Raw genomic sequence first — 57,671 nt, 5'->3', positions numbered from 1 at the left:
TACCGCCCATGCCGGCACCGCCGATGCCAACAAAGTGGATGTGCCGGACGCGTCGCATCTCGGGCACAATTGAACGCAGTTTTGCCAGTTGTTGTGTATTCATCGCTCTCTGTTACCTGTTTTCCTGTTCGCACCCGCATACGGATGCAGGCCTATTCATCAGGCCCGAAAATTTACTTTGCAGCGCGCGCCACTTCACGGGCAACGCGTTCGGTGGCATCCGGGATCGCAACCTGACGGGCCTGTTCAGCCATGGTCAGCAGCGTCGCGCGGTCCCACTGGCGCAGCGTCTCCGCCACCCCTTCCGCAGTAAACTGCGGCTGCTCAAAAATTCTGGCCGCGCCCGCGTTTTCCAGCGGCAGCGCATTCCAGTATTGCTGGCGATCTTTATGCTGAAACGGCACGAAAATAGCCGGCAGACCTGCCGCAGCAATTTCGCTCACCGTCAGCGCACCTGAGCGACATACCACTACGTCCGCCCAGGCGTAGGCAGCGGCCATATCGTCAATAAATTCTGTGACCTTATGCTGCGGCTGACCTGCAGCCTGGTACGCCTGCTGCACTATCGCCTGGCCGCCTCTGCCGGTCTGATGCCAGAGGGTAATGGCGTCGCCCAGTTCGGCGGCGACCTGAGGCAGCGTCTGGTTCAGGATCCGGGCGCCCTGACTGCCGCCAACGACCAGCACCCGCAGCGGACCGCTGCGATCGCGCAGGCGTTCAGCCGGCGACGGCAGCGCCAGCACATCGGTGCGCACCGGGTTGCCGACAATATCGGCTGCAGGGAACGCCCCGGGAAACGCCTGCATCACTTTGGTGGCAATTTTTGCCAGCCACTTATTGGTGAGCCCGGCGATACCGTTCTGTTCGTGGAGCACGACCGGGATACCGCAGCTCCATGCCGCCAGACCACCCGGCCCGGAGACATAGCCGCCCATGCCCAGTACCACGTCGGGCTGCCACTGTTTCATGATGCGGCGCGCTGACGCCAGGCGTTGAAAATACGTACCGGGGCCAGCAGCAGCGCTTTGATCCCTTTGCCGCGCAGTCCGCTGATGCGGATGAAGTCGATCTCAATACCGTGTTTCGGCACCAGATCCGCTTCCATCCGGTCAGCCGTTCCCAGCCAGCGTACCTGCCAGCCCTGCTCCATCAGATGATGTGCCACTGCCAGACCAGGAAACACATGTCCGCCGGTTCCGCCAGCCATGACCATCAGCCGTTTGCTACTCATCGGGCACCTCGGGTAAACGCCTGCGCTTTCGCCAGGCGCGTTTCATAATCGATACGCAGTAAAAATACGATGGCGGTCGACATAATAATCAGACTCGATCCCCCGTAGCTGATCAGCGGCAGCGTCAGGCCTTTTGTCGGCAGCATACCGGCTGCCGCGCCGACGTTAACCAGTGCCTGGAAGCTAAACCAGACGCCAATTGAGCAGGCGAGAAAGCCGGAAAAACGCTGGTCCAGCTCAAGGGCGCGACGGCCAATCGACATCGCGCGAAAAGCGACGAAGAATACCATTAACAGGGCTAAAACCACACCGACATAACCGAGCTCCTCACCGATTATCGAGAAGATAAAATCGGTGTGCGCCTCCGGCAGATACTCCAGCTTTTGCACTGAGTTACCCAGCCCCTGCCCCCAGAATTCACCGCGGCCAAACGCCATCAGCGACTGCGTCAGCTGATAGCCGCTGCCAAACGGATCTTCCCACGGATTCCAGAACGAGGTGACGCGGCGCATACGATAGGGTTCGGCGATAATCAGCAGCACCACGGCAAAGATACCGGAGCCGATGATCGCAAGGAATTGCCACAGTTTGGCCCCCGCGAGAAACAGCATCGCCAGCGTGGTCACAAACAGCACAACCACCGTTCCGAGGTCCGGCTGCGCCAGCAGCAGTACGGCGAGGATCACCATAACGCCCATCGGCTTACAGAATCCCCAGAAGTTGTTACGCACCTCTTCCACTTTGCGCACCAGATAGCTGGCGAGATAGCAGAACAGCGAGAGCTTTGAGAGTTCCGCCGGCTGGATACGCAGCGGCCCCAGCGCAATCCAGCGCGATGCCCCGTTCACCGAGCTGCCCACGACCAGCACAATCAGCAGCATCAGCACGGACGCCACCAGCATGGCGTTGCTGTAGCGCTGCCAGAAATCCATCGGAATACGCAGGGTGACCAGCGCCATACCGAGAGCCAGCAGGATGTAAAACGCGTCGCGCTTGGCAAAATAGAAGGGATCGTCGTTCAGACGCTGTCCTACCGGCATGGAGGCGGACGTCACCATCACAAACCCGATAATAGCCAGACCAAACGTCAGCCATAAGAGCGTGCGATCGTAAAGCACCACCGGTGCGTCGTCGCCATCGCGTGCGCCCATAACCCAGTCGCGCAGACGCACGGACAGGAAACTGGCAATAGCGGTTCCGGGTATACGCATCAGCCAGACTCCTTCGCCAGTTGCGCGAAGAGATCGCCGCGCTGCTCAAAATTACGAAACTGATCGAGACTGGCACAGGCGGGAGAAAGCAGCACCATGTCACCAGACTGAGCCGCCGTTGCAATCTGTGCGACCGCCTGCTGCAGCGTTTCGGTACGTGTCGCGACCTCTGGCCGCAGCGCGGCCAGCGCATCGCCATCGCGGCCATAACAGAACAGGCGGATATTATCGCCCTGCAGATAACGCGCCAGCGGTGAGAAATCCGCGCCTTTGCCGTCGCCGCCGAGCAGCAGCCAGAGCGTGCCCGCTACCTGTAATCCCTGCAGCGCCGCTTCGGTACTGCCAACGTTGGTGGCTTTGGAATCGTTGACCCAGCGCACTCCGCGCGCTTCATGTACTAGCTGGAAGCGGTGCGGCAGACCGCTATAGGTCGTCAGCGCTTTCAGGCTCGACGCGCGCGGGATAGCCACTGCATCTGCCAGCGCCAGCGCAGCCAGCGCGTTAGTGTAGTTGTGCTGCCCCACCAGCTTCATCTCAGCGGTGTTCAGGATCTTTTCACCCTGGGCGCGCAGCCAGGTACTGCCCTGCTGCCGGGTCAGATGATAATCGCCCAGGTCGACACCAAAGCTGATACAGCGCCGATCGGCGCCGCGCACTGGCATAGTCATGCCATCATCGGCATTAACGACACAAATCGCCGCGTTTTCATAAATACGTAACTTGGCGGCGCGATACTGCTGCATGCCCAGCGGATAGCGATCCATATGATCTTCCGTCACGTTGAGGATCGTGGCAGCCGCCGCTTTCAGACTGTGTGTGGTTTCCAGCTGAAAGCTGGAGAGCTCCAGCACATAGAGCTGCGCAGGCGATTTCAGCAGCGTCAGCGCCGGCAAGCCGATGTTGCCGCCCACGCCCACTGCCCAGCCTGCTGCGCGGGCCATTTCGCCCACCAGCGTAGTGACCGTGCTTTTACCGTTGGAGCCGGTGATGGCCACAACCGGCGCCTGCGCTTCGCGGCAGAAAAGCTCAATATCCCCCACGATCTCAATACCAGCGTCCGCTGCTTCGCTCAGCGCCGGGTGCGCCAGCGCAATGCCGGGGCTGGCGACAATCAGATCGGCGGCCAGTAGCCAGTCGCTGTTGATACTGCCGGTATGACACGCTACCTGCTCCGGCAGCTTATCCAGGCCTGGCGGTGAGAGACGGGTATCCATGACGCGTGGCGTAACGCCCTGCCCCAGGAAGAAATCGACACAGGAAAGGCCGGTAATACCCAGCCCGATAATGACAACGTTTCTGCCCCGATAGTCAGCCATGATTAACGCACCTTCAGCGTAGCCAGGCCAATCAGCACCAGCATCAGCGAAATAATCCAGAAGCGCACGATAACGCGCGGTTCCGGCCAGCCCTTGAGTTCATAGTGATGATGAATAGGCGCCATGCGGAAAATACGCTGGCCGCGCAGTTTAAAGGAGCCGACCTGCAGGATCACCGACAGCGTTTCAACCACAAATACGCCACCCATAATCACCAGCAGAAACTCCTGACGCAGCAGCACCGCCAGCGTGCCCAGCGCGCCGCCCAGCGCCAGTGACCCGACGTCACCCATGAAAACCTGTGCCGGATAGGTGTTAAACCACAGGAACCCGAGCCCGGCCCCGACAATCGCGGTGCAGACAATAACCAGCTCACCCGCGTGACGCAGATAGGGGATATGCAGATATTCAGCAAACTTCACGTTGCCGGTTGCCCAGGCGACCAGCGCAAAACCGGCAGCGACAAACACCGTTGGCATAATTGCCAGGCCATCAAGACCATCGGTAAGGTTCACGGCGTTGCCGGTGCCCACAATGACAAAGTAGGCCAGCACCACATAAAATAGACCCAGCTGCGGCATCACATCTTTAAAGAAGGGCACCACCAGCTGCGTGGCAGGCGTATCTTTGCCAGCCACAAACAGCGCAAATGCCACGCCGAGTGAGATCACCGACATCCAGAAATATTTCCAGCGCGCGATAAGCCCTTTGGTATCTTTACGCACCACTTTACGGTAATCGTCAACAAAGCCAATGGCGCCAAAGCCGAGCAGTACCACCAGTACACACCAGACATAGGGATTGGAAGGGTAAGCCCACATCAGTACGGAGATGGTGATTGATGTCAGGATCATGATGCCGCCCATGGTCGGCGTGCCGCGTTTGCTAAAGTGCGACTCCGGGCCATCATTACGTACCACCTGGCCAATCTGCAGCTTCTGCAGCCAGGCGATCAGGCGCGGTCCCATCCATAATGAGATAAACAGAGCGGTCAGCAGGCTGACAATGGCGCGAAACGTCAGATAGGAAAAGACGTTAAAACCGGAATAAAATGCGACCAGATGTTCGGCCAGCCAGACTAGCATGTTCCTTTCTCCTTCAGTCCCTGTACTACCTGCTCCATGGCGGCACTACGTGAACCTTTAACTAAAATAGTGATCTCAGGATGCTGCGCGAGCAGCGCCTGCAGATGGGCGATTAGCGCGGCTTTGCTGGCAAAATGCTGGCCTCTGCCGCTGCTGTCGCTGATAAAGTGGCTGAGCTGACCGGTGCTGAGCACGGCATCCACGCCGGCAGCCTGTGCTGCGGCGCCCACCTGACGGTGGCACGCTTCCGCTTCCTCGCCCAGCTCGCCCATATCGCCTACCACCATAACGCGGAAGCCGGGCATCTCACCCAGCACCTGCGCGGCGGCCGTCATCGAACCCACGTTTGCGTTATAACTGTCATCCAGCAGCAACTGTGTCGCCGAGAGACGCACCGGGAAGAGGCGTCCCGGCACCGGCTGCAGCATTTTCAGGCCAGACTGGATGGCGGTCAGCGGTGCGTCGACCGACAGGGCCAGTGCCGCGGCGGCCAGCGCGTTGGCAATATTATGGCGGCCCGGCAGCGGCAGTTCGATAGCGATATCTCCGCGCGGCGTGTGCAGCGTAAAGCAGGTCACGTCAGGCCGCAGTACGATATCGCTGGCGCGAAACTCCGCATCAGTCAGCGGCTGCGGCGAAAAGTGCCACAGCGTTCTGCCGGCAAAATAGGGCTGCCAGTTAGCGAGATCGTGACTGTCGGCGTTTACAATCGCCGTGCCGTGCAGCGGTAAACCGGCAAAGATTTCGCCTTTGGCTTTCGCCACGCCTGCCAGTGATCCAAAACCTTCGAGATGCGCCGCTGCAAGATTGTTGACCAGCGCGGTCTCCGGCTGTACCAGCGCCGTGGTGTAGGCTATTTCGCCCTGGTGATTAGCACCAAGCTCAATCACCGCATACTGATGTGCCGCGGTCAGACGCAGCAGCGTCATCGGCACGCCGTAGTCGTTATTCAGGTTACCGGCGGTGTAGAGCGTTTCGCCACACTGGCGTAAAATCGCCGCCGTCATCTCTTTCACTGAGGTTTTACCCGATGAGCCGGTCAGCGCCACGACGCGCGCGGTCGACTGCTGACGTACCCAGGCACCAAGCTGGCCGAACGCAATGCGCGTATCAGCCACCACCACCTGCGGCAGCGCAACCGGTAACTGCCGGCTCACCAGCAGCGCCTGCGCCCCGCTGTTCATCGCCTGCTCAGCAAAGTCGTGCGCGTCAAAACGCTCACCCACCAGCGCCACAAACAGGCAGCCTGCGGTGACTTTACGGGTATCGGTCGTGACTTCATGCAGGGTCGCATCGCTGCCGTGCAGCGTACCGCCGCTGATGTCAGCCAGCGTTTGCAGCGTAATCGGGATCATGCCATTACTCCCAGCAGTCGGGCGACGGTGTCGCGGTCCGAGTAATCGAGACGACGATTGCCGATAATCTGATAATCTTCATGTCCCTTGCCGGCGACCAGCACGATATCTTCAGCTTTTGCCTGCATCACGGCGCTGGTCACCGCCTGCGCCCGGCCAGGCACGACGCGTGCGCGACCCGGATCGAGCAGTCCGGTCAGAATATCGTCCACAATCGCGGCGGGATCTTCGCTGCGCGGATTGTCATCGGTGATCACCACCACGTCAGCAAACTGTTCAGCAATCGCCCCCATCAGCGGACGTTTGCCTTTGTCGCGGTCGCCGCCGCAGCCGAATACGCACCAGAGCTGGCCCTTACAGTGAAGGCGCGCCGCTTCCAGCGCTTTCTCCAGCGCATCCGGGGTGTGCGCGTAATCCACCACAACGGTGGCTTTGCCCGCTGCACTGAAGACTTCCATGCGTCCGCATACCGGCTGCAGGTCTGCAGCGGTTGCCACTAAACTCTCCAGCGGATAGTCCATCGTCAGCAGCGTAGCCAGCGCCAGCAGCAGATTGCTGACGTTAAAGGCGCCCATCAGGCGGCTGTCAAAAGAGCCATCTCCCCAGCTGGAGCTGAAGCGTACGCGTGCGCCACCGTCGTGATACGCGACTTCAGTGGCATGGAGCCAGCGCCCGTGCCAGCCGGATGGCAGGTTGTTTGCCATGGTTACCGCGACCGCATCGGGCAGCTGCTGCAGCCAGCGATAGCCGGTCTCATCATCAGCGTTGATGATTGCGTCACCGATCTGATGTTCAGAAAAGAGCAGCCACTTGGCTGACTCATAGCTTTGCATGTCACCGTGGTAGTCGAGATGGTCGCGGCTCAGATTGGTAAATACCGCCGCAGCAAACGGCAATGCCGCCACGCGGTGCTGTACCAGGCCATGCGACGAGACCTCCATCGCTGCCAGGGTGGCGCCCTGCCCCACTAAGTCGTGCAGGATATGCTGAACCTCAACGGCCGAGCCGGTGGTGTTCTCTGCTGGCAGCAGCTGGCCATACAGGCCGTTACCCACGGTACCCATCACCGCGCCCGTTTCGCCCAGCAGGTTAGCCCACTGCGCAATCAGCTGGGTGGTGGTGGTCTTGCCATTCGTCCCGGTAACGCCTGCCAGCTTCAGCTTGCTGCCCGGCTGCTGATAAAAGCGTCCAGCCAGCGCGGAGAGGCGCTGCGGCAGCTGCGCCAGATAGATCACCGGCACGCCGTGCAGTTCACGGATATCGCCGTCACTGGCCTCGCCTTCCGCTTCGGCAATCACGGCGGCAACGCCCTGCGCAATGGCCTGCGGGATAAAGCGCCGGCCATCAGCATGATGGCCCGCTACGGCGATAAACAGATCGCCGGCCGCCGCCGCGCGGCTGTCCAGCGTCATGTCACGAAGGGGACGCGCCGGCGCGCCGGCCACCCAGGGGGCCAGTAAATCGCGCAGGTTACGATCTGTCACTTGATGCCTCACTTCTGTTCTTCACTAATTCGTTTTTATCCACGACAGGCAGTGCGTCCGGCTCAATATTCATGGTGCGCAATACGCCGCCCATGATGGCGCCAAACACCGGCGCAGAGACTGCACCGCCATAATATTTACCGGCCTGCGGATCGTTAATCACCACGACCAGCGCAAAACGCGGCTGGCTGGCTGGTGCCACACCGGCGGTGTAGGCGATATACTTATTGACGTAGCGGCCGTCGGGACCGACCTTTTTCGCGGTGCCGGTTTTAATCGCAATGCGATATCCTTTGATAGCGGCTTTTACCCCACCGCCGCCGGGCAGCGCCACGCTCTCCATCATATGCATTACCGTTCTGACCAGGTTCTCCGGAAAGACGCGCTCACCCGCAACCGGCGGATCCACTTTGGTAATGGAGAGAGGACGATTGATACCGTAGCTGCCAATCGTTGCGTAGACTCGCGCTAACTGTAACGGCGTTACCATTAGCCCGTAGCCGAAAGAGAAGGTGGCCCTCTCTATGTCAGACCACCGTTGTTTTTGAGGGTATAAGCCACTGCTTTCCCCGACCAGCCCCAAATTGGTCGGTTTACCCAGTCCAAAGCGCGCGTAAGTATCTACCAGCGCTGAGGAGGGCATCGCTAACGCCAGACGTGAAACCCCGACGTTACTCGACTTCTGTAAGACCCCGGTCAGGGTCAGTTCGTTATAGCGCGCCACATCTTTGATCTCATGACCGTTTACGCGGTATGGCACGGTGTTCAGTACGCTGTTCTCTTTCACCACCCCACGCTGCAGCGCAGTCATCACCACCATGGGCTTCACCGTTGAGCCCGGCTCAAAAATGTCGGTGATGGCGCGGTTACGCATGACATCTTTTGGCGTATTGCTGAGGTTATTCGGGTTGTAGGCAGGGCTGTTTGCCATTGCCAGGACTTCGCCCGTGCTGACATCAACCAGCACCGCCGTGCCCGACTCTGCTTTGTTAAAGGCGACCGCATTATTGAGCTCGCGATAGACCAGCGCCTGCAGCCGCTCATCAATACTCAGCGTCAGATTGTGTGCGGCACGGCTGTCGACCGACGAGATATCTTCAATGACGCGCCCGAAGCGATCTTTACGCACCGTACGCTCGCCTGGCGCGCCCGTCAGCCATTTGTCGAAGCTTTTCTCAATCCCTTCGATGCCCTGTCCGTCAATGTTGGTGAAACCAATCAGATGCGCGGTGACCTGACCGGCCGGATAGTAGCGGCGCGACTCCTGGCGCAGATAAATACCCGGCAGCTTCAGTTTTTTCACATAGTCGCCAATGGCCGGATTAACCTGACGCGCCAGATAGATAAAGCGTCCTTTGGGGTTGGCGTTGATGCGCGCGGCCAGCTGATCCAGCGGGATCGACAGCGCATCTGAGAGCGCTTTCCAGCGGCTATCAAGGGTGACGCCGCCGTGACCAATCAGCTCTTTAGGATCGGCCCAGATAGCATTAACCGGTACGCTGACCGCCAGCGGACGCCCGGCACGGTCGCTGATCATGCCGCGCGCCGTCGGCACCTCCTGCACGCGCAGCGAGCGCAGATCGCCCTCTTTAACCAGCCGATCGGGCTTGATCACCTGCAGCCAGGCGACGCGCGACAGCAGCCCGCCCAGCGCGAGTAAAATACAGCCGCACAGCAAAGCAAAACGCCAGCTTACAAAGCTGGCCTTATCTTCCTGTTTTTTTAACTTCAGCGTTTTGCCTGCGCCGCTCATTGAGGTCTGCGATTCCTTATTTCTGCACCACAATATTTTCCTGAGAAGGATCAACGTGCCGCAGCTGCAGCTTATCGGTTGCGATCCGCTCTACCCGGCTGTGATCGCCAAGCGCGTTCTCTTCCAGAATCAGGTTGCGCCATTCGATATCCAGCGCATCGCGCTCCAGCACCAGCTGTTCACGCTGCGCCGTTAGCAGGCGCGTTTTGTGCGTTGTGGTCACGACCAGTACCGAAGAGACCAGTACGGCAATCAGCAACAACACCGGGATCTTGCCAAAGCGCAGCAGGTCTCCGCCGATGACGCCGGGGAGACTGTGCCGCTCATTGCCAATCATGGCGCGGTCCTTTCAGCAATACGCAGCACCGAGCTGCGCGCGCGCGGGTTTTCCCGCACCTCTGCTTCGCCCGGAATGAGCTTGCCCAGCGTTTTCAGCTCGCGTCCGCCCAGCGCTTTCAGCTGGCTTTCCGTCATCGGAATTCCCGCCGGAACCTGCGGACCACGGCTTTGATCGCGCATAAAACGCTTCACCAGGCGATCTTCAAGAGAGTGGAAGCTGATGATGGATAAACGGCCACCCGGAGCCAGAACAGAAAGCGCGCCTTTGAGTGCGGTATCAATCTCTTCCAGCTCACTGTTGATCCAGATACGAATAGCCTGAAAGCTGCGCGTCGCCGGGTGCTTAAATTTATCTTTTACCGGCGTCGCGGCGGCAATGACTTCAGCCAGCTCTTTTGTGCGCGTCATCGGCTGCTCCCGATTGCGCTCTGTAATGGCGCGTGCAATGCGCTTCGCGAAACGCTCTTCGCCGTATGTTTTCAGCACAAAGGCGATATCAGCTTCTTCTGCCTGCAGCAGCCATTCAGCGGCAGAGTGACCCCGCGTGGGATCCATGCGCATGTCCAGCGGCCCGTCGCGCATAAACGAAAAGCCGCGCTCGGCGTCGTCCAGCTGCGGTGAGGAGACGCCCAGATCCAGCAGGACGCCACTGATTTTCCCGGTCAGCCCGCGCGCGTCGACATAGTCTGCCAGCGCTGAGAAAGGACCGTGCACAATAGAAAAGCGCGGATCGTTAATCTCAGCGGCGGCCGCAATTGCCTGCGGATCGCGATCGATGGCCAGCAGCTGTCCATTTTCGCCAAGCTGCGAAAGGATCAGGCGTGAGTGGCCACCGCGACCAAAGGTGCCGTCAATGTAAATGCCGTCTTCCCTGATATTAAGGCCGTTTACCGCCTCATCCAGCAGCACCGTGGTATGTTTAAAATTTTCCTGCATAGCTATAGCGATAAGTCCTGCAACCGCTCAGATAGAGGTTCCTGAGCTGAATGTTCTGCGTCAATATCATCCCTGACTTGTTGATACCAGGTCTGTTCATCCCACAATTCAAACTTGTTGAACTGCCCAACCAGCATCACTTCTTTTTTCAGTCCCGCATGCTGCCTTAAGGTATTTGCCAGCAGCAGCCGGCCTGCACTATCCATCTGGCATTCGCTGGCATGTCCGAGCAGCAGACGCTGTACGCGTCGCTCTGCCGGATTCATACTGGATAAGCGAGCCAGTTTTTTCTCAATAATTTCCCATTCGGGCAGGGTATAAAGCAGCAGGCAAGGCTGATGCAGGTCGATAGTAGAGACCATCTGACCCTGAGACTCTGCGAGCAGTAATTCGCGATAGCGCACCGGAACCGCTAACCGCCCTTTACTGTCGAGATTGACTAACGTTGCCCCGCGGAACATGCCAGCCTGACTCCTCAGCTACCGTTTTCACCACTTTATCCCACTTTTTACCACGAAACGAGTTTACGGAGCCGATGAAAACATTGTCAAGCCGCAACGGCAGGTGAATATCACTCTTTACATCCCGGAAAAATAAGCGGAAAGCGAAATAAAAAAGCGTGCGGAATGGCAAAGCAAAATTAAACCGATGAATAACAGTATAAAAATATCTGCTTACTTCAGACATGATTAAATTTGATTCAGATTTGGCTTAAGTACAGCAGCGCAGGGTTATGCGACAGCGGCGGCATTTTAGGGGATTTCTGAACGGAAGCCCAGCGCAAGCGCCTGCTGGCAGGGATTAAAAATGACTAACTTTTATCCAGCAGGATTAAATTGCTCGCTGTTTTGTGAAAATTAATGGCTGTTATTTACGCTTTTTTACGTCAGATAATTAATTGCCCGCCAGATAGTGAATAAATGGCGGGCATCATCGCGTCCGCTAACTCATTTTGTCAGGCGGCTTAACTGGCCACGATGAAATAAGTTACGGCGAATGCGCGTTAATCCGGGTTTGGGTTTGCGCGGCTCATCAAGAGACGCCAGCACCAGTTCCAGAACCCGCTCTGCAACGTCGCGATGACGCTGTCCCACCGCCAGTACCGGACAATCAAGGAAATCGAGTAATTCGTGATCGCCAAACGTGGCGATCGCCAGATCTTTTGGCAGCCGCCCTTCTCGTTTCAGCGTGACATCCATTACGCCCTGCAGCAGACCAAATGATGTGGTAAAAAGCGCATCAGGCATGGGATTTTCGTCCAGATAACGCTCAAACAGGGCAGCGGCGGCCGCGCGATCAAAACTGTTGCAGTAGAGGTAACTGACTGAACGCTCATCATCCTGCCAGGCTTCGCGGAAGCCCATTTCACGCAGAAAACTCACGGAAAGCTCCGGTAGCGCGCCCATAAACAGTACGTTTTTCACCGGGAGCTGACGCAATTCAGCCGCCAGCGCGCGCGCATCATCCTGATCGGCACCGACAACGCTGGTAAAGTGCTCACGATCCAGCGCGCGATCCAGCGCGACAATCGGCAGCGGATCGTTTATCCAGCGCTGGTAGAACGGGTGCTCCGGCGGCAGCGAAGTGGAGACGATGATTGCATCGACCTGACGCTGCAGCAGATGCTCGATACAGCGCATCTCGTTATCAGGCTGATCTTCTGAACAGGCGATAAGCAGCTGATAGCCGCGCTGGCGCGCCTGACGCTCCAGATAATTAGCAATACGCGTATAGCTGGTGTTTTCGAGATCGGGGATCACCAGTCCGATAGAGCGCGTGCGCCCTGCACGCAGGCCGGCAGCGACCGCATTGGGGTGGTAGTTATACTCGCGTACCACCGCCATCACTTTCTCAACCGTTTTGTCGCTGACACGATACTGCCGCGCTTTACCATTGATCACATAGCTGGCGGTGGTACGCGAGACGCCGGCCAGACGCGCAATTTCATCCAGTTTCACGATAACACCTTCATGTCGATAAGCCAGAGCTGGCGGAGATATCCGCAACGTAGCTGTGGATAAAATCTTTGTTACATCTAACCGCAGAAAACCGGCCTGAGCAACCGCTTTTCATCAGCAAACAAAGCTGGCGCATAAAATAAAAAAACCCGGCATTACGCCGGGTTAGAGTAAAGTGCAGTGATAACAGAGCGGGATTAACGCATGATGCGCTCGCCGCGTGATACGCCAACGATACCTGAACGTGCCACCTCAACAATCTCTGCTACTTCGCGTACGCTGTTGAGAAACGCATCCAGCTTGTCGCTGGTGCCTGCCAGCTGAACCGTGTAAAGCGTCGGTGTGACATCAACAATCTGTCCGCGAAAAATCTCCGCGCTGCGTTTCACTTCTTCACGGCCATAGCCGCTGGCCTGAATTTTGACCAGCATGATCTCACGCTCAACGTAAGCGCCCTGCCCCAGTTCAGTGACGCGCAGTACATCCACCAGCTTATGCAGCTGCTTCTCAATCTGCTCAATCACTTTTTCATCGCCCACGGTCTGAATGGTCATGCGCGACAGAGTAGGATCGTCGGTGGGCGCAACGGTCAGGCTCTCGATGTTGTAACCGCGCTGGGAGAAAAGTCCGACCACGCGGGATAATGCGCCCGACTCATTCTCCAGCAGCACCGATAGAATACGACGCATAATTAAGTCCTCTCCGTCTTGCTCAACCACATTTCATCCATTGAGCCGCCCCGAATCTGCATCGGATAGACGTGCTCGCTGCCATCAACGGTGACATCCACAAACACCAGTCGCCCTTTTGCCAGCGTATCCAGCGCCAGCTGCAGCTTTTCTTCCAGCTCGGCCGGATGCTGGATAGCGATGCCGACATGGCCATACGCCTCAGCCAGGCGGACAAAATCGGGCAGCGACTCCATATAGGATTGTGAATGGCGTCCGGAATAGATCATATCCTGCCACTGTTTCACCATGCCGAGGAAACGGTTGTTCAGATTGAGCACCAGTACGGGCAGATCGTACTGCAGCGCTGTCGATAGCTCCTGAATGTTCATCTGGATACTGCCATCACCGGTGACACAGATCACCGTCTCTTCCGGCAGCGCCATCTTCACGCCCAGCGCAGCCGGCAGGCCAAAGCCCATGGTGCCAAGGCCACCGGAGTTGATCCAGCGACGCGGCTTGTCAAACGGGTAATAGAGTGCAGCAAACATCTGATGCTGTCCGACATCAGAGGTCACGTAAGCCTCGCCGCCCGTCAGACGCGCGATTGTCTCTATCACCGCCTGCGGTTTAATCTTATCGCTGTTGCGATTGAACTCCAGACACTTACGGCTGCGCCAGGTTTCAATGTTCTGCCACCAGTCGCGCAGGCTGTCGTGCTGCTGCTGCGTGTCGCTCTGCGCCAGCAGCTCCAGCATCTGCACCAGCGTCTGTTTGGCATCGCCAACGATCGGAATATCTGCGCTGACCGTTTTTGAAATAGACGTCGGATCCACATCAATGTGCATGATGGTGGCATTCGGGCAATATTTTGCCAGATTGTTGGTGGTGCGATCGTCAAAGCGGACGCCGATGCCAAAGATCAAATCGGCGTTGTGCATCGTCATGTTGGCTTCATACGTACCGTGCATGCCAAGCATGCCGACACACTGACGGTGCGTGCCGGGAAACGCGCCCAGTCCCATCAGTGAAGTGGTTACCGGAATATTAAGCTGCTCAGCCAGCTGGCGCAGTTCCGCTTCGCATCCTGACGTGATCGCCCCGCCGCCGGCATAAATGACCGGCTTATGCGCACCCAAGAGCGTCTGCAGTGCGCGCTTAATCTGACCTTTATGGCCCTGCAGGGTCGGATTATAAGAGCGCATGCTGACGCTTTCCGGCCAGGCATACGGCAGTTTATTCGCCGGATTCAGGATATCTTTAGGCAGATCGATGACTACCGGGCCGGGACGCCCGCTGGCCGCCAGCCAGAAGGCCTTCTTAAGCACCGTAGGGATCTCTTCTGTGCTTTTTACCAGGAAGCTGTGTTTGACCACCGGCCGGGAGATACCGACCATATCGCACTCCTGAAACGCATCATAGCCAATCAGCGATGAGGGCACCTGACCTGACAGGATCACCAGTGGAATCGAATCCATATAGGCGGTTGCGATACCGGTGATGGCATTCGTCGCCCCCGGTCCAGACGTCACCAGCACTACGCCAACTTCGCCGGTTGCCCGTGCCAGACCATCTGCCATATGCACTGCGCCCTGTTCGTGACGCACCAGTACATGGTCAATTCCACCGACCGTCTGCAGCGCATCATAGATATCGAGCACTGCTCCGCCCGGATAACCGAATACCTGTTTTACGCCCTGATCGATCAACGAACGGACGACCATTTCGGCTCCTGACAACATCTCCATTTTCTGCCTCCAGGCGTCAGAAACAGCCGCGACGGGCAGCGCTGTCCAGCGCACGGTGTCGCATCTGTTCCCTTATCGCCAATTAAGATCAAAATCTTATGTTTATGCTCAGAAGAAGGAATTCATTTCCGCCTTCCAGATATCGGGAATCTACCTGAATGAATTCTTTTGAGAGTAGGACGATTACCATAACCGCAGAGCCTGCGGGCTGCAAACCGCCAGGCCCTGCGACGCGCGTTCCCGGACAAGTAAGCCTCTGACGTGCCGGGTCAGGGTACGATGAATAAACTGATCGGCAGGCATAAATTCAGAGGAATATGCTGGTCTGAAGATTATTTTCAGCGAGTTGTAAGAAATATATTTTTGTTATCGCCTGTTGCATCAGCCCACAATGTTTTTAACTTCTTTCTTTGCCGTGTGATTAACGTCAAAAATTGCCAGAGGCATTATATTATTCTGCCTTGCAGCCTGAGATTTGTATTTTCACCTGCCTCATACATTAAAATATAATAATAAAATCAACAATTTAATCAAAATAATCGCTTTATGATAGCGTACATTACATCTGCCCCTGCGATGCAGCACGCTATTTTTTTCGCGATCCTCCACAGGCGTCAATATTTCCAGCAGATCGCGCTTTTAGCGTAAGTAAAATAGCCCCTGATGCAGGGTTGACATCACATCGCTAATCCAGTACCAATATGTACAGCACACATTTTATGGGGTCTGATTCATGTTTCGTTCTTTCCGCCTACTCGGTCTACTACTAAACGCATCCAGTTTGCGCGGTAGACTCGTGGGCGAAATCAACAACTGATTCCAACCCGCTGAAAGTTAAAAACCCGCGCCACTGCGCGGGTTTTTTTATGCTCGTTGCACCGGCGAAGTTAATGCAAAAGGAAGATAACCATGAGCCAGCAAGTTATTATTTTCGATACCACTCTGCGCGACGGTGAGCAGGCATTACAGGCCAGCCTGAGTGTTAAAGAAAAATTGCAGATCGCCCTGGCGCTGGAAAGAATGGGCGTGGACGTAATGGAAGTGGGTTTCCCGGTCTCTTCTCCCGGTGATTTTGAATCGGTACAGACTATTGCGCGTACGATCAAAAACAGCCGCGTCTGCGGGCTGGCGCGCTGTGTCGAAAAAGATATCGATGCCGCTTACGAATCACTGCGCGTTGCCGACGCGTTCCGTATTCATACTTTTATTGCCACCTCACCGATGCATATCGCGACCAAGCTGCGCAGTACGCTGCCGGAAGTGATTGAGCGTGCAGTGCACATGGTAAAACGCGCACGCAATTATACCGATGACGTGGAGTTCTCCTGTGAAGATGGCGGGCGCACGCCGATTGACGATCTCTGCCGCATGGTTGAAGCCGCCATCAGCGCCGGTGCTACCACCATTAATATTCCCGATACCGTTGGCTATACCCTGCCTGGCGAATACGCCAATATTATCGGGCAGCTGGTTAACCGCGTGCCTAACATCGACAAAGCGATTCTGTCAGTGCACACCCATGATGATTTAGGCATGGCAACCGGCAACGCTATTGCTGCGGTACTGGCGGGCGCGCGTCAGGTTGAAGGCACGCTGAATGGTCTGGGCGAGCGCGCCGGTAACTGCGCGCTGGAAGAGGTGATCATGGCGATCAAAACCCGCCAGCAGATCATGAACGTTCACACCGCTATCAACCACCAGGAGATCTACCGCACCAGCCAGATTGTCAGCCAGATCTGCAACATGCCAATTCCGGCGAACAAAGCGGTGGTCGGCTCAAATGCGTTTGCGCACTCCTCCGGCATTCATCAGGATGGCGTGCTGAAAAACCGTGAAAACTACGAAATTCTGACGCCTGAATCGATCGGCCTGCACAAAATTCAGCTGAACCTCACCTCCCGCTCCGGACGCGCGGCGGTAAAACATCGTATGGAAGAGATGGGCTATAAAGAGGCTGACTACAACCTCGACGCGCTGTATGACGCCTTCCTGAAGCTGGCCGATAAGAAAGGTCAGGTGTTTGACTACGATCTGGAAGCGCTCGCCTTTATCAACAAACAGCATGAAGAGCCGGAATTTTTCCAGCTCAACGAATTCAACGTGCAGACCGGCTCCAGCGTCACGGCAACCGCTTCAGTCCAGCTCGGCTATGGTGAAGAGACCAAAGCGGATGCGGCCACCGGCAACGGTCCGGTTGACGCGGTCTATCAGGCGATCAACCGCATTACCGGCTTTGACGCCGAGCTGGTGAACTACAAGCTGACGGCGAAAGGTCACGGCGAAAATGCCCTGGGCCAGGTGGATATCGTAGTGAACTACAACGGACGCAAGTTCCACGGCGTAGGTCTCGCTACCGATATCGTTGAATCCTCTGCCAAAGCGATGATCAACGCACTGAACAACATCTGGCGAGCCCGACAGGTCGAAAAAGAACTGCAGCGTAAATTTAAAGAACAGAAGGAAACGGTGTAACTATGACTCACTCATATCATATTGCGGTCATGCCTGGCGACGGAATCGGCCCGGAAGTGATGGCGCAGGCGATGAAAGTGCTCGACGCGGTTCGCACCCGCTTTGGCATGCGTATCACCACCAGCGAATATGATGTTGGCGGTATCGCCATCGATCGTCACGGTGAACCACTGCCGCCTGCGACCGTAGCCGGGGCTGAGCAGGCAGACGCGATTCTGTTTGGCTCCGTTGGCGGCCCGAAGTGGGAGCATCTGCCGCCGGCTGGCCAGCCGGAGCGCGGGGCGCTGCTGCCGCTGCGCAAGCATTTCAGACTGTTCAGCAATCTGCGCCCTGCCGCGCTCTATAAAGGTCTTGAAGCATTTTGCCCGCTGCGCAGCGATATCGCGGCGCGCGGTTTTGATATTCTCTGCGTACGTGAGCTCACCGGCGGCATCTACTTTGGTCAGCCAAAAGGACGCGAAGGCAGCGGTGCACACGAGCGGGCATTCGATACCGAGGTTTACCACCGCTTTGAGATTGAGCGCATTGCACGTAACGCCTTTGAAGCCGCACGCAAGCGCCGGGGTCATGTCACCTCCATCGACAAAGCTAACGTGCTGCAAAGTTCGGTGATGTGGCGTGAAATCGTGAATGAAGTGGCAAAAGCGTATCCTGACGTGCAGCTGGCGCATATGTATATCGACAATGCCACCATGCAGCTGATCAAAGACCCCTCGCAGTTTGATGTCCTGCTCTGCTCCAACCTGTTTGGCGACATTCTCTCTGATGAGTGCGCCATGATCACCGGGTCGATGGGCATGCTGCCGTCAGCCAGCCTGAACGAAGAGGGTTTTGGCCTGTTTGAACCCGCTGGCGGCTCTGCGCCGGATATCGCCGGACAAAATATCGCTAACCCGATTGCCCAGATCCTGTCGCTGTCGATGCTGCTGCGCTTCAGCCTGAACGCCGCCGACGCGGCGAATGCTATCGAACAGGCGGTCAGCCAGGCGCTGGAAGCGGGCCATCGCACCCGCGATCTGGCGGGCGACGGCCCTGCTGTCAGTACGGATGAAATGGGTAGCCTCATCGCGGGCTTCATTGCCGGAGAAAAATAAAAATGAAAAGCTTATACCAGAAGTTATTTGACGCACATGTCGTTCACGAAGCGCCCGATGAAACGCCGCTGCTCTATATTGACCGTCACCTGATCCACGAAGTGACCTCCCCGCAGGCGTTCGACGGCCTGCGCGCGCACGGCCGTAAAGTGCGTCAGCCGGAAAAAACCTTTGCCACCATGGATCACAACGTTTCAACCCAGACGAAAGATATCAATGCGTCGGGTGAAATGGCGCGGATTCAGATGCAGGAACTGATGAAGAACTGCGATGAGTTCGGCATTCAGCTCTACGACCTGAACCATCCCTTCCAGGGCATCGTACACGTGATCGGGCCGGAACAGGGCATGACCCTGCCGGGTATGACCATCGTCTGCGGCGACTCACATACCGCCACGCACGGCGCCTTTGGTTCACTGGCGTTTGGTATCGGCACTTCGGAAGTTGAGCATGTGTTTGCCACTCAGACGCTGAAGCAGGGTCGGGCGAAAACCATGAAAATCAATGTGTCGGGCGCCGCTGCGCCGGGCATTACGGCGAAAGATATCGTGCTGGCGATCATCGGTAAAACCGGCAGCGCCGGCGGCACTGGCTATGTGGTGGAGTTCTGCGGCCCGGCGATTGAAGCGCTGAGCATGGAAGGCCGCATGACGCTGTGCAATATGGCGATTGAGATGGGCGCGAAAGCGGGCCTGGTGGCGCCGGATGACACTACGTTCGCCTACCTGAAAGATAAACAGTTTGCGCCGAAAGGCGACGACTGGGAGCAGGCCGTGGCCTACTGGCGCACGCTGAAGTCAGATTCGGACGCAGCGTTTGATAGCGTGGTGACGCTGAACGCCGCCGATATTGCCCCGCAGGTCACCTGGGGCACCAATCCGGGTCAGGTGATGGCGGTGGATCAGGCGATACCCGATCCCGCCTCGTTTGCCGATCCGGTTGAGCGCGCCTCCGCTGAAAAAGCGCTGGCTTACATGAACCTGCAACCGGGCGTGAAGCTGACCGACGTGGCTATCGATAAAGTCTTTATTGGCTCCTGCACTAACTCACGCATTGAGGATCTGCGCGCTGCCGCAGCGATTGCCAAAGGGCGTAAAGTGGCACCCGGCGTGGTCGCGATGGTCGTGCCGGGCTCCGGCCCGGTTAAAGCGCAGGCGGAAGCGGAAGGTCTGGATAAAATCTTTCTTGAGGCGGGTTTTGAGTGGCGTCTGCCGGGCTGCTCTATGTGTCTTGCCATGAACAACGATCGCCTGAATCCGGGCGAGCGCTGCGCCTCGACCAGCAACCGCAACTTTGAAGGCCGTCAGGGCCGTGGCGGCCGTACGCACCTGGTCAGCCCGGCGATGGCTGCCGCCGCAGCGGTCTCCGGCCGTTTTGCCGATATTCGTGAACTGACTCAGGGAGCTTAAGCGATGGCGACTAAATTTACGCAGCACACCGGTATTGTCGCGCCACTGGATGCGGCCAACGTGGATACCGATGCCATTATTCCAAAGCAGTTTCTGCAGAAGGTCACCCGCACCGGCTTCGGTGCCCACCTGTTTCACGACTGGCGTTTTGACGATGATGCCGGCACACAGCCTACCGCCAGCTTTGTGCTTAACAAGCCTGAGTTTGCCGGTGCCAGCATTCTGCTGGCGCGCGAGAACTTCGGCTGCGGCTCCTCCCGTGAGCACGCCCCCTGGGCGCTGACCGACTTCGGTTTCCATGTCGTCATTGCGCCAAGCTTTGCCGATATCTTTTACGGCAACAGCTTTAACAATCAGCTGCTGCCGGTGCGACTGAGCGAAGAGGATGTTGACGCACTGTTCCGGCTGGTTGACGCCAGTCCGGGCATGCGCTTTACGGTGGATCTGGAAGCACAGACGGTCACGGCAGGCGACAAAACCTATACGTTTGAGATCGATAGCTTCCGCCGCCACTGTATGATTAACGGTCTGGACAGTATCGGCCTGACGCTGCAGCATGAAGAGTCGATCGCGCGCTACGAGCAGCAGCAGCCCGCTTTCCTGCGATAATGATTAAACGCCGCTACGTCAGGTAGCGGCACGCTTTACGCGCCGGCGATCTCCGTCGCCGGCTTCACATCGCGCACGCGCGCGACCAGCAGCAGCGCCAGCACGGACATGCCCAGCGCCACCTGATAAACCGATTCATGCCCGAAGCGCTCGCTCAGGATCCCCTGCAGCAGCCCGGCCACGATCAGCCCGGTGGAGATGGAGGTGGTAAACAGCGTTGTTGCCGCGCCCGCCCGGCCGGGCATCAGATCCTGAAACCAGAGCATGCCAATACCGGCGATAATGCCGATAAAAGCGGCGTTAAACAGCTGCAGCAGCATCAGCGCAGTTTTTGAGTTAAACAGCACCAGCCCGAGATAAAAGAGAATTGCCGCCACGCCCGCCACCAGCATCAGCGCGCGCTTACCGACGCGCTTCGCGTAAAAGCCCGCCAGCAGCATAATCGGGATCTCCAGGCCGGCGGCCGTTCCCATCAGCAGGCCCGCCAGCTTTTCCGGCAGCCCCAGCGTGTTGCTCATGTAGAGCGGCATATCAATAAAGTACATGGTGTTGCACGCCCACATGATTACTGAGGCGATAAACAGCAGCATCACCTGCGCATCTTTCCACGGGCTGACCTGCAGCAGCAGCTGCTCCGGCGTCGCCACCACGCGCGGTACCGACGGCAGGCCACGCCAGATCAGCAGCATACTCAGTAAAAACATGCCCGCCACCACGGCAAACAGCGTGACGAAACCGAAATTGAGCGCCAGCGCAAATGAGAGCGGCGGACCGATGACCCACGCCAGCGACAGCTGCGCCCGCATCACCGAACTGAACATCACCACTTCACGCGCTGATGCGTCCGCGTACTCCCGCGCCAGCGCAAATATCTGCGGTATTGCGACGCTGGCCAGCGCGGAGAGCAGCACGCCCAGGCTTATCAGCGTGGCGTAGTGACGGTTAAACGCAAACAGCAGCGCGTTCAGAATAGCCATCAGGCAGCAAAAGAGGATCAGGTGGCGCCGGTCGCCGCGCGTATCGGAGCGCTTTGCTACCAGCATACTGATCACAATGCCGCCGAGTGCGTTAATGGTGAAAAAGAGCCCGACCCAGAAGGGGCGTACCTGCACCTCGCGGGTCAGAAACAGGCTGAGGGTCGGTGCCTGCAGCGCACCCGCAACGCCCGCCATAAAAGTGACAACCATAAAAGCGAGATAGACCGGATCGGGGCGGCGCTGCCGCGTTAACAGCGACTTCATGCAGAAATCCCTTTGGAAAAAACAGAAAAGAGTAGCGAAAGAGCGTAGACGATTTCACACCGCTATGAAAAAGCCAGCAGAGAAAAATCTGCTGGCGGTGTAATTGCACCCTACTCAGAAAAATGTGCCACACGGGCGACACAGCTGGTTGAGCGCCACCCGGATCGGGTGCCTCCCGCTCTTCCATTGAGTGGCAGTATGCCTCTATTATAGGGCAATAAACACTGAGCGAAATCGCCACGGAGTTCCCCTTTTATGTCTTCGGCCCGTCTGCAGCAGCAATTTATTCGTCTCTGGCAGCAGTGTGAAGGTCAGGATCGGGCGACAACGCTTGATGCACTGGCCAGCACTCTGCACTGTTCGCGGCGCCATATGCGCAACCTGCTTCAGGCGATGCAGCGTGAAGGCTGGCTGACCTGGCAGGCTGAGGCGGGACGCGGAAAGCGTTCGCAGCTGCGCTTCCGCTGTACCGGTCTGGCGCTGCAGCAGCAGCGGGCAGAAGCGCTGCTGGAGCAGGACGGTATTGACCAGCTGGTTCAGCTGGTTGGCGACAAAGCGCAGGTGCGGCAGATGATTGCCGCCCACCTTGGCCGCAGCGTGCGTCAGGGAAAGCATATTCTGCGCGTGCTCTACTACCGTCCGCTGCAGAACCTGCTGCCCGCCTCGCCGCTGCGCCGCTCGGAAACGCATCTGGCCCGCCAGATCTTCAGCGGCCTGACGCGCATAAATGAGGAAAACGGAGAAATCGAACCCGATATTGCTCATCACTGGCAGCAACTCTCCGCGTGGCAGTGGCGCTTTTATCTGCGTCCGGCCATCCGCTTTCATCACGGGCGCGAGCTGGAGATGGCCGATATTCTTGATTCGCTGCAGCGCAGCGCCGCTCTGCCGCTGTTTGCGCATATCTCGCAGCTGCACTCGCCGGCGCCCTGGACGCTGGATATCTCGCTGACCCAGCCTGACAGCTGGCTGCCGTGGCTGCTGGGCAGCGTCAGCGCCATGATCCTGCCGCGCGAATGGCCGTCCCTGCCCGACTTTGCCCGTCAGCCTGCCGGCTGCGGCCCTTACAGCGTGGTACGCAATCAGCAGACGCAGCTGAAAATTGCCGCGTTTGATGACTACTTTGGCTACCGGGCGCTGATTGACGAAGTCTCAATCTGGGTGCTGCCGGAAGTCAGTGACGAGCTGGTCTACTCTGGCGTAAAACTGCAGGGCAGCGAGGCGGATGAGATAGCGGAAGAGAGCCGTCTGGAGGAGGGCTGCTACTTCCTGCTGTTTGACCAGCGCTCCGCCTGGGGACGCCATGCCGGGTTCCGCCGCTGGGTCAGCGATCTGCTTAATCCGGTTACCCTGCTGCATCATGCCGATCCCGGCTATCAGCGTTACTGGTTTCCTGCCTGGGGCCTGCTGCCGCGCTGGCACCATCGCCGCGATCTGCGGGCGGCGGACAAGCCGGAAGGTCTGACCCGGCTGACGTTAAGCTGGTACAGCGACCACGTCGAGCATGAAGGCATCGCCAGCGCGCTGCGTCCCCTGCTGGCGCAGCAGGGGGTGGAACTGATCACCCGGGTGATGAGCTACGAAGCGTGGTTTGCCGGCGCCGGAGAGAGCGATATCTGGCTCGGCAGCGTTAACTTCACCCTGCCGCTGGAGTACGCGCTGTTTGCGCAGCTCTATGAGCTGCCGCTGATGCAGCACTGCATTCCGCTGGCGTGGCATGAGGATGCTGCGCGCTGGCGTGAGAAACGCCTGCCGCTGGCTGAGTGGGCGCGCCAGCTGGTAGATCAGGACTGGCTGCATCCGCTGTTTCACCACTGGCTGCTGCTGGAAGGCCAGCGCAGCATGCGTGGCGTACGGCTGAACACGCTGGGCTGGTTCGATTTTAAATCTGCCTGGTTTGCGCCGCCGGCGTTATGACGCTTTCACGCCGTGGCGGAAATGTCTACACTAAGCCGTTCTCAACGGGGTGCCTGCGTCGTCAGGCTGAGAGAAACCCGTCGAACCTGATCCGGTTAATACCGGCGTAGGGATTTGAGATGTGCCAGCCTCAGATCCTTTGCGACTCACTCATATCCTCTCCTTAAGGAGCGCAAAGTGTTAAAGAACGTTCTGCCTGTCCTGCTGCTGTTGTCCGCACCGGTATTCGCCGCCAGACCGCTACTGACCGTCTATACCTATGATTCGTTCGCTGCTGAATGGGGCCCTGGGCCGGCGGTAAAGAAAGCGTTTGAAGCGGAGTGCGGCTGCGAGCTGCGCTACGTGGCGCTGGAGGATGGCGTCTCGCTGCTCAACCGTCTGCGCATGGAAGGGAAAAACAGTAAAGCGGACGTTGTGCTGGGACTGGATAACAACCTCCTGCAGGCGGCGGAGAAAACCGGCCTGTTTGCTAAAAGTCAGGTCGATACCGCGGCGCTGCAGCTGCCTGAGCGCTGGCAGAACGACACCTTTGTTCCTTTCGATTACGGCTACTTCGCCTTTGTGTATGACAAAAACCGCCTGAAGAATCCGCCCGCAAGCCTGCAGGAGCTGGTTGAAAGCCCGGAGAAATGGCGCGTTATCTATGAAGATCCGCGTACCAGTACGCCAGGCCTCGGCCTGCTGCTCTGGATGCAAAAAGTGTTTGGCGATCGCAGCGACGCGGCGTGGCAGAAGCTGGCGGCGAAAACCGTTACCGTCACTAAAGGATGGAGTGAAGCGTACGGCCTGTTTCTCAAGGGCGAAGGCGATCTGGTGCTGAGCTATACCACGTCGCCCGCTTACCACATTATTGAAGAGAAGAAAGAGAACTACGCTGCTGCCACCTTCAGTGAGGGGCACTACCTGCAGGTCGAAGTCGCCGCCCGGCTGGCCGGCAGTAAACAGCCAGCGCTGGCACAGCGTTTTATGCAGTTTATCGTCAGCCCCGCTTTCCAGCAGACGATCCCCACCGGCAACTGGATGTACCCGGTGATCAAAAGCGATTTGCCGGCTGGCTATCGGGCGCTGAACGTGCCGCAAAAAGCGCTGCAGTTTTCACCGGCAGAAGTGGCTGACCAGCGCGCCGCGTGGATCAGCGCCTGGCAGCGGGCTGTCAGCCGCTGATGCCCGGCTGGCTGATACCCGGCGCGCTGAGCGCGCTGCTGCTGTGCGCCGTGGCGCTGCTCGCTCTCGGGGCGCTGCTGACGGCGGCCCCGCTGCCGGACATGCGCAGCCTGCTCAGTGACAGCTATCTGCACCACGTGCTGGCGTTCTCATTTGAGCAGGCGCTGCTCTCGGCACTCTGCTCCGTGCTGCCGGCCGTGCTGCTGGCGCGCGCGCTCTATCGCCGCCGCTTTCCTGGCCGCGCGCTGCTGCTGCGTTTATGTGCGATGACGCTGGTGCTGCCGGTGCTGGTGGCGGTATTTGGCCTGCTGAGCGTCTACGGCCGCAGCGGCTGGCTGGCACAGCTCTGCACGCTGCTGGGTATTCCCTACCACTTCTCTCCCTATGGCCTGCAGGGTATTTTGCTGGCGCACGTCTTTTTTAACCTGCCGCTGGCCACGCGCATGCTGCTGCAGGCGCTGGAGAGCATTCCGCCGGAGCAGCGTCAGCTGGCGGCTCAGCTTGGGCTGCGCGGCTGGAATCTGTTCCGGCTGCTGGAGTGGCCCTGGCTGCGTCGCCAGATCCTGCCGACCGCGGCGCTGATCTTTATGCTCTGCTTTGCCAGCTTCGCCACGGTGCTGGCGCTGGGCGGCGGGCCACAAGCGACCACGCTGGAGCTGGCGATCTACCAGGCGCTGAGTTTTGATTACGATCCCGGCCGCGCCGCGCTGCTGGCACTGCTGCAGCTCAGCTGCTGTCTGCTGCTGGTGCTGCTCAGTCAGCGCTTCAGTAAAGCGATCCCTGCCGGCAGTCAGACGCTGCAGGGCTGGCGCGATCCGCAGGATAGCGGGTTTGCACGCGTCAGCGACACGCTGCTGATTGCTCTCGCGCTGCTGCTGCTGCTGCCTCCGCTGGCAGCGGTGGTGGTCGATGGCGTGCGCGGCGGTGTGGCCGGCGCACTGCAGCAGCCGGCGCTCTGGCAGGCCACGCTGACCTCGCTGCGCATCGCCCTTGGCGCGGGCGCACTCTGTGTGATCCTGACAATGATGCTGCTGTGGAGCAGCCGCGAGCTGCGTCAGCGCCAGCATCGGGCGAGCGCACAGGCGCTGGAGCTGAGCGGCATGCTGATTCTGGCGATGCCGGGCATCGTGCTGGCCAGCGGCTTTTTCCTGCTGTTTACCGCTACCTCCGGGCTGCCGGCGCGTGCCGACGGGCTGGTGATCTTTACCAATGCGCTGATCGCCATTCCCTACGCCATGAAAGTGCTGGAAAACCCGATGCGCGATATCGCCGCACGCTATGCGCCGCTCTGCGCCTCGCTCGGTCTCTCCGGCCTCAATCGCCTGAAGCTGATTGAGCTGCGGCTGCTGAAGCGTCCGCTGGCTCAGGCGCTCGCCTTTGCCTGCGTACTCTCGATTGGCGACTTTGGCGCAGTGGCGCTATTTGGCAACGCCGATTTCCGCACCCTGCCCTGGTATCTTTATCAGCAGATCGGCGCCTATCGCGGTGCCGACGGTGCCGCGACCGCCTTGCTGCTGCTGCTGCTCTGCCTGTTACTTTTTACTCTGATGGAAAAACTGCCGGGACGCCATGCTGACACTCACTGATCTTACTTACCTTTATCAGCATCTGCCGATGCGTTTCAGCTTCAGCGCTCAGGCGGGTGAACGGCTGGCGATACTTGGTCCGAGCGGCGCCGGTAAAAGCACGCTGCTGAGCCTGATCGGCGGCTTTCTGCCGGTCAGCCACGGCACGCTGCTGATTAATGGCCGCGATCACACCCGCAGCGTACCGGCGTTGCGTCCGGTCTCGATGCTGTTTCAGGAGAACAATCTCTTTCCGCACCTTTCGGTACAGCAGAATCTGGCCCTGGGTCTGCATCCGGGCCTGAAGCTCACGCGCGACCAGCAGCAGCAGCTGAGGGAGATTGCACACCAGACCGGACTGCATGATTTACTGACGCGCTTGCCTGGCGAGCTCTCCGGCGGCCAGCGGCAGCGGGTGGCGCTGGCGCGCTGCCTGCTGCGCAACCAGCCGGTACTGCTGCTGGATGAGCCTTTTTCGGCGCTCGACCCGGCGCTGCGCCGCGAAATGCTGCAGCTGGTGCGTACGGTGTGTGACGCACGCAATATCACGCTGCTGATGGTGTCGCACAGTCTGGAGGATGCGCAGCAGATTGCCGCACGCAGTCTGGTGATTGCTGATGGCCGGATCGAGTGGGATGGTGAGACGGCGGCGCTGCTTCGGGGTGAGAGCAGCAGCGCCGCGCGCCTGGGTATTACGCCAGCTTAAGCGAAGAAGACTTTCCAGAGCAGCTGCAGGAAAACAGGCATCATCGGATGAAACAGCAGCGCGATAAACGCGGCGCTGCCCGCTACGGCCATCAGCGGCGCCAGCCAGCGCAGGCGCGCTTTCGGCAGGTAGCGGGTTGCCCAGTCGCGCGTTTTGTCACTGCGCCACCAGCGCCAGAGCAGCCATCCGCCCAGCCAGAGCAGAATCGTTACCAGCAGCAGCAGCCATTTAAAGCTGTCGCCCTGCGCCTGCGGCACATCAATGGCCACACCGGCGAGGATCCCCGGCAGCAGATAGGCGGGCGGCCACAAAATACAGCCGATGATATTGGGCGGCAGAAACTTCCGCACCGGCAGCTCAAGCATGCCTGCCGCCAGCGGGATCAGCGGGCGTGTCGGGCCGACAAAGCGCCCCACCAGCACGGTAAACATGCTGTGCTGATGCAGCGCATGCTCGGTCTTATCCAGCAGGCTTTGATACTTTTTCAGATACTTCCAGCGGTGCAGCGGCCCCTGAAACTTCCAGCCGATACCGTAGGAGATCCAGTCGCCCAGCAGGCAGCCAATCAGCCCCGCCGCCCACGCCGGATAGAGGCCAATCTGACCGCTGCCCACCAGCGCCCCCAGGCTGGCCATCAGCACGGTGCCCGGCAGCAGCAAACCCACAAACGCCAGTGATTCAAGAAAGGTCACCAGAGCGACGGCGAACAGCGCGTACTCCAGCGATTGCGTAAACAGGTGTTGAATCCAGGCTTCCATAGCTATCCTCTGCGGAATATGAAGGCTGGATTGTCCTGAGCCTGCGTCAGGGCGTCAAGCTTTTCCCGCTGCGCTGCAGAGAGTTGCCGACACTGTATAAACATCCATGATATACTGCGCATAATTTCTACTCCGGAGTCACCGTGACAGAACCGCGCGCAGGCTATCTGCTGACCCGTCACTGGCGGGATACCCCTTCAGGCAGCGAGATCACGCTGTGGCTGGCAACCGATGCCGGGCCGCAGCGGCTGGTGCTGCCCGCGCAGGAGTCAGTGGCGTTTATTCCGGAAGCGTTCCGCCGTCAGACCGAAGCGCTCATCCGCGACGAAGCCCATACCCGTCTGCAGTCGCTGACGCTGAAGGATTTCCATTATCGTCCGGTGTTTGGCCTCTATTGCCGCAGCCATCGTCAGCTACAGCAGCTGGAGAAACGTCTGCGTGAGAACGGCATCAGCGTTTATGAAGCTGATATCCGGCCACCCGAGCGCTATCTGATGGAGCGCTTTATTACCGCCCCGGTCTGGTTCAGCGGCGAGCCGCGCGGTGAGACTCTGATCAACGCCCGCCTGAAGCCGCATCCCGACTACCGGCCGCCTCTCCGCTGGGTGTCGCTGGATATTGAAACCACCGAACGCGGCGAGCTTTACTGTATCGGGCTGGAAGGCTGCGGTCAGCGTCAGGTGTATATGCTGGGCCCGCCCAACGGCGACGCCAGCGCGCTCAGCTTTGAGCTGATTTACGTTGAGAGCCGCCAGCAGCTGCTGGAGCGGCTTAACGCCTGGTTCGCGCGGCACGATCCCGATGTGGTCATTGGCTGGAACGTGGTGCAGTTCGACCTGCGGGTGCTGCAAAAGCATGCCGATCGCTACGGCATTCCGCTGCGCCTCGGCCGTCAGCAGCAGCCGCTGGAGTGGCGTGAACACGGCTTTAAGCCGGGCATCTTCACCGCCCAGCTCGCCGGCCGCGTCGTGATTGACGGCATTGAAGCGCTGAAGTCTGCCTACTGGGATTTTCCCTCTTTCAGTCTGGAATCCGTTGCGCGCGAGCTGCTGGGTGAAGGTAAAGCGATCAATAATCCGTGGCAGCGCATGGAGGAGATCAACTGGCGCTTTGCCCATGATAAACCCGCGCTCGCGACCTATAACCTGAAAGATTGCGAGCTGGTTACGCGCATTTTTCACCATACCGCCATCATGCCCTTTTTACTGGAGCGTGCCAGCGTTAACGGCCTGGCGCTGGATCGGCACGGTGGCTCGGTTGCGGCGTTCAGTCATCTCTATATTCCGCGTATGCATCGCGTGGGGTATGTAGCGCCCAATCAGGGCGACGTGGCGCCGGAGGCGAGCCCCGGCGGCTATGTGATGGACTCCCGTCCCGGCCTCTACGACTCCGTGCTGGTGCTGGATTACAAAAGCCTCTATCCCTCAATCATCCGTACTTTTCTGATTGATCCCGTCGGGCTGGTTGAGGGCCTGGCCCATCCGTCTGACGCAGATTCTGTGCCTGGCTTTCGCGAAGCGCGCTTCTCGCGCCACCTTCACTGTCTGCCTGACATCGTGGCGCAGATCTGGCAGGGGCGTGATGCCGCAAAGCGCGACGGCAACGCCCCGCTCTCCCAGGCGCTGAAAATCATCATGAACGCCTTTTACGGCGTGCTGGGCACCAGCGCCTGTCGCTTCTTTGATTCACGCCTCGCCTCCTCCATCACGCTGCGCGGCCACGCCATTATGCAGCAGACGCGGGCGCTGATTGAGGCGGAAGGGTTTACGGTGATCTACGGTGACACCGACTCCACGTTTGTCTGGCTGCAGGGCAAATATAGCGAGGAGCAGGCAGCGGCCACCGGCCAGCGGCTGACGACGCTGATCAACCGCTGGTGGCAGCAGCATCTGCAGCAGACGCTCGGTCTGACAAGCGCGCTGGAACTGGAGTATGAGACGCACTTCAGCCGTTTTCTGATGCCCACCATTCGCAACGCCGAACAGGGCAGCAAAAAGCGCTATGCCGGGCTGACCGGCAGCGGCGAGCAGCAGCGTCTGGTGTTTAAAGGGCTGGAGTCAGTGCGTACTGACTGGACGCCGCTGGCGCAGCAGTTTCAGCAGCAGCTCTATGGCCGCATCTTCCGCGGAGAACCCTGGCAGGCCTATATCCGTGAAACGGTCGCGCAGCTGATGGCCGGCCAGCTTGACGATCTGCTGGTGTATAAAAAACGCCTGCGGCGACCGCTGCATGAGTATGAGCGCAACGTTCCGCCGCACGTGCGCGCGGCGCGTCTTGCCGATGAACATAACCGCAGGCTGCAGCGTCCGCTGCAGTACCAGAAAGGCGGTTCCATTCGCTATGTGATGGCGACCGCCGGGCCGGAGCCGCTGGAGGTGCGTACCACGCCACTCGACTACGATCACTACGTCAGCAAACAGCTGCAGCCGATAGCGGATGGCATTCTGCCGTTTGTCGGCGACGACTTTGCTACACTGATTACCGGGCAGCTGGGGCTTTTTTGACAGGTGACGAATGCCCTGCCATCCAGTACCATAGCGCCCTTCCTGTATTTCAGCATGCACAACCTGACCAGACATCTGTCTGGCGCTTTGTTATTGCCTGAGAGCAGGCGAACGTCTTTAAGTCATTCAGAGAATCGAGCAAAAAATATATGGTATTTACACTGGGTCAACGCTGGATAAGTGATACGGAAAGTGAACTGGGACTGGGTACGGTCGTGGCGCTGGATACGCGCATGGTCACGCTGATGTTTCCCGCAACCGGCGAGAACCGCCTCTATGCCCGTCATGATTCTCCGGTCACCCGCGTGATTTTCAATCCGGGTGATACCGTTACCAGCCATGAAGGCTGGCAGATGCTGGTTGATGAAGTGCGGCACGAAAATGAGCTGGTGACCTACATCGGTACCCGCGCTGATACTGAAGAGAGCAACGTGGTGCTGCGCGAAGTGATGCTGGACAGCAAGCTGGTCTTCAGCAAGCCGCAGGATCGCCTGTTCGCCGGTCAGCTCGATCGCATGGATCGCTTCGCCCTGCGCTTCCGCGCGCGCAAATACCAGAGCGAGCAGTATCGCCTTGCCGTCAGCGGCCTGCGCGGCATGCGCACCAACCTTATCCCGCACCAGCTGCATATCGCACACGATGTGGGCCGCCGCCACGCGCCGCGCGTGCTGCTGGCAGATGAAGTCGGCCTGGGTAAAACCATTGAAGCGGGCATGATCATCCAGCAGCAGCTGCTGGCGGGGTGCGCCGATCGCGTGCTGATCGTGGTGCCGGAAACGCTGCAGCATCAGTGGCTGGTAGAGATGCTGCGCCGCTTTAACCTGCGCTTTGCTCTGTTTGATGACGATCGTTATACCGAAGCGCAGCACGACAGCGACAATCCGTTTGAAACAGAACAGCTGATTATCTGCTCGCTCGACTTTGTGCGCCGCAATAAACAGCGTCTGGAACTGCTGGCGGATGCGGAGTGGGATCTGCTGGTCGTGGATGAGGCGCACCACCTGGCGTGGAGTGAAGCGGCGCCCAGCCGCGAATATCAGGTGATTGAACAGCTGGCGGAGAACACGCCGGGCGTACTGCTGCTTACCGCCACGCCGGAACAGCTGGGGCTGGAGAGCCACTTTGCCCGTCTGCGCCTGCTCGATCCCGATCGCTTTCACGATTTCAGCCAGTTTGTCGCCGAGCAGCAGCACTATCGTCCGGTGGCCGATGCCGTCAGCTCGCTGCTGGCGGATCAGGCGATCAGTAAAGATGAGATGAACCTGATCAATGAGCTGATTGGCGAGCAGGATATCGAACCGCTGCTGCAGGTTGCTAACAGCGACCGCGACGGTAAAGAGGATGCGCGCAAAGAGCTGGTCTCAATGCTGATGGACCGCCACGGCACCAGCCGCGTTCTGTTCCGTAACACCCGTAACGGCGTGAAGGGCTTTCCAAAGCGCGAGCTGCAGCAGATCCGTCTGCCGCTGCCGGCGCAGTATCAGACAGCGATCAAAGTCTCCGGCATTATGGCGGCCCGCAAGTCGCCGGAAGAGCGCGCCCGGGACATGCTCTATCCGGAGCAGATCTATCAGGAGTTTGAAGGCGATAGCGGCACGTGGTGGAACTTTGATCCGCGCGTTGAGTGGCTGATGGGCTATCTCACCAGCAACCGCAAAGAGAAAGTGCTGGTGATTTGCGCCAAAGCGGCCACTGCGCTGCAGCTGGAGCAGGTGCTGCGCGAGCGTGAAGGTATTCGCGCGGCGGTGTTCCATGAAGGTCTCTCCATTATTGAGCGCGATCGCGCCGCGGCGTTCTTCGCCTCGCAGGAAGAGGGCGCGCAGGTGCTGATCTGCTCGGAGATCGGCTCTGAGGGCCGTAACTTCCAGTTCGCCAGCCGGCTGGTGATGTTCGATCTGCCGTTTAACCCCGATCTGCTGGAGCAGCGTATCGGACGCCTCGATCGTATCGGTCAGCTGCACGATATCCAGATTATGGTGCCCTGGCTGGAGAAAACCGCGCAGGCGGTGCTGCTGCGCTGGTATCACGAAGGGCTGGACGCGTTTGAGCACACCTGCCCTACCGGCCGCGCTATTTATGACGCTGAATATAACCAGCTGATTGAGTTCCTGGCGGCACCGGAAAACCCGCAGGGTCTCGATGAGTTCATCCTGAAAAGCCGTAAACAGCATGATGCGCTGAAAGCGCAGCTGGAGCAGGGCCGCGACCGACTGCTGGAGCTTAACTCCAACGGCGGCGAAGCGGCGCTGGCGCTGGCTGATGCCATTGCTGCTCAGGATAACGATACCGAGCTGGTAAACTTTGCGCTCAACCTGTTCGACATTGTCGGCATCAATCAGGAGGATCGCAGCGACAACCTGATTGTTCTGACCCCTTCCGATCACATGCTGGTGCCCGATTTTCCCGGTCTGCCGGAAGATGGCTGTACGATTACCTTTAACCGTAATCAGGCGCTGTCGCGCGAAGATACGCAGTTCATTACCTGGGAGCATCCGCTGATCCGCAATGGTCTGGATCTTATCCTCTCCGGCGATACCGGCAGCTGCGCCCTGTCGCTGCTGAAGAACAAGGCGCTTCCGGTCGGTACGCTGCTGGTTGAGATGATCTATGTGGTTGAGGCGCAGGCGCCGAAACAGCTGCAGCTTACCCGCTTCCTGCCACCGACGCCGGTGCGCATGCTGATGGATCGCGCAGGTAATAATCTGGCGGGCAAAGTGGAGTTTGAGAGCTTTAACCGTCAGCTTAACGCAGTTAACCGCCACACCGGCAGCAAACTGGTCAACGCTGTCCAGCAGGATGTGCATGCCATTCTGACGCAGGCGGAGCAGGCCGTGGTGCCGGAAGCGCAGGCGCTGATTGCCGCGGCGAAAGCGGAGGCGGATGAAAAGCTGAGCGCAGAGCTGTCGCGACTCGAAGCACTGCGCGCCGTCAATCCCAACATCCGTGACGATGAGGTTGAGGCGCTGGAGAGCAATCGTGCGCAGGTGCTGGCCAGCCTGAGCGAGGCGGGCTGGCGTCTCGATGCGCTGCGCCTGATCGTCGTAACGCACCAGTAAGCAGGCGAGACTGACATGCTGATGGAACCCTACAATCCGCCGTCCGAACCCTGGCTGCATATTCTGTATCAGGACGCGCACATTATGGTGGTCAACAAACCGAGCGGATTGCTCTCGGTGCCGGGCCGGCTGGAGGAGCACAGGGATAGCGTGATGACGCGCATCCAGCGTGATTTTCCGCAGGCGGAATCGGTGCACCGGCTCGATATGGCGACCAGCGGCGTGATTGTGGTGGCGCTGAATAAGGCGGCAGAGCGCGAGCTGAAGCGTCAGTTTCGCGAGCGTGAGCCGTCAAAGCACTACGTGGCGCGCGTCTGGGGCCATCCGGCAGCGGAAAAGGGCCTGATCGATCTGCCACTGATTTGCGACTGGCCGAACCGGCCAAAGCAGATGGTGAGTCACGAACTGGGAAAACCGGCTCAGACGGAGTATGAAGTGCTGGAGTATGCCGCCGATAACAGCGCGCGCGTGCTGCTGAAGCCCATTACCGGTCGTTCACACCAGCTGCGCGTGCATCTGCTGGCGCTGGGACATCCGATCCTCGGCGATCGTTTCTATGCGCATGAGGCGGCGCTGGCGATGGCAGCGCGTCTGCAGCTGCATGCGGAGTCGCTGACCATTACCCATCCGGTATTTGGCAGCAGCATGACATTTCGGCAGCCAGCGGAGTTCTGACCTGCGTCACCCCGCCCTCTTTCCGGTAAAAAGGGCGGGATGGCCGGGCTATTTAAACCCTTTCTCTTTGCGGATCAGGTCGTATGCGGCCTGAATCTCCTGCGCTTTCTGTTTCGCCATCTCCATCATTTCCGGCGGCAGACCTTTCGCCACCAGCTTATCGGGATGATGTTCACTCATCAGCTTGCGATAGGCGCGTTTAATGGTGGTGTTATCATCACTGCTTTTCACGCCCAGTACGCTGCAGGCGTCTTCCAGCGTGGGTCCGCGCTTCGTCTGCTGCCAGCCGCCGCCTGAGGCACCCGCACCGCCAAACTGCTGTCCGCCTTCCATCATGCGCAGAAACTGATCGAACTGCTGGCGTGAAATCCCCAGCTCTTCGGCAATCACATACAGCACCTGCCGCTCGTTCGGATGCAGCGAACCATCCGCAAATGCCGCCTGAATCTGAATTTCCAGAAACATCCGAATCAGATCGAAACGGCCAAAACAGGCGCTGCGCAGCTCACGCAGTTTGTTGCGCAGCGGATAGTCGCTCTGTTTCCCTTCACGAAAGGCGCGCTGCGCGGCAGTGCGGGCCTCTCCGTGCAGCTGCATACGATCCATAAACAGCGATGCAATCTGAATATCCGCTTCGGTGACGCGCCCTTTTGATTTGGTCAGATGACCCATGACCTGAAACGTCGTGCTGAAAAACAGCGTCTGCCGCGACTGATTATTGGCAAAATATCCCTGCGCTTTTACGCTGCGCACTTTATCAATCAGATGACCAATGATCAGACCCAGGACAATGCCCCAGAACCCCGCGCCTGACATCACGCCAAGCGCAAGACCAATAACTTTTCCCCAGTAGCGCATAAACTCCTCAATTCGCCATGCTTGTGGCTGAAAATTGCATTATCATACCTGTCATTTATCTCCGCGCCTAACGGCAACGCAGACAGAAAAGGATTAACGCTGGCACTACGCCGGGCGGTAAGTTAGTCTCTGTCCGGATTGTCGGCATGATGCCAGTGTCCATGGAATTATCGAAACCGCGTATGAAAAAACGTATACCTACCCTGCTGGCAACCATGATTGGTGCCGCACTTTATAGTCAGCACGCGCTGGCCGACGATTTGATGTCGCAGTGTATGCTGGGCGTGCCAAGCTACAACCGCCCGGTTATCAATGGTGACGCTAACTCCCTGCCGGTAACCATCAATTCCGATTCGGCAAAAGGCAATTATCCGGACGATGCAGTATTCACCGGTAATGTCGATGTGCAGCAGGGTAACAGCCGTCTGCGCGCTGACGAAATGCAGCTGCATCAGCGTCAGCAGGAGGGCCAGACCGCGCCGGTACGCACCGTGGATGCACTGGGCAATGTGCACTATGACGATAATCAGGTCATCCTGAAAGGTCCGAAAGCCTGGTCCAATCTGAACACCAAAGACACTAACGTCTGGAACGGCAACTACCAGATGGTGGGTCGCCAGGGACGCGGTGATGCCGACCAGATGAAGCTGCGTGGCAATAACCGGTATACCATCCTCGAAAATGGCACTTTTACCTCCTGTCTGCCGGGCTCTAACAGCTGGAGCGTGGTGGGATCAGAGGTGATCCAGGATCGTCAGGAAGAGGTGGCGGAGATCTGGAACGCGCGTTTCAAACTCGGCAATGTGCCGGTGTTTTATAGCCCTTATCTGCAGCTGCCGATCGGCGATCGTCGTCGCTCCGGTTTCCTGATCCCGAATGCGAAATATGGCAGTAATAACGGCTTCGAATTTATGCTGCCGTACTACTGGAATATTGCGCCGCAGGCGGATGCCACGCTGACGCCGCACTATATGAGCAAGCGCGGTACGCAGCTGCAAACGGAGTTCCGTTACCTTACGGTGTTTGGCGCCGGCCTGATGGAGCTGGATTACCTGCCGTCCGATAAGCAGTATGAAAAAGATCGCGCGGCGCGCTCTTCTATTGAAGACGATCAGGACTCTAAACGCTGGCTCTTCTTCTGGCGCCATTCAGGCGTTTACGATCAGCACTGGCGCTTTGCGGCGGATTATACCAAGGTCAGCGATCCCTACTATTTCAACGATATCGACTCGAAATATTACAGCTCGACCAATAACTATGCGACGCAGAAATTCAGCATCGGCTACGCGGATACCAACTGGGATGCGACGCTGTCGACCAAAGATTTCCAGGTCTTCGGCAATACCAGCTCTGCCAACGTCTATCGTGCTGCGCCGCAGCTTGACGTTAACGCCTACCAGAATGATATCGGTCCGTTTGATGGCCGCGTCTACGCCCAGGCGGTGAAGTTTACCAACGTCAGCAACCGGATGCCGGAAGCGACGCGTCTGCATATTGAGCCGACGCTGAATCTGCCGCTCTCCAACGGCTGGGCCAGTCTCGATACCGAAGCAAAACTGCTGGCGACGCACTATCAGCAGGACAATATCGAAAGCTATAACACCCGCTTTAATCCTGACGCCACAAACAACAACAGCGGACGGCTGAAAGATTCCGTAAACCGTACGCTGCCGCAGTTCAAAGTGGATGGCCGTCTGGTATTTGACCGGGATATGGACTGGTCGCAGGGCTATACCCAGACGCTGGAGCCGCGCGTTCAGTATCTCTATATTCCGTATCGCGATCAGAGCAACATCTATCCTTACGACTCTACGCTGCTGCAGACCGACTATACCGGCCTGTTCCGCGATCGCACCTATAGCGGTCTCGATCGCATCGCCTCCTCAAATGAAGTGGCAAGCGGCGTAACAACACGCATTTATGACAACGATCTGGTTGAACGTTTTAACGTTTCTGTAGGTCAAATCTACTCGTTTACTCCGTCGCGTACCGGCGTAAACCAGACGAATAAAGAAGATGATACCGGCAGCCTGGTATGGGCTGGCGACACGTACTGGAAAATCAGCGATCGCTGGAACGTCCGTGGCGGACTGCAGTATGACACCCGTCTCGACAACGTTTCACAGGGTAATACGGTACTGGAGTATCGCCGTGATGCCGATCGCATGCTGCAGCTGAGCTATCGCTACAGCAGCCCGGAATATGTCGCGCAGGCGCGTAACAACGCCAGCCTGATCAACAATCCGATTTATAAAAATGGCATTTCGCAGGTCGGTGCAACCGGCAGCGTACCGATTGCCGATGCCTGGTCGCTGGTGGGGGCATACTATTATGATACCCGCAACAGCCGTCCGGCAGAGCAGCTGGTAGGCGTGCAGTACAGCTCCTGCTGCTACGCTATTCGTCTGGGTTACGAGCGCAAGATTAACGGCTGGGAAAACAACGACAGTAAATATGACAACCAAATCTCATTCAACATTGAGCTGCGTGGTCTGAGTTCCAACTACGGCTTAGGCACTAATGAAATGCTGCGTCAGGGCATTATTCCCTATCAGCGCGCATTCTGATGTTGTGATGTTTGACAGGCGATCCCGCAGTGCGGAAACAATAATGGATAAAGTATGAAGAACTGGAGAATGCTGATTCTGGGTGCGGCGATGTCGGCCGGCACCGCTTTCGCAGCCCCACAGGTAGTTGATAAAGTCGCCGCCGTCGTGAACAACGGCGTGGTGCTGGAAAGTGACGTCGATAACATGATGCGCACGGTAAAATCCCAGGCGCAGCAGGCGGGTCAGCAGCTGCCTGAGGACCGTACGTTGCGTCATCAGATCCTTGAGCGTCAGGTCATGGATAACATTATTCTGCAGATGGGTGAAAAAGCGGGCCTGCAGATTAGCGATCAGCAGCTGGATCAGGCGATCCAGAACATCGCTGCGCAGAACCGTATGAGCGTCGATCAGCTGCGCAGTCGCCTCGCCTACGACGGCATGAACTACAGCGACTACCGTGCGCAGATCCGTAAAGAGATGCTGATCTCTGAAGTGCGTAACAATGAAGTGCGCCGTCGCGTCACCATTCTGCCGCAGGAAGTTGATACGCTGGCGACGCAAATTGGTTCACAGAACTCGCAGGGCACCGAGCTGAATATCAGTCAGATTCTGCTGCCGCTGCCGGAAAATCCTACGCAGCAGCAGGTTGACGATCAGGAAGCGCTGGCACGTCAGCTGGTGGGCGAGATCAAAGGCGGTGCCGATTTCGGTAAGCTGGCGGTGACCTACTCAGCCGATCCTCAGGCGCTGAAAGGCGGCAACATGGGCTGGGGTAAAATTGAAGAGCTGCCGACGCTGTTCTCACAGGCGCTGAGCAGCGCGAAAAAAGGCGATGTGGTCGGTCCGATTCGTTCCGGCGTGGGCTTCCATATCCTCAAAGTCAACGATCTGCGCGGTGAGAGCAAGAATATCTCGGTCACTGAGGTACACGCCCGCCATATTCTGCTGAAGCCATCACCGATCCTGAGCGACGATCAGGCGCGTGAAAAAATTACGCAGCTGGCCGCTGACATCAAAAGCGGAAAAACTACCTTTGCCGCTGCTGCCAAACAGTTCTCTGACGATCCGGGTTCAGCTAACCAGGGCGGCGATCTTGGCTGGGCGTCACCCGACATCTACGATCCCGCTTTCCGCGACGCGCTGCTGAAGCTGCAGAAAGGTCAGGTCAGCGCACCGGTGCACTCTTCGTTTGGCTGGCATCTGATTCAGCTGCTGGATACGCGCCAGGTGGATAAAACCGATGCGGCGCAGAAAGAGCGCGCCTATCGCCTGTTGTTCAACCGTAAGTTTGCAGAAGAAGCGCAGACCTGGATGCAGGAGCAGCGCGCCAGCGCCTACGTGAAGATCCTTGATGGCAACTGATAGCTATCGCGTTGCGATCACGCCCGGCGAACCCGCCGGGATTGGTCCTGATCTTACGGTGCAGCTGGCACAGCGCAACTGGCCGGTTGAACTGGTCGTCTGTGCTGACGGCGAAGTACTGCGGCAGCGTGCCGCGCAGCTTGGCCTGCCGCTAACCCTGCAGCCGTGGCAGCCTGACCGCGCTCCGCAGCCGCAGCAGGCGGGTACCCTGACGCTGCTGCAGATCGATACGGCACAGCCGGTGGTGCCTGGTCAGCTCTGCGTGGCTAACGGTGCGTACGTCCTTGAGACGCTGGCGCGCGCCTGTGACGGTGCGCTTCAGGGCGAGTTTGCGGCGCTGATCACCGGGCCGGTACACAAAGGCGTCATCAACGACGCCGGCATTCCGTTTACCGGCCATACCGAATTTTTTGCCGATCGCGCCGGTGGCGATCGCGTGGTTATGATGCTGGCAACCGAGTCGCTGCGCGTAGCGCTGGCAACTACCCACCTGCCGCTGAAAGATGTCTCTGCCGCCATCACGCGCGAGAGCCTGCGTGAGGTCATCACCATTCTGCATCAGGATTTACAGCAGAAGTTTGGCCTGGCGCAGCCGCATATCTTTGTCTGCGGCCTCAATCCGCACGCTGGCGAAGGCGGGCATATGGGGCGTGAAGAGATTGACACTATTACGCCAGCGCTGGATGCGCTGCGTCAGCAGGGCATCCGTCTGACGGGGCCACTGCCGGCCGATACGCTGTTTCAGCCTAAGTATCTGCAACATGCCGATGCGGTGCTGGCGATGTATCATGACCAGGGATTGCCGGTCCTTAAATATCAGGGTTTTGGCCGGGCGGTGAATATCACCCTGGGCCTGCCTTTTATCCGAACCTCTGTCGATCACGGTACCGCGCTGGAACTGGCCGGTCTTGGACAGGCAGAGCCGGGCAGCTTTATCACGGCGCTTAATCTCGCCATCACTATGATCAAGAGCAGTAATGAATAATCGCGTCCATCAGGGGCATTACGCCCGTAAACGTTTCGGGCAGAACTTCCTGAACGATCAGTACATTATCGATAGCATCGTCTCTGCTATTCATCCGCAAAAGCAGGAGGCGCTGGTCGAGATCGGTCCCGGTCTCGGTGCCCTGACCGAGCCGGTAGGCGAACGCCTGGACGCGCTGACCGTCGTTGAGCTGGATCGCGATCTGGCGGCTCGTCTGCAGACGCATCCGTTCCTCGGTCCCAAGCTGACCATTTATCAGCAGGATGCGATGACCTTTGATTTTGCTGCGCTGGCGCAGGAGAAAGGTCAGCCGCTGCGCGTGTTCGGCAATCTGCCCTACAACATCTCCACGCCGCTGATGTTTCATCTTTTCAGCTATACTGGTTCGATCAAAGATATGCACTTCATGCTGCAGAAAGAGGTGGTTAACCGTCTGGTTGCCGGCCCGGGCAGTAAAGCATATGGTCGTCTCAGCGTGATGGCGCAATATTACTGCCAGGTGATCCCGGTCCTTGAAGTGCCGCCGCAGTCGTTTACGCCGCCACCTAAAGTGGATTCTGCCGTGGTGCGACTGGTGCCTTATGCACAGCCGCCTTACCCGGTCAGTGATGTTAAGATCCTGAGCCGCATTACCACCGAGGCTTTTGGTCAGCGTCGTAAAACGTTGCGTAACAGCCTGGGTCATCTGGTTGCGGCGGGTGCGCTGGAAGAGTTAAATATTGATACCTCACTGCGTGCTGAAAACGTCAGCGTTGCGCAGTATTGTCAGCTGGCAAACTGGCTGGGTAACCATCAGGCAAAAACAGCGGAGAACTAAGTGCATGAGTGATATGGCGCGCGTCTGTGTTCAGGTACTGAGTCAGTATGTGGAATCGCAATCCTCACCGGACGAGGATCGCTACGTGTTTGCCTATACCATCACTATCCGCAATCCCGGGCGCACGCGCGTTCAGCTGCGCAGCCGCTACTGGCTGATCACCAACGGCAACGGCCGCGAAACGGAAGTTCAGGGCGATGGCGTAGTGGGCGAGCAGCCGTTTATCGAACCGGGTGGCGAATACCAGTATACCAGCGGTGCGATTCTGGAAACGCCGATGGGCACCATGCAGGGCCACTACGTTATGATCGATGAAGAGGGCAGCGCCTTTAACGTCGATATTCCGGTGTTTCGCCTCGCCGTGCAAACCCACATTCACTGATCCCCCCCGCCCGGCTCGTCCGGGCGGCGCGTTTTACCGGACTGATATCATGAGTACATATCTGATTGGCGATATCCACGGCTGTTACGATGAGCTGCGCGCGCTGCTGGCGCAGGTAAGCTTTGATCCGCAGCAGGATGAACTCTGGCTGACCGGCGACCTTGTGGCGCGCGGTCCCGGTTCACTTGATGTGCTGCGCTACGTAAAATCACTGGGTGACAGCGTACGCATGGTGCTGGGTAATCATGACCTGCACCTGCTGGCGGTTTTCGCCGGGATCAGCCGTAATAAACCGAAAGATCGCCTGACGCCGCTGCTGGAGGCGGACGATGCTGATGCGCTGATCAACTGGCTGCGGCGCCAGCCGCTGCTGCAGGTTGATGAAGAGAAAAAGCTCGTCATGGCGCATGCCGGCATTACCCCGCAGTGGGATCTCGCGACGGCAAAAGCATGCGCGCGTGAAGTAGAAGCGGTGCTCTCCAGCGACAGCTATCCGTTGTTTCTGGATGCGATGTATGGCGATATGCCCAACAACTGGACGCCGGAACTGAGTGGCCTGGCGCGCCTGCGATTCAGTACGAATGCCCTGACGCGCATGCGTTTCTGCTTCCCCAACGGCCAGCTGGATATGATCTGCAAAGAGGCGCCCGACTCCGCCCCACCGCCGCTGCGGCCCTGGTTCAACGTGCCGGGTAAAATGGGCAGTGACTACACGCAGATTTTCGGCCACTGGGCCTCCCTTGAAGGCAAAGGCACTCCCGATCACGTTATTGGTCTGGATACCGGCTGCTGCTGGGGCGGCACGCTGACACTGCTGCACTGGGAAACACAGCAATACTATGTACAGCGCTCCCGGCGTGAAGCCGCACTGGCCGCTGAAGGCGCCGCCGCGACTCCTCCGCTAAACAACACGCCATAAAAAAAGCCCCGCGATGTCAGCGGGGCTTTTGCGCAGGGCGCGCATTTATGCACGCCAGGCAGGGATCAATTAACGACGCCGATCCAGGATCTCAAAGCAGTAGCTGTGCGAATTTTGCGCATCCGCATCGTGGAACTCGCTGAACGTCGACTGCCACTCATCTGGCTCGTAATCAGGGAATTGCGTATCCCCTTCCACTTCAGCATCAATATGCGTCAGGTAAAGACGATCGGCGCGGGGCAGCATCTGCTCATAGATACGGCCGCCGCCAATCACCATAATCTCTTCTGCGTCACCGGCTGCCTCGATTGCCGCTTCCGGTGAAGTGACCCAGGTCACCCCCTCGTGCGTACCGGGCTGGCTGCTGACCACAATATTGAGCCGGCCTGGCAGCGGACGGCCAATCGATTCAAAGGTCAGACGCCCCATGATCACCGGTTTATTCAGCGTAGTACGTTTGAACCAGGCGAGATCGGCGGGTAAGTGCCACGGCATGGCGTTTTCCATACCAATAATGCGATCCGCAGCCAGTGCTGCGATCAGACTAATCATGATTTAAAACCTGCTGGAAAAAATTGGCGCAATGATACGTAAAGGCGAAAGTTTCGTCGATAGGCCAGCCGTGCTATTTGCGTAAAGCTCTTTTTGCCGCCAGATTCAGGCTGCCGGGCAGAGCTTTACACCGACTTTACTGCGATTAACGGAGAGAGCCGCCATAATCGCCTGCGCAGCTGGCACAACTCAGCGGCATTAGCGGCAGATTTTCAGAAAGAGTGTAAAGAAAAGCGCACTGAGCGGCTCCACGCGGAGCCGCTGCAGTCATCAGAAGTCGTAACGCAGACGGACCAGGTTCACGTTGCCCAGCGCCTTGCTGGTATCGGAGGTGATGACATATTCATAATCAACGCGGAAGCCGTAGTCGAGCTGCGCACTGATGCCCACGCCATTATCAATACGCTTATAGTGGCGTCCGTTGACGAACTCCAGGCGATCGCCCATCACGTAAGGCTGCAGGGTTTTCACCGCATACTGGCCTACAGCAAATTTATAACCGGCAAAATATTCGATGCCCCAGGCGTCATCCGCAAAGTAGTTTGTTGCGCTTTTCAGGCGGGTTGGCGCAAAGTTCTGATACCAGCCGGCGCCTGCCGCCAGCGTCCAGCTATCCGGCGTCCAGCTGACCGAGGTGCCCCAGATATTCTGATCGTAGCGCTCGCTGTCGCCGTTGCCCGGATTGCGTACGGTGGCACGGGTATAATTCCACGCGGTTCCCCACGCCAGCTCATCGCTGATGTGATAGTTGACACCCAGCGATCCGCCGCCGTTGCGCTTGTAGCGCAGGCCGTTACCCGGCAGATATTCGGTATCCTCAAACAGATAAGAGGCGTACAGATCGGCGGCGCCGGCACGGGTTTTATACTTCAGCATTTTGCGCGAGCGATAGCTGCCGTCGTAATCGCCGTTGATCCCGACGCCGGAACCCTGGGCCAGCATATCGTAATCCCAGATATCGGTTTTTGCGCCAACCACATCGTAATAGACGCTGTTTTGCTGACCAAAATAGAGTTCGCCGAGGCTGCCACTTTTAAAACCGGTATAGAGCTGACGACGTGAGGTATCGCGTGCGCCGCTGGCATAGTGATGGTCCCAGCCCCACCACGCCGGGAAGTTAACGCCCAGCTCATAGTAGCCTACCCAGCTCAGATCTTCTGCGATCGCGTAGTCTGCGCCAAAGCGAAAGCGCGAGCCACCATCGTAGCCGTTACGCTTATAGGATGTGTCATTTACGCCATTCTGATGCATAAACTGCGGGCGAATGCTGCCGCCCACTTTAAAGCCAAGGCGATCGAACGCATTGTTCGCCTGAGGATCCTGCTTCAGCAGAGTAATTTCAGCCTGGCTGGCGAGCGGCGCAGCCATAAGTAACGCAGCCACTGCGCTAAGAGTCAAAGCACGCATGTTCATTTTATATTTTCCGGTGAAGGTAAAGGCTCTATGGTTGAGCGCGCCAGATAGTAAGGTGCCCTCACCGGATCGCGGGTTATAAATTTGTGCGAAAAATCTTAAAAAGTTATTTAGCAGCACCAATAGCTAAAAGTTAAGCCAAATCAGCAGGTTTGCTATAGCTACTCTGTTTCAGGCAAAAAAAAACGGCCCCATACGGGGCCGCTGTCTCTTACGGACGCTGCGCTTATTTGCCTTTCAGCTGCGCATGCATCTCCTGTACTGAAGTCACTTTCTCAGTGGGATCCGCATTCAGGGCCATCGCAGTCGCGAAGCCGCCGTTCAGCGTGGTGTCATAATGCACTTTATACTGCAGCGCGCTGCGGCGAATCAGCTTAGAGTCTTCAATCGCCTGACGTCCCGCCGTGGTGTTAACAATATAGGTGTATTCACCGTTCTTCAGGCGATCCTGAATATGCGGGCGTCCCTCATGCACCTTATTGACCAGGCGTGGATTGATACCGGCTTCACCCAGCACCACCGCCGTACCGTGGGTAGCGTCCAGCTCAAAGCCAAACTTCTGCAGCTTCGCCGCCAGATCGACGATGCGCTTTTTATCGCCTTCACGCACCGAGAGCAGCGCACGACCGCTTTTCTTCATGTTGCTCTGCGCGCCCAGCATCGCTTTACCGAAGGCTTCAGCAAAGGTACGGCCGACGCCCATCACCTCACCGGTGGAGCGCATTTCCGGTCCCAGAATCGGATCGACGCCCGGGAATTTATTGAACGGCAGCACCACCTCTTTCACCGAGTAGTAAGGCGGAATGACCTCTTCCGTCACGCCCTGCTCCAGCAGGGTTTTGCCCGCCATGACGCGAGCCGCCACTTTGGCCAGCGGTACGCCGGTAGCCTTGGAGACAAATGGAACGGTACGTGCCGCACGCGGATTCACCTCAATCAGGTAAACCTCGTTATCTTTGACCGCAAACTGCACGTTCATCAGACCGCGTACGTTAAGTTCAAACGCCAGCTTCTCAACCTGCTGACGCATCACGTTCTGGATCTCGCTGCTCAGCGTATAGGCCGGCAGGGAACAGGCTGAGTCACCGGAGTGAACACCCGCCTGCTCAATATGTTCCATGATGCCGCCAATCAGCACCCGCTCGCCGTCGCAGATGGCATCCACATCGACTTCCACCGCATCATCCAGGAAGCGATCCAGCAGTACTGGCGCATCGTTAGAGACGGATACCGCGGTCTGGAAATAGCGCTTAAGATCCACTTCGTCATAGACGATTTCCATCGCACGGCCGCCCAGTACATAGGAAGGACGTACCACCAGCGGATAACCGATACCGGCAGCTTTCTCTACCGCCTGCTCCAGCGTGGCAACCGTGGCGTTAGCCGGCTGTTTCAGTTTCAGACGATCCACCGCCTGCTGGAAACGCTCGCGGTCTTCAGCGCGGTCAATGGCGTCCGGGCTGGTACCGATAACCGGTACACCGGCCGCTTCCAGCGCACGCGCCAGTTTCAGCGGCGTCTGGCCACCATACTGCACGATAACGCCTTTTGGCTGCTCAATTCGTACAATCTCCAGCACATCTTCCAGCGTAACCGGCTCAAAGTAGAGGCGATCGGAGGTGTCATAATCGGTTGAGACCGTTTCCGGGTTGCAGTTAACCATGATGGTTTCATAACCATCTTCACGCAGCGCCAGCGATGCGTGGACGCAGCAGTAGTCAAACTCAATACCCTGCCCGATACGGTTTGGTCCGCCGCCCAGCACCATGATTTTGTCACGATCCTGATTCGGGTTCGCTTCGCACTCCTCCTCATAGGTGGAATACATGTAGGCGGTATCGGTCGAGAACTCAGCGGCACAGGTATCCACCCGCTTATAGACCGGATGCAGATTGTACTGCTGACGCAGCTTACGGATTTCGCTTTCTGCCACACCCGCCAGCGCTGCCAGACGCGCATCAGCAAAACCTTTACGCTTCAGCGCGCGCAGGAAGCCGGCATCCAGCGCGTTAACGCCTTCACGTGCAACCTGCTCTTCCAGACGCACCAGCTCTTCAATCTGTACCAGGAACCAGCGATCTATGTTGGTGAGATTAAATACGCCATCCACCGACATACCGGCACGAAACGCGTCAGCAACATACCAGATGCGATCCGAACCAGCGTCTTTCAGCTCGCGGCGGATACGGGTCAGCGCGTCGGCGTCATCCAGATCCACTTTTGGATCGAAGCCGTTAGCGCCGACTTCAAGGCCGCGCAGCGCTTTCTGCATCGACTCCTGGAAGGTACGGCCAATCGCCATCACTTCACCCACTGATTTCATCTGTGTAGTGAGGCGATCGTTGGCACCCGCAAATTTCTCAAAGTTAAAGCGCGGGATCTTAGTCACGACATAGTCGATTGAGGGTTCAAACGACGCCGGCGTGCGACCGCCAGTGATATCGTTCATCAGCTCATCGAGCGTAAAGCCCACCGCCAGCTTAGCCGCGACTTTAGCAATCGGGAACCCGGTGGCTTTGGACGCCAGCGCGGAGGAGCGCGATACGCGCGGGTTCATTTCGATTACGATCAGACGACCATCTTTCGGATTTACGGAGAACTGAACGTTAGAGCCGCCGGTTTCCACACCAATCTCACGCAGCACCGCCAGCGAGGCGTTACGCATGATTTGGTACTCTTTGTCCGTCAGCGTCTGCGCCGGTGCCACAGTGATGGAGTCGCCGGTGTGAATGCCCATGGCGTCGAAGTTTTCAATTGAACAGACGATGATGCAGTTATCATTTTTATCGCGCACCACCTCCATCTCATACTCTTTCCAGCCAATCAGCGATTCATCAATCAGCAGCTCGTTGGTCGGAGAGAGGTCGAGGCCGCGCTCACAGATCTCTTCAAACTCTTCGCGGTTGTAAGCGATACCGCCGCCGGTGCCGCCCATGGTAAAGGAGGGACGAATAATGCACGGGAAACCGACCTCCTCCGCGACCTTCAGCGCCTCTTCCATCGTGTGGGCGATACCCGAACGGGCGGTATCGAGACCGATGCTTTTCATCGCCACGTCAAAGCGACGGCGATCTTCAGCTTTATCGATAGCGTCAGCCGTGGCGCCAATCATGGTCACGCCAAACTCTTCCAGCACGCCCTGGCGCTCCAGCTCCAGCGCGCAGTTCAGCGCGGTCTGCCCGCCCATGGTTGGCAGTACTGCATCCGGGCGCTCTTTTTCGATGATTTTGCGCACCACTTCCCAGTGGATTGGCTCAATATAGGTCGCGTCAGCCATTTCCGGGTCGGTCATGATGGTCGCCGGATTGGAGTTAACCAGAATGACGCGATAGCCCTCTTCACGCAGCGCTTTACACGCCTGCGCGCCCGAGTAGTCAAATTCACACGCCTGACCGATAACGATCGGGCCAGCGCCAAGGATCAGGATAGATTTTATGTCAGTACGTTTTGGCATCGGAGGCTCCTGATTACTTCGCGTTTGAACGGTAGGCTTCAATCAGTTCGATAAAGTGATCGAACAGCGGCGCCGCATCGTGCGGGCCAGGACTCGCTTCCGGATGTCCCTGGAAGCTGAAAGCGGGTTTATCAGTACGATGAATACCCTGCACGGTCTGGTCAAACAGCGACACATGCGTCACGCGCAGATTGGCCGGTATCTGGCTCTCATCGACGGCGAAACCGTGGTTCTGTGCGGTGATCATCACAGTATTATTATCGAGATCTTTTACCGGATGGTTGCCGCCGTGGTGACCCAGCTTCATTTTGACGGTTTTTGCACCGCTGGCCAGCGCCAGCAGCTGATGCCCCAGGCAGATACCAAATACCGGGATTTCTGTCTCCAGAAACGCCTGAATCGCGCGGATTGCATAGTCGCACGGCTCCGGATCGCCCGGGCCATTAGAGAGAAAAATGCCGTCCGGATTGAGTGCCAGCACCTCTTCTGCTGGCGTCTGCGCCGGCACCACCGTCAGGCGGCAGCCGCGATCCACCAGCATACGCAGAATATTGCGCTTGGCGCCGTAGTCATAGGCGACCACGTGATACGGCAGTGCGTCAGCTGACTGCTGCTCAGGCAGGCCATCCTGCAGCGTCCAGCTCCCCTGCTGCCACGTGTAAGTCTCCGTGGTAGCCACTTCTTTCGCCAGATCCATACCTTTCAGCCCTGGGAACGCCTGCGCTTTCTGCAGCGCCAGCGCGGCATCCGGCGCGTCACCCGCAATGATGCAGCCGTTCAGCGCGCCCTTTTCACGCAGCAGACGCGTCAGCTTACGCGTATCGATATCAGCGATGCCGACAATATTATTACGCTGTAGCCAGGCAGAAAGGCTCTCTTCACTGCGGAAGTTGCTGGTAATCAGTGGCAGGTCGCGGATCACCAGGCCCTGAGCGTGAATCTGGTTTGATTCATCATCTGCGATATTGACGCCAACGTTGCCGATGTGGGGATAAGTAAGAGTAACAATCTGGCGGGAATAGGAGGGATCAGTAAGGATTTCTTGATAACCGGTCATTGACGTGTTGAAAACGACCTCACCCACTGCCGAACCCGTAGCCCCGATGGCCCGACCGTGGAATTGGGTTCCGTCTTCCAGAACCAAGAGCGCTGACTTAATCAAAACATCCTCCAGGGAATAAACAGTCATAATATATGCATATTAATTCATAATACTGGCCTGAATCAATGTAAAAACCGCCTGACTGCTCGATTTTTGGCAAATTGCGCGCATTCTAATGATCACCTCTGCTGATGTCTACCCGGAAAGGCTATTTTTTTATGTTTTTCGGAGGCTATAACTAAAATATAGTGCAAACAGGGCAAAAGCAGCATCTTAATAGGGTAATTAATCGGTTGCCTGACAACAATAACCGCCGAATAAGCGGAGCTACGCAAAATATTTGACCAAATGGTCAAATTTAATCTTAGCAGCTGAGAAAAAGATGAGTTAACTTGCAAATAAACCCATTACGAAGATATTTTATGGCGAAGAGGTTATTTTGACAAAATAAAGGGCAATAAAAATATTGCCCTGCCAATCAATGGACTAGCGACTGAAAAACCACATCACGATGGCTCACAACAATCAATTTTTTGCTAAATTAAGCACATCACGCATGTCATAAAGACCACTTTTTCGCGACTCAACCCAGACTGCAGCCCGGACGGCACCTTTTGCAAAGGTCATCCGGCTTGAGGCCTTGTGGCTAATCTCTATCCGTTCGCCGATATCAGCAAACAGAGCAGTATGCTCACCAATGATGTCGCCGGCGCGCACCGTGGCAAAACCGATAGTGTGCGGTTTGCGCTCACCGGTATGGCCTTCACGCGCGTAAACCGCATGATCCTCCAGCTTCCACTCCATGGCGTCCGCAATGGCTTCACCCATTGCCAGCGCGGTTCCTGAGGGCGCATCAACTTTATGGCGATGGTGCGCCTCAACGATCTCGATATCCGCATACTCCCCCATCACTGAGGCCGCCTGCTGCAGCAGATTCAGCATCAGGTTGACGCCAACGCTGAAGTTGGCAGCGAACACAATGCCAATATCCTCTGCCGCTGTACGAATTGCGGCTTTTCCGGCGTCATCAAAACCGGTTGTGCCAATCACCATCGCCTTTTGATGCTGGCGGCAAAAGGTCAGATACTCCAGCGTGCCTTCCGGACGCGTGAAGTCGATCAGCACATCGAAATCGTTCACCACCTTTAGCAAATCATCGGTGACGATGACGCCGGTTTTACCGATGCCCGCCAGCTCACCCACGTCTGTACCCAGCAGTGAAGAGCCGCTGCGCGCCAGCGCAGCGCCCACCGCCACGCCTTCCGCCTGATGCGCGGCCTGAATCAGATTTCGTCCCATGCGGCCCGGCGCACCAACAATAGCTAAGCGGATATCACTCATATTTATTCATTCCTGATACAAAACTATGCATGCAAAGCGTAAACAGGTTAACCATCAGCTAACCGTCACGCCACAATAAAAAAGGGATATAAGAATTTCAGGACAGCGATAAAACATTATCAGTAAAAGCAATCCCGGCGGCTGGTTGTGGCGAGGCACGCAGCCGTACATAAAGAAAAGGCCGAACAATGTCGGCCTGATACGGTAGCAAATGTTAAACGCTTACTGCACGTTGCGCACGTCAACGCGCAGCTCTTTCGGCACTTCGAATACGATATTTTCTTCGCGGCCGATCAGCTCAATAGCTGCTTCACCACCGAGTTCACGCAGGCGCTGGATCACCTGCTGTACCAGAATATCGGGCGCAGAAGCACCTGCCGTCACGCCAATACATTCTACGCCGGTTACCCACTCTTCCTGAATATCATCCGCTGAGTCGATAAGCTTCGCCAGCTTGCCTGCGCGCTGCGCCAGTTCAGCCAGCCGGTTAGAGTTAGAGGAGTTTTTTGAGCCGACCACCAGCACCACTTCAGCATCCTGTGCCAGCACGCGCACCGCTTCCTGCCGGTTAGTGGTGGCATAGCAGATGTCATCTTTGCGCGGGCCGATAATGGCCGGGAAGCGCTGACGTAAGGCGTCAATGACGTCAGAGGTGTCATCAACTGACAAGGTAGTCTGCGTCATAAAGCAGAGGTTGTTCTCATCTTTGACGGTCAGCTTAAACACATCTTCCGGTGATTCCACCAGATACATGCCGCCATTCGGGTTGCTGTATTGCCCCATGGTGCCTTCCACTTCAGGATGACCGGCGTGACCAATCAGGATCGCCTCAACCCCTTTACGGCTGGCACGCGCCACTTCCATATGGACTTTCGTTACCAGCGGACAGGTGGCATCAAACAGCATGGTCAGATTGCGCGCTTTTGCTTCAGCGCGTACCGCCTGCGACACACCGTGTGCTGAGAAGATCAGAATGGCACCATCCGGCACTTCACCGATCTCTTCGATAAAGATCGCGCCACGCTCGCGCAGGCTGCTCACTACATAACGGTTGTGCACCACTTCGTGACGCACGTAGATTGGCGCGCCATACATCTCCAGCGCCCGCTCAACGATGCTGATAGCGCGATCCACTCCGGCGCAGAAACCGCGCGGGTTAGCTAACAGGATTTGCATTGTTATCCTCCAGCGCCGGATCGATCTCCAGTACTTCGATATCAAACCGGACAGGCTGCCCCGCCAGCGGATGATTAAAATCCACGGTGATTGAGTCACCGGAAATTTCGCGGATTACGCCAGGCATCTCGCTGCCGCCCATGCCGCTGAACAGCATGATTGCGCCGATTTCCGGCTCGCCCGCGTCGATAAAGTCGCGACGCGAAAAGTACTGGATCAGATCCGGGCTGCTGGCGCCAAACGCATCTTCCGGCACCAGGGTAAAGGCGAGCTGATCGCCCGCTTTGCGCCCCAGCAGCTCGCGCTCCAGCGCCGCCGACAGGCTGCCGTCACCCAGACGGAACAGCGCAGGCTTGCCGTTAGCACGGGTGGATTCGGCAGTAGAGCCATCCTCCAGCTTGAGCGTGAAATGCACCAGCAGCGCGCTATCGGGCTGAACTGTCTCTGTCATCGGTTACCCTTACTCTCTTTTTCATCATGCCTGCGCCTGCAGCCGTGACCGGCATGCAGGCAGCAGACGTCAGGATGTTGCTTTTTTGCCGCTGGGGCTGAAGAACCCCTCAAGCACCACCAGCGCCGCGCCGATGCAGATGCCGCAGTCAGCGATATTGAACGTGGCGAAGTGCCAGTTACCGACATAAAAGTCGATAAAGTCGACGACAAAACCGTGCCAGGCGCGATCGAACAGGTTGCCAAGCGCCCCGCCAACAATCAGCGCATACGCAATATTGCTGAGCCTGTTGCTGGCGCGGTTGCGATACATCATCACCAGCAGCGCGACCACAATGGCAATGGCAATACCGGCAAAGAACCAGCGCTGCCAGCCACCTTTGTCTGCCAGGAAACTGAACGCGGCGCCATAGTTATGCGCATAGAACAGGTTCAGAAACGGCATCAGCGGCTGCGTTTCATGCAGCATCATATTGTTCATGACCCACACTTTGCTGGCCATATCGATACCAATGACGACCAGCACCAGCCAGATCCAGCGCAGTCCGGTAGAACTGAGTTTAGTCATCAGGCAAATTTCCGTACTTCACCGTCACCGGCTACGTTTGAGTAACAGCGTCCGCACACGTCGGCGTGCTCCGGATTCTGGCCTATGTCGGTAGTATAGTGCCAGCAGCGCGGGCACTTCTCGCCTTCTGCTTTATGCAGAACGATTTTCAGCCCTTTCAGCAGGTCGCTCTGCTGCGCCTCATCGCTCGCTGTTGCGTAATCGGCTACCGTCGCGCCGGAGGTCAGCAGCACAAAACGCAGCTCGTCGCCAAGCGCCTGCAGCTTCGCACCCAGTTCCGGCTCCGCGTAAAGCGTGACCGTCGCTTCCAGCGCGCCACCGATGCGCTTGTCGCTGCGCGCCTGCTCGATCGCTTTGTTGACTTCGCCGCGGACTTTCAGCAGATCGGCCCAGAACGCATCGTTCATCGGCTCATCCGCCGCAAGACCGAACAGATTGTCATACCACTCTTCAGTGAAGACATACTGCGCGCGTTCGCCCGGCAGGTGACCCCAGATCTCATCAGCGGTAAAGGACATGACAGGCGCCATCCAGCGCACCAGCGCCTCCACAATGTGCCACAGCGCGGTCTGGCAGCTGCGACGCGCCAGGCTGTCGCCCTTCGCGGTGTACTGGCGATCTTTAATCACATCCAGGTAGAACGACCCCATCTCAATGGAGCAGAAGTGCATCAGACGCTGCACCACTTCATGGAAGTCGTAGTTTTCATAGGAGGCAACGATATCCTGCTGTGCAGCCAGCGCACGTCCTACCGCCCAGCGATCGACCACCACCATCTCTTCCGGCGTAACGCAGTCAGTAGCCGGATTAAAGCCCGCCAGGTTAGCCAGCAGGAAGCGTGCGGTGTTACGAATACGGCGATAGCTGTCGGCAGCGCGTTTCAGGATCTCATCCGATACCGCCATTTCGCCGGAGTAGTCGGTAGAGGCGACCCACAGACGCAGAATGTCGGCGCCAAGCTTATCCATCACATCCTGCGGCGCTACCGTGTTGCCGATCGACTTCGACATCTTGCGACCCTGACCATCCACGGTAAACCCGTGCGTCAGAACCTGACGATAAGGCGCTTTGCCTTTCATCGCCGTAGAGATCATCAGCGAGGACATAAACCAGCCGCGATGCTGATCGGAGCCTTCCAGATACATATCCGGCGCGTGTCCCTCAAACTCCGGACGCGCATCGACTACCGAGAAGCTGGTTGATCCGGAGTCAAACCACACATCCAGCGTATCCGGCACTTTCACGTACAGATCGGCGTCGTCACCCATCAGTTCGCGCGGATCGAGATCCCACCACGCCTGAATGCCATCCTGCTCCACGCGCTGCGCCACTTTCTCCATCAGCTCAAGCGTGTCAGGGTGCAGCTGCTCACTCTCTTTATGCACAAACAGCGCCATGGGCACGCCCCAGGTACGCTGACGCGAGATGCACCAGTCAGGACGGTTGGCAACCATCGCTTCGATACGCGCCTGACCCCAGTCCGGGATCCACTGCACGCCTTTAATCTCTTTCAGCGACTGCGCGCGCAGCCCCTGCTGATCCATGCTGATAAACCACTGCGGCGTCGCCCGGAAGATGATTGGCGTTTTGTGACGCCAGCAGTGTGGGTAGCTGTGCAGCAGTTTCTCCACGTGGAGCAGCGCGCCCTTCTCTTTCAGCAGCTCAACAATCATGTCGTTAGCTTTGAAGACATTAACGCCATCAAGCGACGGATAAGTGCCCGGCAGATAGGTACCATCTGGTGCCACCGGGTTAGCGGTCTCGATGCCATACTTCTGACCGATTACGTAGTCATCCGGGCCGTGTCCAGGCGCGGTATGCACCGCACCGGTACCCGCTTCCAGCGTAACGTGCTCACCCAGCACCACTTTCGACTGAACCTGCGTCAGGAACGGATGCTGAAACAGCTGCAGCTCCAGCGCTGCCCCCTGGCATTCACCCAGCACCTGCCACTCGCTGATGCCGGCGCGCTTCATCACGCTCTCCACCAGATCTTTAGCGAGGATCAAGCTGCGGCCCTCAATCTGGACCAGCTGGTACTCAAATTCAGGATGCAGGGAGATCGCGCGGTTGGCGGGCATGGTCCACGGCGTGGTGGTCCAGATCACCAGTGAAACCGGCCCCTCTGAGGCGCTGACGCCAAAGGCTGACCGCACCGCGTCGGCATCCAGCGCGTTGAACATCACGTCGATAGACGGCGAGGTTTTGTCGTAATACTCAACTTCCGCTTCCGCCAGCGCTGAACGGCAATCCATACACCAGTGCACCGGCTTCGCGCCTTTGTGCAAATGGCCGTTACCGATGATTTTGCCCAGTGCACGGATGATGTTGGCTTCGGTCGTGAAGTTCATGGTCAGATAGGGACGATCCCAGTCGCCCAGCACGCCAAGGCGGATAAAATCTTTTTTCTGCCCTTCTACCTGCTCAGCGGCATAGCTGCGGCAGGCGGCACGAAACTCTGCCGCGCTGACTTTCTCGCCCGGCTTGCCAATCATCTGCTCAACTTTGTGCTCGATCGGTAAGCCGTGACAGTCCCAGCCCGGAACATAGGGTGAGTCGTACCCTGCCATGCCTTTCGACTTGACAATAATGTCTTTCAGAATCTTGTTAACAGAGTGACCAATATGAATATTGCCGTTTGCGTACGGAGGGCCATCATGCAGGATGAAGGTTTTTTTCCCTTTTTTGGCGGCGCGGATGATGCCGTAGAGATTGTCATCGTACCAGCGCTGCAGCATGCCCGGTTCGCGTTTGGCCAGATCGCCACGCATCGGGAACCCCGTTTCCGGCAAATTCAGGGTAGATTTATAGTCACTCATCAGATTCTCGATTCCGTCTGTCGGTCATTAAACCGGTGTTTGTAGCCCAAAGAATTGGCGGGCTGTCACCACATCTTTTGCAATTTGTTCTTTCAGCGCATCCAGCGAGGAAAAGCGCTGTTCGTCGCGGATCTTCTGTTTCAGCACCACCTCAATATGGCGGCCATAGAGATCCATATGTGTGTCGAGCAGATGAACTTCAAGCTGCTGACGTAAACCTTTTACCGTCGGGCGGGTACCGATGTTGGCGACGCCAGGCACCGGCTCTGCGGTCAGACCCAGCACTTCCACGGCAAACACGCCCTTAACCGGCGTGACCGCGCGACGCAGCGGCAGATTAGCGGTCGGGAAACCTATGGTACGGCCCAGTGCATCACCGTGCACCACGCGGCCTGAAATGCTGAAGGGATGGCCAAGCAGCTGCTGCGCCTGCGCAAAATCATCCTGCGCCAGCGCATGACGGACAGCCGTACTGCTGATGCGCTTACCGCTGTCGCAGAAGGTCTGGGTGCTGATGACCTCAAAGCCATACTCTGCACCCGCTTTCTGTAATAACAGGAAATCCCCTTCGCGACCAGCGCCGAAGCGGAAATCATCACCCACCGCCAGAAAACGCACGTCGAGTTTCTCCACCAGCAGCTCGCTGATAAAACGCTGAGCCGGATAAGCGGCAAACTGACGATCAAACCGGATGCAGAGTACGGCGTCGACGCCAGCACGCTGCAGCCAGCGCAGTTTTTCACGCAGCCGCGTCAGACGGGCCGGTGCTTTTTCACCTGCAAACAGCTCCAGCGGCTGCGGTTCAAACAGCATCACCACCACCGGCAGGTTGCGCTTACGGCCCTCTGCAATCAGCTGCGCCATCAGCGCCTGATGACCGCGATGCACACCATCGAAATTACCAATGGTCAGAACGCAGCCGCGATGCTGCTGTTTCAGATTATAAATACCGCGGATTAACTTCATGGCTGACTCAAACCGGTGGAAATCGGCGGATTATACCCTTGAATAGCGCTCAGGTTAACCCGTATACACGCCTTTCCTGTGCTGAAGCGCCCTCTGGCCCGCCGGCGCGCAACAAATCACCATACCCGATGAAGAAATTGTTGCGAAATACTGTATTCAGAGCGGGGTTGCTGGTAGAATCTTGCGCCATCAATTACGTAAGCGGGTGTCGTGGTTAAAACGACGCTTATTTGCACAAATCCATTGACAAAAGAAGGCGCAAAAGGCATAGTCCTCGGCCTTTGATTTGTCCATATAGAACACATTTGGGAGTTGGACCTTGGCTAATATCAAATCAGCTAAGAAACGCGCCGTAACATCTGAGAAACGTCGCAAGCATAACGCGAGCAACCGTTCTATGATGCGTACTTTCATCAAGAAAGTATACGCGGCTATCGCAACCGGCGACAAAGCTGCTGCGCAGAACGCATTCAACGAAATGCAACCAATCGTGGACCGTCAGGCTGCTAAAGGTCTGATCCACAAAAACAAAGCTGCACGCCATAAAGCAAACCTGGTGGCTCAGATCAACAAACTGGCTTAATCGCCCGTCTGTTTTTCGCTTTGTAGAAAGAACCGGCTTATAGCCGGTTTTTTTGTGCCTGTTATCTGCCGCTGGCAGAGTATGAGGAGCTGACGCCTCCTCTCCGGTTAACGCAGCTTAACGCGCAATAGCGTATAGCCAATCACCGCTGACAGCAGCGAGCCGCTAAGAATACCCAGTTTCGAGAACGTCACCAGCTCTTCATGCGCGGCGTCAAAGGCCAGCGAACTGATAAAGATAGACATGGTAAAGCCGATACCGCACAGCACGCCTATGGCCATGATATCGCGTATCGTTGTCCCGCCCGGCAGCGCCGCCAGACGCAGTTTTACGGCCAGCCAGCAGAACAGCGTAATACCCAGCGGTTTACCAATCAGTAACCCGAGGATAATCCCCAGCGGCTCTGGTGAGAACACATCACCAAAGGTGATACCACTCAGTGAAATCCCGGCGTTAGCAAACGCGAACAGCGGCAGAATCAGCCAGTTCACCCACGGCATCAGACCGTGCGCCAGATGCTCTGCCGGTGAATGCCCCTCTTTCTCCTCCAGCGGTACAAAGAAGCCGACCACCACGCCTGCCAGCGTGGCGTGCACGCCTGATTTCAGCACCGCGGTCCAGAGCACAATTCCGACCAGCATATAGACGGCGATGTTACGCACGCCACAGCGGTTAAGCAGGGCCAGAACCACGATGGCGGCAGCCGCCACGCTGAGCGACAGCACGGAGAGATCGCTGGTATAGAAGAGAGCGATAATCACAATGGCGCCAAGGTCGTCAATGATGGCCAGCGCCATCAGGAACACTTTCAGCGCCACGGGAACACGACTGCCAAGCAGCGCCAGCACGCCCAGGGCAAACGCGATATCGGTCGCGGTCGGGATCGCCCAGCCGTTGCGGGCAATCTCGTTATCATGGTTGAAGATCAGGAAAATCAGCGCCGGCGCAACCATGCCGCCGAGGGCAGCGATCACCGGGAAAATGGCGCGATCGCGACTGGCCAGCTCGCCGCTGATTAACTCGCGTTTTACTTCCAGGCCGATTAGCAGAAAGAACAGTGCCATCAGCGCATCGTTGATCCACAGCAGCAGGTTCTTGCTGATATCAAGCGCGCCAAAGCG

45 protein-coding genes, 2 pseudogenes and 1 riboswitch (2 of these 48 cut by a window edge) are annotated in these 57,671 nt (G+C 57.7%); of the genes and pseudogenes, 19 read left to right on the top strand and 28 right to left on the bottom strand.

The window, feature by feature from the left end:
* The 14 genes and pseudogenes from murC to ilvI form a co-directional block, all read right to left on the bottom strand.
* Positions 1-103 (bottom strand): annotated as a pseudogene (gene murC, locus HA43_RS01065) (UDP-N-acetylmuramate--L-alanine ligase); it reaches 1,372 nt to the left of the window's first position.
* 70 nt (positions 104-173) lie between these two features.
* Positions 174-1,207, bottom strand: a pseudogene (murG, locus tag HA43_RS01060) (undecaprenyldiphospho-muramoylpentapeptide beta-N-acetylglucosaminyltransferase).
* Positions 1,208-1,227: 20 nt separating this feature from the next.
* Complete coding sequence (ftsW, locus tag HA43_RS01055; RefSeq protein ID WP_039382578.1) at positions 1,228-2,442, bottom strand: cell division protein FtsW; 1,215 nt, start codon at positions 2,440-2,442, stop codon at positions 1,228-1,230.
* Positions 2,442-3,758: a UDP-N-acetylmuramoyl-L-alanine--D-glutamate ligase gene (gene murD, locus HA43_RS01050; protein ID WP_071669075.1), complete on the bottom strand. Its 1,317-nt coding sequence runs from the start codon at positions 3,756-3,758 to the stop codon at positions 2,442-2,444. The genes ftsW and murD overlap by 1 nt, the downstream gene beginning before the upstream one ends.
* Positions 3,759-3,760: 2 nt before the next feature.
* Complete coding sequence (gene mraY / locus HA43_RS01045) at positions 3,761-4,843, bottom strand: phospho-N-acetylmuramoyl-pentapeptide-transferase (RefSeq protein WP_039382574.1); 1,083 nt, start codon at positions 4,841-4,843, stop codon at positions 3,761-3,763.
* Entirely contained in the window at positions 4,837-6,198 is a 1,362-nt protein-coding gene (murF, locus tag HA43_RS01040) for a UDP-N-acetylmuramoyl-tripeptide--D-alanyl-D-alanine ligase (RefSeq protein WP_039382572.1), read from the bottom strand. Before murF ends, mraY begins: the two co-directional genes overlap by 7 nt.
* Positions 6,195-7,682, bottom strand: coding sequence for a UDP-N-acetylmuramoyl-L-alanyl-D-glutamate--2,6-diaminopimelate ligase (gene murE, locus HA43_RS01035; RefSeq protein WP_039382570.1), 1,488 nt, complete (start codon positions 7,680-7,682; stop codon positions 6,195-6,197). The genes murF and murE overlap by 4 nt, the downstream gene beginning before the upstream one ends.
* Complete coding sequence (locus HA43_RS01030) at positions 7,669-9,435, bottom strand: peptidoglycan glycosyltransferase FtsI (RefSeq protein WP_039382568.1); 1,767 nt, start codon at positions 9,433-9,435, stop codon at positions 7,669-7,671. Before HA43_RS01030 ends, murE begins: the two co-directional genes overlap by 14 nt.
* Before the next feature lie 16 nt (positions 9,436-9,451).
* On the bottom strand, positions 9,452-9,772 hold the full coding sequence (gene ftsL, locus HA43_RS01025; protein WP_039382567.1) for a cell division protein FtsL: 321 nt from the start codon (positions 9,770-9,772) through the stop codon (positions 9,452-9,454).
* Entirely contained in the window at positions 9,769-10,710 is a 942-nt protein-coding gene (rsmH, locus tag HA43_RS01020; RefSeq protein WP_039382565.1) for a 16S rRNA (cytosine(1402)-N(4))-methyltransferase RsmH, read from the bottom strand. The genes ftsL and rsmH overlap by 4 nt, the downstream gene beginning before the upstream one ends.
* A 2-nt stretch (positions 10,711-10,712) precedes the next feature.
* Positions 10,713-11,171, bottom strand: coding sequence for a division/cell wall cluster transcriptional repressor MraZ (gene mraZ, locus HA43_RS01015; RefSeq protein WP_039382563.1), 459 nt, complete (start codon positions 11,169-11,171; stop codon positions 10,713-10,715).
* A gap of 486 nt (positions 11,172-11,657) precedes the next feature.
* Positions 11,658-12,668, bottom strand: coding sequence for a catabolite repressor/activator (gene cra / locus HA43_RS01010; protein WP_039382560.1), 1,011 nt, complete (start codon positions 12,666-12,668; stop codon positions 11,658-11,660).
* A gap of 197 nt (positions 12,669-12,865) precedes the next feature.
* A complete protein-coding gene (ilvN, locus tag HA43_RS01005; protein WP_039382558.1) occupies positions 12,866-13,357 on the bottom strand; it encodes an acetolactate synthase small subunit in 492 nt (163 codons plus the stop codon).
* A 2-nt stretch (positions 13,358-13,359) separates the two neighbouring features.
* The gene (gene ilvI / locus HA43_RS01000) at positions 13,360-15,084 is read right to left on the bottom strand and encodes an acetolactate synthase 3 large subunit (RefSeq protein WP_094110732.1); all 1,725 of its coding nucleotides are present in this window, start codon (positions 15,082-15,084) and stop codon (positions 13,360-13,362) included.
* A 733-nt stretch (positions 15,085-15,817) separates the two neighbouring features.
* Here ilvI and leuL point away from each other — a divergent pair.
* The 5 genes from leuL (at position 15,818) to leuD (ending at position 20,668) form a co-directional block, all read left to right on the top strand.
* The gene (leuL, locus tag HA43_RS19385; protein ID WP_108569992.1) at positions 15,818-15,901 is read left to right on the top strand and encodes a leu operon leader peptide; all 84 of its coding nucleotides are present in this window, start codon (positions 15,818-15,820) and stop codon (positions 15,899-15,901) included.
* 92 nt (positions 15,902-15,993) lie between these two features.
* On the top strand, positions 15,994-17,556 hold the full coding sequence (gene leuA / locus HA43_RS00995; RefSeq protein WP_039382552.1) for a 2-isopropylmalate synthase: 1,563 nt from the start codon (positions 15,994-15,996) through the stop codon (positions 17,554-17,556).
* Positions 17,557-17,558: 2 nt separating this feature from the next.
* The gene (gene leuB, locus HA43_RS00990; protein WP_039382550.1) at positions 17,559-18,650 is read left to right on the top strand and encodes a 3-isopropylmalate dehydrogenase; all 1,092 of its coding nucleotides are present in this window, start codon (positions 17,559-17,561) and stop codon (positions 18,648-18,650) included.
* Between the two features lie 2 nt (positions 18,651-18,652).
* Positions 18,653-20,059 (top strand): 3-isopropylmalate dehydratase large subunit, encoded by a 1,407-nt coding sequence (gene leuC, locus HA43_RS00985; RefSeq protein WP_094110731.1) that lies wholly within the window; start codon positions 18,653-18,655, stop codon positions 20,057-20,059.
* Positions 20,060-20,062: 3 nt separating this feature from the next.
* Positions 20,063-20,668, top strand: coding sequence for a 3-isopropylmalate dehydratase small subunit (gene leuD, locus HA43_RS00980; protein ID WP_071669078.1), 606 nt, complete (start codon positions 20,063-20,065; stop codon positions 20,666-20,668).
* A 35-nt stretch (positions 20,669-20,703) separates the two neighbouring features.
* Here the strand turns inward: leuD and HA43_RS00975 are convergent, their stop codons facing one another.
* The gene (locus HA43_RS00975) at positions 20,704-21,909 is read right to left on the bottom strand and encodes an MFS transporter (protein WP_094110730.1); all 1,206 of its coding nucleotides are present in this window, start codon (positions 21,907-21,909) and stop codon (positions 20,704-20,706) included.
* 255 nt (positions 21,910-22,164) lie between these two features.
* Between HA43_RS00975 and sgrR the strand changes: the two genes are divergently transcribed.
* From sgrR to thiQ, 4 genes are all read left to right on the top strand, one after another.
* Entirely contained in the window at positions 22,165-23,826 is a 1,662-nt protein-coding gene (sgrR, locus tag HA43_RS00970; protein WP_094110729.1) for an HTH-type transcriptional regulator SgrR, read from the top strand.
* A gap of 35 nt (positions 23,827-23,861) precedes the next feature.
* Positions 23,862-23,957, top strand: a riboswitch (TPP riboswitch).
* 46 nt (positions 23,958-24,003) lie between these two features.
* A complete protein-coding gene (thiB, locus tag HA43_RS00965) occupies positions 24,004-24,990 on the top strand; it encodes a thiamine ABC transporter substrate binding subunit (RefSeq protein ID WP_039382540.1) in 987 nt (328 codons plus the stop codon).
* A complete protein-coding gene (gene thiP, locus HA43_RS00960) occupies positions 24,966-26,576 on the top strand; it encodes a thiamine/thiamine pyrophosphate ABC transporter permease ThiP (RefSeq protein ID WP_094110753.1) in 1,611 nt (536 codons plus the stop codon). The genes thiB and thiP overlap by 25 nt, the downstream gene beginning before the upstream one ends.
* Entirely contained in the window at positions 26,560-27,261 is a 702-nt protein-coding gene (gene thiQ, locus HA43_RS00955; protein WP_039382537.1) for a thiamine ABC transporter ATP-binding protein ThiQ, read from the top strand. Before thiP ends, thiQ begins: the two co-directional genes overlap by 17 nt.
* On the opposite strand, the gene HA43_RS00950 is transcribed toward thiQ, so the two are convergent.
* Entirely contained in the window at positions 27,258-28,019 is a 762-nt protein-coding gene (locus tag HA43_RS00950; protein ID WP_039382534.1) for a DedA family protein, read from the bottom strand. The two genes, thiQ and HA43_RS00950, sit on opposite strands and share 4 nt — an antisense overlap.
* A gap of 143 nt (positions 28,020-28,162) precedes the next feature.
* Between HA43_RS00950 and polB the strand changes: the two genes are divergently transcribed.
* The 3 genes from polB (at position 28,163) to rluA (ending at position 34,254) form a co-directional block, all read left to right on the top strand.
* Positions 28,163-30,523, top strand: a complete 2,361-nt coding sequence (gene polB, locus HA43_RS00945) for a DNA polymerase II (RefSeq protein WP_094110728.1) — start codon at positions 28,163-28,165, stop codon at positions 30,521-30,523.
* A gap of 149 nt (positions 30,524-30,672) precedes the next feature.
* Positions 30,673-33,579, top strand: coding sequence for an RNA polymerase-associated protein RapA (rapA, locus tag HA43_RS00940; RefSeq protein WP_094110727.1), 2,907 nt, complete (start codon positions 30,673-30,675; stop codon positions 33,577-33,579).
* A gap of 15 nt (positions 33,580-33,594) precedes the next feature.
* On the top strand, positions 33,595-34,254 hold the full coding sequence (rluA, locus tag HA43_RS00935) for a bifunctional tRNA pseudouridine(32) synthase/23S rRNA pseudouridine(746) synthase RluA (protein ID WP_039382528.1): 660 nt from the start codon (positions 33,595-33,597) through the stop codon (positions 34,252-34,254).
* 48 nt (positions 34,255-34,302) lie between these two features.
* Here the strand turns inward: rluA and djlA are convergent, their stop codons facing one another.
* Positions 34,303-35,112, bottom strand: coding sequence for a co-chaperone DjlA (djlA, locus tag HA43_RS00930; RefSeq protein WP_094110726.1), 810 nt, complete (start codon positions 35,110-35,112; stop codon positions 34,303-34,305).
* Between the two features lie 182 nt (positions 35,113-35,294).
* Between djlA and lptD the strand changes: the two genes are divergently transcribed.
* From lptD to apaH, 6 genes are read left to right on the top strand one after another with little or no spacing between them, the layout of a single operon-like run.
* Positions 35,295-37,679: an LPS assembly protein LptD gene (gene lptD / locus HA43_RS00925; protein ID WP_052246515.1), complete on the top strand. Its 2,385-nt coding sequence runs from the start codon at positions 35,295-35,297 to the stop codon at positions 37,677-37,679.
* A 54-nt stretch (positions 37,680-37,733) separates the two neighbouring features.
* Positions 37,734-39,023, top strand: a complete 1,290-nt coding sequence (surA, locus tag HA43_RS00920; protein WP_094110725.1) for a peptidylprolyl isomerase SurA — start codon at positions 37,734-37,736, stop codon at positions 39,021-39,023.
* Positions 39,013-40,008 carry a 4-hydroxythreonine-4-phosphate dehydrogenase PdxA gene (pdxA, locus tag HA43_RS00915; RefSeq protein WP_071669083.1) on the top strand — a complete coding sequence of 332 codons (996 nt, stop codon included), beginning with the start codon at positions 39,013-39,015 and terminating at the stop codon, positions 40,006-40,008. The genes surA and pdxA overlap by 11 nt, the downstream gene beginning before the upstream one ends.
* Positions 40,001-40,825, top strand: coding sequence for a 16S rRNA (adenine(1518)-N(6)/adenine(1519)-N(6))-dimethyltransferase RsmA (gene rsmA, locus HA43_RS00910; RefSeq protein ID WP_039382519.1), 825 nt, complete (start codon positions 40,001-40,003; stop codon positions 40,823-40,825). The genes pdxA and rsmA overlap by 8 nt, the downstream gene beginning before the upstream one ends.
* Before the next feature lie 4 nt (positions 40,826-40,829).
* On the top strand, positions 40,830-41,207 hold the full coding sequence (apaG, locus tag HA43_RS00905; protein ID WP_039382517.1) for a Co2+/Mg2+ efflux protein ApaG: 378 nt from the start codon (positions 40,830-40,832) through the stop codon (positions 41,205-41,207).
* Between the two features lie 49 nt (positions 41,208-41,256).
* Positions 41,257-42,126, top strand: coding sequence for a bis(5'-nucleosyl)-tetraphosphatase (symmetrical) ApaH (apaH, locus tag HA43_RS00900; RefSeq protein WP_094110724.1), 870 nt, complete (start codon positions 41,257-41,259; stop codon positions 42,124-42,126).
* A 69-nt stretch (positions 42,127-42,195) separates the two neighbouring features.
* Here apaH and folA read toward each other — a convergent pair whose 3' ends face one another.
* The 10 genes from folA to ribF all read right to left on the bottom strand — a co-directional run bounded on the left by folA (position 42,196) and on the right by ribF (position 55,967).
* A complete protein-coding gene (folA, locus tag HA43_RS00895) occupies positions 42,196-42,678 on the bottom strand; it encodes a type 3 dihydrofolate reductase (RefSeq protein ID WP_039382513.1) in 483 nt (160 codons plus the stop codon).
* Between the two features lie 270 nt (positions 42,679-42,948).
* Positions 42,949-44,091, bottom strand: coding sequence for a porin (locus tag HA43_RS00890; RefSeq protein WP_094110723.1), 1,143 nt, complete (start codon positions 44,089-44,091; stop codon positions 42,949-42,951).
* 226 nt (positions 44,092-44,317) lie between these two features.
* On the bottom strand, positions 44,318-47,545 hold the full coding sequence (gene carB / locus HA43_RS00885; RefSeq protein ID WP_039382507.1) for a carbamoyl-phosphate synthase large subunit: 3,228 nt from the start codon (positions 47,543-47,545) through the stop codon (positions 44,318-44,320).
* Positions 47,546-47,558: 13 nt separating this feature from the next.
* The gene (carA, locus tag HA43_RS00880; protein ID WP_039382504.1) at positions 47,559-48,707 is read right to left on the bottom strand and encodes a glutamine-hydrolyzing carbamoyl-phosphate synthase small subunit; all 1,149 of its coding nucleotides are present in this window, start codon (positions 48,705-48,707) and stop codon (positions 47,559-47,561) included.
* Between the two features lie 465 nt (positions 48,708-49,172).
* On the bottom strand, positions 49,173-49,988 hold the full coding sequence (gene dapB, locus HA43_RS00875; protein WP_094110722.1) for a 4-hydroxy-tetrahydrodipicolinate reductase: 816 nt from the start codon (positions 49,986-49,988) through the stop codon (positions 49,173-49,175).
* Positions 49,989-50,210: 222 nt separating this feature from the next.
* Positions 50,211-51,164, bottom strand: a complete 954-nt coding sequence (ispH, locus tag HA43_RS00870) for a 4-hydroxy-3-methylbut-2-enyl diphosphate reductase (protein WP_094110721.1) — start codon at positions 51,162-51,164, stop codon at positions 50,211-50,213.
* Entirely contained in the window at positions 51,145-51,615 is a 471-nt protein-coding gene (gene fkpB / locus HA43_RS00865; RefSeq protein ID WP_071669088.1) for an FKBP-type peptidyl-prolyl cis-trans isomerase, read from the bottom strand. Before fkpB ends, ispH begins: the two co-directional genes overlap by 20 nt.
* A gap of 69 nt (positions 51,616-51,684) precedes the next feature.
* Positions 51,685-52,182: a signal peptidase II gene (gene lspA / locus HA43_RS00860; RefSeq protein ID WP_071669089.1), complete on the bottom strand. Its 498-nt coding sequence runs from the start codon at positions 52,180-52,182 to the stop codon at positions 51,685-51,687.
* Entirely contained in the window at positions 52,182-55,001 is a 2,820-nt protein-coding gene (ileS, locus tag HA43_RS00855) for an isoleucine--tRNA ligase (protein ID WP_094110720.1), read from the bottom strand. The genes lspA and ileS overlap by 1 nt, the downstream gene beginning before the upstream one ends.
* Before the next feature lie 27 nt (positions 55,002-55,028).
* Positions 55,029-55,967, bottom strand: coding sequence for a bifunctional riboflavin kinase/FAD synthetase (gene ribF / locus HA43_RS00850; RefSeq protein WP_094110719.1), 939 nt, complete (start codon positions 55,965-55,967; stop codon positions 55,029-55,031).
* A gap of 319 nt (positions 55,968-56,286) precedes the next feature.
* Here ribF and rpsT point away from each other — a divergent pair, with 319 nt between their 5' ends.
* Entirely contained in the window at positions 56,287-56,550 is a 264-nt protein-coding gene (gene rpsT, locus HA43_RS00845; RefSeq protein ID WP_039382484.1) for a 30S ribosomal protein S20, read from the top strand.
* A gap of 107 nt (positions 56,551-56,657) precedes the next feature.
* On the opposite strand, the gene nhaA is transcribed toward rpsT, so the two are convergent.
* Positions 56,658-57,671, bottom strand: partial view of a Na+/H+ antiporter NhaA gene (nhaA, locus tag HA43_RS00840; RefSeq protein WP_094110718.1) — the 3' portion only. The gene runs 165 nt beyond the window's last position; only the last 1,014 of its 1,179 coding nucleotides appear in the window; its start codon lies off the right edge, out of view; it ends in the stop codon at positions 56,658-56,660.

It is taken from the genome of Pantoea eucrina (assembly GCF_002095385.1).
In the GTDB taxonomy this organism is placed as follows: domain Bacteria; phylum Pseudomonadota; class Gammaproteobacteria; order Enterobacterales; family Enterobacteriaceae; genus Pantoea; species Pantoea eucrina.
Note: the sequence above shows the minus strand (reverse complement) of the source record. Positions and strands in the feature narration are given on the sequence as shown.

Coding starts and splice junctions, on each gene's coding strand:
- murF (WP_039382572.1), bottom strand. CDS start 6,198: ATGATCCCGATTACGCTGCAAACGCTGGCTGACATCAGCGGCGGTACG.
- apaG (WP_039382517.1), top strand. CDS start 40,830: ATGAGTGATATGGCGCGCGTCTGTGTTCAGGTACTGAGTCAGTATGTG.
- ispH (WP_094110721.1), bottom strand. CDS start 51,164: ATGCAAATCCTGTTAGCTAACCCGCGCGGTTTCTGCGCCGGAGTGGAT.
- leuD (WP_071669078.1), top strand. CDS start 20,063: ATGGCGACTAAATTTACGCAGCACACCGGTATTGTCGCGCCACTGGAT.
- mraZ (WP_039382563.1), bottom strand. CDS start 11,171: ATGTTCCGCGGGGCAACGTTAGTCAATCTCGACAGTAAAGGGCGGTTA.
- HA43_RS00975 (WP_094110730.1), bottom strand. CDS start 21,909: ATGAAGTCGCTGTTAACGCGGCAGCGCCGCCCCGATCCGGTCTATCTC.
- lspA (WP_071669089.1), bottom strand. CDS start 52,182: ATGACTAAACTCAGTTCTACCGGACTGCGCTGGATCTGGCTGGTGCTG.
- leuL (WP_108569992.1), top strand. CDS start 15,818: ATGTTTCGTTCTTTCCGCCTACTCGGTCTACTACTAAACGCATCCAGT.
- apaH (WP_094110724.1), top strand. CDS start 41,257: ATGAGTACATATCTGATTGGCGATATCCACGGCTGTTACGATGAGCTG.
- HA43_RS01030 (WP_039382568.1), bottom strand. CDS start 9,435: ATGAGCGGCGCAGGCAAAACGCTGAAGTTAAAAAAACAGGAAGATAAG.
- ribF (WP_094110719.1), bottom strand. CDS start 55,967: ATGAAGTTAATCCGCGGTATTTATAATCTGAAACAGCAGCATCGCGGC.
- fkpB (WP_071669088.1), bottom strand. CDS start 51,615: ATGACAGAGACAGTTCAGCCCGATAGCGCGCTGCTGGTGCATTTCACG.
- lptD (WP_052246515.1), top strand. CDS start 35,295: ATGAAAAAACGTATACCTACCCTGCTGGCAACCATGATTGGTGCCGCA.
- leuC (WP_094110731.1), top strand. CDS start 18,653: ATGAAAAGCTTATACCAGAAGTTATTTGACGCACATGTCGTTCACGAA.
- leuB (WP_039382550.1), top strand. CDS start 17,559: ATGACTCACTCATATCATATTGCGGTCATGCCTGGCGACGGAATCGGC.
- ileS (WP_094110720.1), bottom strand. CDS start 55,001: ATGAGTGACTATAAATCTACCCTGAATTTGCCGGAAACGGGGTTCCCG.
- rluA (WP_039382528.1), top strand. CDS start 33,595: ATGCTGATGGAACCCTACAATCCGCCGTCCGAACCCTGGCTGCATATT.
- HA43_RS00950 (WP_039382534.1), bottom strand. CDS start 28,019: ATGGAAGCCTGGATTCAACACCTGTTTACGCAATCGCTGGAGTACGCG.
- rsmH (WP_039382565.1), bottom strand. CDS start 10,710: ATGCAGGAAAATTTTAAACATACCACGGTGCTGCTGGATGAGGCGGTA.
- murD (WP_071669075.1), bottom strand. CDS start 3,758: ATGGCTGACTATCGGGGCAGAAACGTTGTCATTATCGGGCTGGGTATT.
- ilvI (WP_094110732.1), bottom strand. CDS start 15,084: ATGGAGATGTTGTCAGGAGCCGAAATGGTCGTCCGTTCGTTGATCGAT.
- carB (WP_039382507.1), bottom strand. CDS start 47,545: ATGCCAAAACGTACTGACATAAAATCTATCCTGATCCTTGGCGCTGGC.
- thiQ (WP_039382537.1), top strand. CDS start 26,560: ATGCTGACACTCACTGATCTTACTTACCTTTATCAGCATCTGCCGATG.
- folA (WP_039382513.1), bottom strand. CDS start 42,678: ATGATTAGTCTGATCGCAGCACTGGCTGCGGATCGCATTATTGGTATG.
- dapB (WP_094110722.1), bottom strand. CDS start 49,988: ATGAGTGATATCCGCTTAGCTATTGTTGGTGCGCCGGGCCGCATGGGA.
- sgrR (WP_094110729.1), top strand. CDS start 22,165: ATGTCTTCGGCCCGTCTGCAGCAGCAATTTATTCGTCTCTGGCAGCAG.
- djlA (WP_094110726.1), bottom strand. CDS start 35,112: ATGCGCTACTGGGGAAAAGTTATTGGTCTTGCGCTTGGCGTGATGTCA.
- HA43_RS00890 (WP_094110723.1), bottom strand. CDS start 44,091: ATGAACATGCGTGCTTTGACTCTTAGCGCAGTGGCTGCGTTACTTATG.
- rapA (WP_094110727.1), top strand. CDS start 30,673: ATGGTATTTACACTGGGTCAACGCTGGATAAGTGATACGGAAAGTGAA.
- ilvN (WP_039382558.1), bottom strand. CDS start 13,357: ATGCGTCGTATTCTATCGGTGCTGCTGGAGAATGAGTCGGGCGCATTA.
- surA (WP_094110725.1), top strand. CDS start 37,734: ATGAAGAACTGGAGAATGCTGATTCTGGGTGCGGCGATGTCGGCCGGC.
- pdxA (WP_071669083.1), top strand. CDS start 39,013: ATGGCAACTGATAGCTATCGCGTTGCGATCACGCCCGGCGAACCCGCC.
- mraY (WP_039382574.1), bottom strand. CDS start 4,843: ATGCTAGTCTGGCTGGCCGAACATCTGGTCGCATTTTATTCCGGTTTT.
- ftsL (WP_039382567.1), bottom strand. CDS start 9,772: ATGATTGGCAATGAGCGGCACAGTCTCCCCGGCGTCATCGGCGGAGAC.
- ftsW (WP_039382578.1), bottom strand. CDS start 2,442: ATGCGTATACCCGGAACCGCTATTGCCAGTTTCCTGTCCGTGCGTCTG.
- leuA (WP_039382552.1), top strand. CDS start 15,994: ATGAGCCAGCAAGTTATTATTTTCGATACCACTCTGCGCGACGGTGAG.
- rsmA (WP_039382519.1), top strand. CDS start 40,001: ATGAATAATCGCGTCCATCAGGGGCATTACGCCCGTAAACGTTTCGGG.